General features: G+C 37.3%; 55 protein-coding genes and 1 tRNA gene (1 of these 56 only partly in view). 21 read left to right on the plus strand and 35 right to left on the minus strand.

What is annotated here, in order from left to right:
- Positions 1–33: 33 nt before the first annotated feature.
- The 12 genes from CSC80_RS18950 to CSC80_RS19005 form a co-directional block, all read right to left on the minus strand.
- Positions 34–573 carry a hypothetical protein gene (locus tag CSC80_RS18950; RefSeq protein ID WP_099193476.1) on the minus strand — a complete coding sequence of 180 codons (540 nt, stop codon included), beginning with the start codon at positions 571–573 and terminating at the stop codon, positions 34–36.
- Between the two features lie 135 nt (positions 574–708).
- Entirely contained in the window at positions 709–1,344 is a 636-nt protein-coding gene (locus CSC80_RS18955) for a transglutaminase family protein (protein WP_099193477.1), read from the minus strand.
- Positions 1,345–1,777: 433 nt separating this feature from the next.
- Positions 1,778–2,143 carry a group III truncated hemoglobin gene (locus CSC80_RS18960; RefSeq protein ID WP_317038741.1) on the minus strand — a complete coding sequence of 122 codons (366 nt, stop codon included), beginning with the start codon at positions 2,141–2,143 and terminating at the stop codon, positions 1,778–1,780.
- Between the two features lie 490 nt (positions 2,144–2,633).
- Positions 2,634–3,467, minus strand: coding sequence for an HAEPLYID family protein (locus tag CSC80_RS18965; protein ID WP_099193513.1), 834 nt, complete (start codon positions 3,465–3,467; stop codon positions 2,634–2,636).
- Between the two features lie 100 nt (positions 3,468–3,567).
- The gene (locus tag CSC80_RS19540; protein WP_180268644.1) at positions 3,568–3,894 is read right to left on the minus strand and encodes a hypothetical protein; all 327 of its coding nucleotides are present in this window, start codon (positions 3,892–3,894) and stop codon (positions 3,568–3,570) included.
- A 220-nt stretch (positions 3,895–4,114) separates the two neighbouring features.
- Positions 4,115–4,813, minus strand: coding sequence for a zinc transporter (locus CSC80_RS18975; protein ID WP_099193478.1), 699 nt, complete (start codon positions 4,811–4,813; stop codon positions 4,115–4,117).
- A gap of 99 nt (positions 4,814–4,912) precedes the next feature.
- Entirely contained in the window at positions 4,913–5,368 is a 456-nt protein-coding gene (locus CSC80_RS18980) for a DUF2750 domain-containing protein (protein WP_099193479.1), read from the minus strand.
- A 122-nt stretch (positions 5,369–5,490) separates the two neighbouring features.
- Entirely contained in the window at positions 5,491–5,949 is a 459-nt protein-coding gene (locus tag CSC80_RS18985) for a hypothetical protein (RefSeq protein ID WP_058106093.1), read from the minus strand.
- Between the two features lie 71 nt (positions 5,950–6,020).
- Positions 6,021–7,034: a DUF262 domain-containing protein gene (locus CSC80_RS18990; RefSeq protein WP_099193480.1), complete on the minus strand. Its 1,014-nt coding sequence runs from the start codon at positions 7,032–7,034 to the stop codon at positions 6,021–6,023.
- Positions 7,027–7,665, minus strand: coding sequence for a hypothetical protein (locus CSC80_RS18995; RefSeq protein WP_201796659.1), 639 nt, complete (start codon positions 7,663–7,665; stop codon positions 7,027–7,029). Before CSC80_RS18995 ends, CSC80_RS18990 begins: the two co-directional genes overlap by 8 nt.
- Positions 7,666–7,887: 222 nt before the next feature.
- On the minus strand, positions 7,888–9,165 hold the full coding sequence (locus CSC80_RS19000; protein ID WP_099193482.1) for a sulfatase-like hydrolase/transferase: 1,278 nt from the start codon (positions 9,163–9,165) through the stop codon (positions 7,888–7,890).
- A 114-nt stretch (positions 9,166–9,279) separates the two neighbouring features.
- The gene (locus CSC80_RS19005; protein WP_099193483.1) at positions 9,280–9,480 is read right to left on the minus strand and encodes a hypothetical protein; all 201 of its coding nucleotides are present in this window, start codon (positions 9,478–9,480) and stop codon (positions 9,280–9,282) included.
- A gap of 206 nt (positions 9,481–9,686) precedes the next feature.
- Here CSC80_RS19005 and CSC80_RS19010 point away from each other — a divergent pair, with 206 nt between their 5' ends.
- The gene (locus tag CSC80_RS19010) at positions 9,687–10,049 is read left to right on the plus strand and encodes a GTPase (RefSeq protein ID WP_099193484.1); all 363 of its coding nucleotides are present in this window, start codon (positions 9,687–9,689) and stop codon (positions 10,047–10,049) included.
- Between the two features lie 674 nt (positions 10,050–10,723).
- On the opposite strand, the gene yihA is transcribed toward CSC80_RS19010, so the two are convergent.
- Positions 10,724–11,341, minus strand: a complete 618-nt coding sequence (gene yihA, locus CSC80_RS19015) for a ribosome biogenesis GTP-binding protein YihA/YsxC (RefSeq protein WP_058106019.1) — start codon at positions 11,339–11,341, stop codon at positions 10,724–10,726.
- Between the two features lie 11 nt (positions 11,342–11,352).
- Positions 11,353–12,117 carry an alpha/beta hydrolase gene (locus CSC80_RS19020; protein ID WP_071340152.1) on the minus strand — a complete coding sequence of 255 codons (765 nt, stop codon included), beginning with the start codon at positions 12,115–12,117 and terminating at the stop codon, positions 11,353–11,355.
- Positions 12,118–12,379: 262 nt separating this feature from the next.
- On the opposite strand from CSC80_RS19020, the gene CSC80_RS19025 reads away from it, so the two are divergent.
- From CSC80_RS19025 to CSC80_RS19100, 16 genes are all read left to right on the plus strand, one after another.
- Positions 12,380–12,853: a division/cell wall cluster transcriptional repressor MraZ gene (locus CSC80_RS19025; protein WP_074669845.1), complete on the plus strand. Its 474-nt coding sequence runs from the start codon at positions 12,380–12,382 to the stop codon at positions 12,851–12,853.
- On the plus strand, positions 12,843–13,745 hold the full coding sequence (gene rsmH, locus CSC80_RS19030; protein WP_099193485.1) for a 16S rRNA (cytosine(1402)-N(4))-methyltransferase RsmH: 903 nt from the start codon (positions 12,843–12,845) through the stop codon (positions 13,743–13,745). Before CSC80_RS19025 ends, rsmH begins: the two co-directional genes overlap by 11 nt.
- 1 nt (position 13,746) lies before the next feature.
- Complete coding sequence (locus CSC80_RS19035; protein WP_058106075.1) at positions 13,747–14,073, plus strand: FtsL-like putative cell division protein; 327 nt, start codon at positions 13,747–13,749, stop codon at positions 14,071–14,073.
- Positions 14,073–16,079, plus strand: coding sequence for a penicillin-binding protein (locus CSC80_RS19040; RefSeq protein ID WP_071340150.1), 2,007 nt, complete (start codon positions 14,073–14,075; stop codon positions 16,077–16,079). The genes CSC80_RS19035 and CSC80_RS19040 overlap by 1 nt, the downstream gene beginning before the upstream one ends.
- On the plus strand, positions 16,076–17,539 hold the full coding sequence (locus CSC80_RS19045) for a UDP-N-acetylmuramoyl-L-alanyl-D-glutamate--2,6-diaminopimelate ligase (RefSeq protein WP_099193486.1): 1,464 nt from the start codon (positions 16,076–16,078) through the stop codon (positions 17,537–17,539). Before CSC80_RS19040 ends, CSC80_RS19045 begins: the two co-directional genes overlap by 4 nt.
- A gap of 31 nt (positions 17,540–17,570) precedes the next feature.
- Complete coding sequence (mraY, locus tag CSC80_RS19050; protein ID WP_099193487.1) at positions 17,571–18,791, plus strand: phospho-N-acetylmuramoyl-pentapeptide-transferase; 1,221 nt, start codon at positions 17,571–17,573, stop codon at positions 18,789–18,791.
- Positions 18,791–20,125 (plus strand): UDP-N-acetylmuramoyl-L-alanine--D-glutamate ligase, encoded by a 1,335-nt coding sequence (gene murD, locus CSC80_RS19055; protein WP_074669840.1) that lies wholly within the window; start codon positions 18,791–18,793, stop codon positions 20,123–20,125. The genes mraY and murD overlap by 1 nt, the downstream gene beginning before the upstream one ends.
- Position 20,126: 1 nt before the next feature.
- On the plus strand, positions 20,127–21,335 hold the full coding sequence (locus CSC80_RS19060; protein WP_058106027.1) for an FtsW/RodA/SpoVE family cell cycle protein: 1,209 nt from the start codon (positions 20,127–20,129) through the stop codon (positions 21,333–21,335).
- A complete protein-coding gene (gene murG, locus CSC80_RS19065) occupies positions 21,322–22,410 on the plus strand; it encodes an undecaprenyldiphospho-muramoylpentapeptide beta-N-acetylglucosaminyltransferase (RefSeq protein ID WP_099193488.1) in 1,089 nt (362 codons plus the stop codon). Before CSC80_RS19060 ends, murG begins: the two co-directional genes overlap by 14 nt.
- A gap of 1 nt (position 22,411) precedes the next feature.
- Positions 22,412–23,767 carry a UDP-N-acetylmuramate--L-alanine ligase gene (gene murC, locus CSC80_RS19070; protein ID WP_099193489.1) on the plus strand — a complete coding sequence of 452 codons (1,356 nt, stop codon included), beginning with the start codon at positions 22,412–22,414 and terminating at the stop codon, positions 23,765–23,767.
- Positions 23,757–24,476, plus strand: coding sequence for a cell division protein FtsQ/DivIB (locus CSC80_RS19075; protein ID WP_099193490.1), 720 nt, complete (start codon positions 23,757–23,759; stop codon positions 24,474–24,476). The genes murC and CSC80_RS19075 overlap by 11 nt, the downstream gene beginning before the upstream one ends.
- A 5-nt stretch (positions 24,477–24,481) precedes the next feature.
- Entirely contained in the window at positions 24,482–25,816 is a 1,335-nt protein-coding gene (ftsA, locus tag CSC80_RS19080) for a cell division protein FtsA (RefSeq protein ID WP_099193491.1), read from the plus strand.
- Between the two features lie 41 nt (positions 25,817–25,857).
- Positions 25,858–27,777: a cell division protein FtsZ gene (ftsZ, locus tag CSC80_RS19085; RefSeq protein ID WP_099193492.1), complete on the plus strand. Its 1,920-nt coding sequence runs from the start codon at positions 25,858–25,860 to the stop codon at positions 27,775–27,777.
- Between the two features lie 89 nt (positions 27,778–27,866).
- A complete protein-coding gene (locus CSC80_RS19090) occupies positions 27,867–28,310 on the plus strand; it encodes a GatB/YqeY domain-containing protein (RefSeq protein ID WP_058106033.1) in 444 nt (147 codons plus the stop codon).
- Positions 28,311–28,357: 47 nt separating this feature from the next.
- Positions 28,358–28,431, plus strand: a tRNA-Arg gene (locus tag CSC80_RS19095).
- Positions 28,432–28,560: 129 nt separating this feature from the next.
- A complete protein-coding gene (locus tag CSC80_RS19100) occupies positions 28,561–28,722 on the plus strand; it encodes a GIY-YIG nuclease family protein (protein ID WP_343224361.1) in 162 nt (53 codons plus the stop codon).
- A 134-nt stretch (positions 28,723–28,856) separates the two neighbouring features.
- On the opposite strand, the gene CSC80_RS19105 is transcribed toward CSC80_RS19100, so the two are convergent.
- The 13 genes from CSC80_RS19105 to CSC80_RS19165 all read right to left on the minus strand — a co-directional run bounded on the left by CSC80_RS19105 (position 28,857) and on the right by CSC80_RS19165 (position 46,063).
- Complete coding sequence (locus CSC80_RS19105) at positions 28,857–29,462, minus strand: hypothetical protein (protein WP_143751773.1); 606 nt, start codon at positions 29,460–29,462, stop codon at positions 28,857–28,859.
- 91 nt (positions 29,463–29,553) lie between these two features.
- Positions 29,554–30,531 carry a YpdA family putative bacillithiol disulfide reductase gene (locus CSC80_RS19110; protein WP_099193494.1) on the minus strand — a complete coding sequence of 326 codons (978 nt, stop codon included), beginning with the start codon at positions 30,529–30,531 and terminating at the stop codon, positions 29,554–29,556.
- Positions 30,528–31,178 (minus strand): ribulose-phosphate 3-epimerase, encoded by a 651-nt coding sequence (gene rpe / locus CSC80_RS19115; protein WP_071340138.1) that lies wholly within the window; start codon positions 31,176–31,178, stop codon positions 30,528–30,530. The genes CSC80_RS19110 and rpe overlap by 4 nt, the downstream gene beginning before the upstream one ends.
- A gap of 82 nt (positions 31,179–31,260) precedes the next feature.
- Entirely contained in the window at positions 31,261–34,377 is a 3,117-nt protein-coding gene (locus CSC80_RS19120) for a glycosyl hydrolase (RefSeq protein WP_099193514.1), read from the minus strand.
- A gap of 244 nt (positions 34,378–34,621) precedes the next feature.
- Positions 34,622–35,074, minus strand: coding sequence for a tRNA (cytidine(34)-2'-O)-methyltransferase (locus CSC80_RS19125; RefSeq protein WP_074669832.1), 453 nt, complete (start codon positions 35,072–35,074; stop codon positions 34,622–34,624).
- Positions 35,074–35,298 carry a VF530 family protein gene (locus tag CSC80_RS19130; RefSeq protein ID WP_099193495.1) on the minus strand — a complete coding sequence of 75 codons (225 nt, stop codon included), beginning with the start codon at positions 35,296–35,298 and terminating at the stop codon, positions 35,074–35,076. The genes CSC80_RS19125 and CSC80_RS19130 overlap by 1 nt, the downstream gene beginning before the upstream one ends.
- A gap of 27 nt (positions 35,299–35,325) precedes the next feature.
- The gene (gene pulA / locus CSC80_RS19135; protein ID WP_180268645.1) at positions 35,326–37,272 is read right to left on the minus strand and encodes a type I pullulanase; all 1,947 of its coding nucleotides are present in this window, start codon (positions 37,270–37,272) and stop codon (positions 35,326–35,328) included.
- 287 nt (positions 37,273–37,559) lie between these two features.
- Positions 37,560–38,423 (minus strand): sigma-70 family RNA polymerase sigma factor, encoded by an 864-nt coding sequence (locus CSC80_RS19140; RefSeq protein ID WP_058106041.1) that lies wholly within the window; start codon positions 38,421–38,423, stop codon positions 37,560–37,562.
- Positions 38,424–38,582: 159 nt separating this feature from the next.
- The gene (locus tag CSC80_RS19145) at positions 38,583–40,799 is read right to left on the minus strand and encodes a polyribonucleotide nucleotidyltransferase (protein WP_099193497.1); all 2,217 of its coding nucleotides are present in this window, start codon (positions 40,797–40,799) and stop codon (positions 38,583–38,585) included.
- Between the two features lie 212 nt (positions 40,800–41,011).
- Positions 41,012–41,281 carry a 30S ribosomal protein S15 gene (gene rpsO, locus CSC80_RS19150; RefSeq protein ID WP_058106043.1) on the minus strand — a complete coding sequence of 90 codons (270 nt, stop codon included), beginning with the start codon at positions 41,279–41,281 and terminating at the stop codon, positions 41,012–41,014.
- Positions 41,282–41,465: 184 nt separating this feature from the next.
- Positions 41,466–42,341, minus strand: coding sequence for an acetyl-CoA carboxylase, carboxyltransferase subunit beta (gene accD / locus CSC80_RS19155; RefSeq protein WP_099193515.1), 876 nt, complete (start codon positions 42,339–42,341; stop codon positions 41,466–41,468).
- A gap of 29 nt (positions 42,342–42,370) precedes the next feature.
- Complete coding sequence (gene fbaA, locus CSC80_RS19160; protein WP_058106044.1) at positions 42,371–43,438, minus strand: class II fructose-bisphosphate aldolase; 1,068 nt, start codon at positions 43,436–43,438, stop codon at positions 42,371–42,373.
- Between the two features lie 60 nt (positions 43,439–43,498).
- The gene (locus CSC80_RS19165) at positions 43,499–46,063 is read right to left on the minus strand and encodes a BamA/TamA family outer membrane protein (RefSeq protein WP_236973450.1); all 2,565 of its coding nucleotides are present in this window, start codon (positions 46,061–46,063) and stop codon (positions 43,499–43,501) included.
- A 72-nt stretch (positions 46,064–46,135) separates the two neighbouring features.
- Between CSC80_RS19165 and CSC80_RS19170 the strand changes: the two genes are divergently transcribed.
- On the plus strand, positions 46,136–46,837 hold the full coding sequence (locus tag CSC80_RS19170; protein WP_343224363.1) for an RNA methyltransferase: 702 nt from the start codon (positions 46,136–46,138) through the stop codon (positions 46,835–46,837).
- A gap of 82 nt (positions 46,838–46,919) precedes the next feature.
- Here the strand turns inward: CSC80_RS19170 and CSC80_RS19175 are convergent, their stop codons facing one another.
- Both CSC80_RS19175 and ubiE read right to left on the minus strand, forming a co-directional pair.
- A complete protein-coding gene (locus CSC80_RS19175; protein WP_058106047.1) occupies positions 46,920–47,612 on the minus strand; it encodes a porin family protein in 693 nt (230 codons plus the stop codon).
- Between the two features lie 54 nt (positions 47,613–47,666).
- Positions 47,667–48,404 (minus strand): bifunctional demethylmenaquinone methyltransferase/2-methoxy-6-polyprenyl-1,4-benzoquinol methylase UbiE, encoded by a 738-nt coding sequence (gene ubiE / locus CSC80_RS19180; protein ID WP_058106048.1) that lies wholly within the window; start codon positions 48,402–48,404, stop codon positions 47,667–47,669.
- A gap of 228 nt (positions 48,405–48,632) precedes the next feature.
- Here ubiE and trkA point away from each other — a divergent pair, with 228 nt between their 5' ends.
- The gene (gene trkA / locus CSC80_RS19185; protein WP_099193500.1) at positions 48,633–49,982 is read left to right on the plus strand and encodes a Trk system potassium transporter TrkA; all 1,350 of its coding nucleotides are present in this window, start codon (positions 48,633–48,635) and stop codon (positions 49,980–49,982) included.
- A gap of 1 nt (position 49,983) precedes the next feature.
- Positions 49,984–51,477, plus strand: a complete 1,494-nt coding sequence (locus tag CSC80_RS19190) for a potassium transporter TrkG (RefSeq protein ID WP_099193501.1) — start codon at positions 49,984–49,986, stop codon at positions 51,475–51,477.
- Positions 51,478–51,552: 75 nt separating this feature from the next.
- Here CSC80_RS19190 and CSC80_RS19195 read toward each other — a convergent pair whose 3' ends face one another.
- Entirely contained in the window at positions 51,553–52,743 is a 1,191-nt protein-coding gene (locus CSC80_RS19195; protein WP_099193502.1) for a pyridoxal phosphate-dependent aminotransferase, read from the minus strand.
- 15 nt (positions 52,744–52,758) lie between these two features.
- Positions 52,759–53,859, minus strand: coding sequence for an acyl-CoA desaturase (locus CSC80_RS19200; protein WP_058106052.1), 1,101 nt, complete (start codon positions 53,857–53,859; stop codon positions 52,759–52,761).
- A gap of 120 nt (positions 53,860–53,979) precedes the next feature.
- Here CSC80_RS19200 and rsmG point away from each other — a divergent pair, with 120 nt between their 5' ends.
- A complete protein-coding gene (rsmG, locus tag CSC80_RS19205) occupies positions 53,980–54,615 on the plus strand; it encodes a 16S rRNA (guanine(527)-N(7))-methyltransferase RsmG (protein WP_058106053.1) in 636 nt (211 codons plus the stop codon).
- 299 nt (positions 54,616–54,914) lie between these two features.
- Here rsmG and CSC80_RS19210 read toward each other — a convergent pair whose 3' ends face one another.
- From CSC80_RS19210 to CSC80_RS19225, 4 genes are all read right to left on the minus strand, one after another.
- Positions 54,915–55,424 carry a DinB family protein gene (locus tag CSC80_RS19210; RefSeq protein WP_058106054.1) on the minus strand — a complete coding sequence of 170 codons (510 nt, stop codon included), beginning with the start codon at positions 55,422–55,424 and terminating at the stop codon, positions 54,915–54,917.
- Positions 55,425–55,537: 113 nt separating this feature from the next.
- The gene (gene pruA, locus CSC80_RS19215) at positions 55,538–57,166 is read right to left on the minus strand and encodes an L-glutamate gamma-semialdehyde dehydrogenase (RefSeq protein WP_099193503.1); all 1,629 of its coding nucleotides are present in this window, start codon (positions 57,164–57,166) and stop codon (positions 55,538–55,540) included.
- A gap of 81 nt (positions 57,167–57,247) precedes the next feature.
- Entirely contained in the window at positions 57,248–57,634 is a 387-nt protein-coding gene (apaG, locus tag CSC80_RS19220; RefSeq protein WP_058106077.1) for a Co2+/Mg2+ efflux protein ApaG, read from the minus strand.
- A 5-nt stretch (positions 57,635–57,639) separates the two neighbouring features.
- On the minus strand, positions 57,640–57,671 hold the 3' portion of the coding sequence (locus tag CSC80_RS19225; protein WP_099193504.1) for a DUF3667 domain-containing protein. It continues 1,093 nt past the right edge of the window; the window shows 32 of its 1,125 coding nt (coding positions 1,094–1,125); the start codon falls outside the window, past its right edge; the stop codon is at positions 57,640–57,642.

A 57,671-nucleotide genomic window follows, 5' to 3' on the forward strand; every position in this document is an offset into this window, starting at 1 on the left:
ATCAACGAAAAACCATCAACGGACAACCATCAACTATTTCCTATTCTTCCTAGGCTTACAGGTCATACAGAAGTCAGAGAGTTGGTTAATGCCATCTATGACTTTGTTGTGTTCTTTTAAAAGGAGCTCTGCATCTTTGCCAAAATCGGTTGCTTTAAAGACTTGTGCACTTACCGTATTCATTTCTTCCTGCAGCTCGTTAAAAATGGGTTGAAATAATTTTGAATCGCTAAAAGCACCTTTTTCCTCGTATATCTTTTTCCTTATTTTTCTTGCATATAGTTCCACCAGGTCAAAATCGTAACGTCCAAATTGTAATAGCTGATTCGCGGTCAAGGTGTCCGGGGCTACTAAAACAGCAAGGTTTTTTTGAAAAATGGCCTTTACCTTGTCATTAAAGTTCTTGGTGAACATAAACGAGACCGAATTCATGTTAAAGCTGAAGTCTATTTTGGCACCGGAATATATGGAATAGGAGGTGAGGTTAGCATTAATTTCGGATTCTGCAGATTGATAATCGGTCAGTTGCAGCTCATAGTCCGGGTTCCAAACCATGGGTTCTTGCGCCTCCATAGTCGTTGATAAAAAGAGTAGAGTCAGTAGTAAAGTGATGTTCTTCAAAGTGTACAAAATTTGAAATCGAATGTACTACAAATAGTAATTCGTTGTTGATACCGTTAGATCCTTAAGTATTAAAGTTTGTTAAACTTACAATTGAAACTCGGTCTGGTTGGTACCGTTATCAAATATTTTGGGGTAGTGTTCACGGGCATTTTGTGCCATAAATGCTACGGGTACATCTTCAAAATGACCATAATCTTCCAAATATTCCATAAACTGGGTACCCTCTTTATTGAAAGCCTGTAGAACGGCATCATTTTCCCCGTCAAAATCTAAAGGGGCAACATGCAGCATTTCGCATAAAGAGGCATTGAAAGTGGGGGAGAGTTTAAGCCATTTGTTTGCTATAAAAGCATCTACCATACCGTGCGGAGTTAATTCGTTGGATCCAAATTTTTCGATTAGGCGGTCCACCGCAATATGGTTTTTAACTTTCGCCAAATGTATTCTTGCCGGTATACCCATGGCACGTAAACAAGCAATCAGTATGATCGATTTGTCAACGCAGTGTCCTTTGCTGCGTTTCGCAATTTCACTGGCTCTGTATTTCTCCTTGTTAAAGCTTAAGTTGTAGGGGTCATAGCGCCAATGGTCTCTCACCTTGGTGTATAAGCCAATGGCTATTTCTTTTTGTGACAAAGAAGCATCTTTAAATTCTGAAACAATGGCCTGAATTTCTTCACTTTCATAATCAAAAAAGTAAGTAGGGGAAAGGTAATTCATAGCATTAAGTATTTGTAGTATACATCCATTTATACTCCAAAGACTAAGGTAAGAAATTTTTAAGTGTCAAGGGTAAATCAACATATGCCATACGCCGAACGCAAAGCGCCCAAAGCGCTCAAAGCTAGTGTTAAGTACAAAGTATTAAGTGAGAATTTTAAAGTTAGAATAGAGAAAATAGAATATAGAGAATAGACTTGTTTTATCAGAATCTTGGAGTCAGTATTAAGTAATAAGTACAAAGTATTAAGTGAGAATTTTAAAGTTTAAAGTTGGAAGAGAGAAAATAGAATATAGAGAATAGACTTATTTTGATTGAATCGTATTTAGCTGCTAAAATTTTGATATTTAAGTAGCCCGTAGCCCGTAGCCCGTAGCCCGTAGCAACTATTCACTATTTCACTATCAAACTAATTCACTAAAACACTGAGAACTATTCTCTCGGTCTATTTTGCCAAATATGAATATACTGTCCTGTAGACATACGGCGTGCCATTTCTTTAGCTCTGTCCGCTAATTCTCCTTCAAAGAGTTCGTTGATAGTTTCGAACCAAAGTTGTAACCACTGTGCGAAATGATTTTGAGAAATTGTATGGTTTAGATTTTTGTCAACATTCACATGAGCTTTGGAGGGGCTTCCTCTAAAGGTGCGTACCCCAAATAAGTTAGATTCCCAAAAATCGGTGAGTTTGCTGAGGTGTGCCGGCCATTGTTCTTCGGAAATATGTCCGTTGAAAATAGGTCCCAACAATTCGTGCTGTCTTATTTTATCATAAAACGTATGCACTAGCAGGCTCACATCATCTCTATTTGTAATTTTGGTCATATACTATACTTAAGAATCCTTAATAATTTAGATACTCCTTACTAAATCCTCAAAGTTAGAAAAGTAAAGCCGAACATGGTTAACCTATTTTTACCGAAAATAATGCAGCATGTGGGTCGATAATATAATCTAATAATTTCAGGTGGTGTAGCAAACTGTCAACACCTAAAATACATGTAAGCGATACCCTTTTAAATGGAATTTGAAGATTAACTTATGAAAATGACATGCCCTAAATTGTCTTTAAAAAACCATCTATTGTTTATAATTGTTTTATCCTAGGATAGATGTGTGGAAATGGTACTACAATATCATTTCGTTTGAAATAAACTAATTAAAGAAAGTGCTTTGGGTAAACAGGTAACAAGAACAGCTTAAGAATAAGAAACAAAAATGCGTACTGCAGATACACCAATGGCAATAGCTTGTTGGTTATCTGCAATACACAAAATTATTATTGATGTTACTTATGTTTAGGTTCCCAGATTAGCCTTAAAAAAGAACTGAGGCGCTCATTTTCTCTACTTACTGGAATACCGCCTACAATACCGATCATTAGATTATCTACGATACCCACTCGCATTTGAGGTCTCATAGTCATATCAAAATCTCCGTCATCAAAAGTTTTATTGAATTCAATACCTATAAAGTTACGGGTATTGGGTATCATGTAATGAAAACTAGTATTGACGTCATAGGTCGTATGGAATTTATCGGTAATAAAATTCTGTTCGATCATGGGGCCTGTATATACTAAACTGTGAAAATTATCTCCCCAACGTTTGGCAACTACCAAAAACGGATTATATACATTGCCTTTAATCAATGGGTCTCCAAAATTTTTAAAGTCAGACAGTTCAAATTCGTTAATGTATCCTAAGGCCATAGAGGTCTTGGCACGTTCATTTACAAAAAAGGACCATTGAGCGGCAACTTTAATACTGTTTAATTGATTGGATGGAACCAAGGCTTTAGCTGTACCGTTTATAGGAGTATAAAATGTAAAAGGTAGTTCAACCTCTAAACCTAACCTATCCATGGGAGCCCATTCGTATTCGATTAAGGCTTCATAAGAATCAAAGCTTAAATTGTCAGTAAGTCCTAAACCTAAGTTCCATTCTTTTTCACCTTTTCGGGCTCCAAGATCTCGTATTAAATCTATATATAGAGGTTCGGCATGTAATACTTTTGCCGGTTTTTTGCTGTCGTCTTTTTGTACAATGAAAAGGCTATCCTTTTCAATTATATTAGTTTGTGCAATTGAATATGCAGGTAATGCTAATATCAATATTAGCATCAAAGATTTTATAATTTTCATTTTTAATTTGATTTTAATGTATAGTAAAGTGCTCCTAACACCATAAATGCGATAGGATTATGTCTATATGAAAAACAAATTAAATTTTGGGTGGCGGAATATCAAGGTCGTAGAAACCCTTTAAAATAGCATTGTTACGGTCATTAAAATTATTGCCGGAATGTTTAAGAAATCCAATAGCAAGATGATCAACTTTAGATAAATGATTGATCAAATCTATTTTTAAATTGGGCTTTTTGGTATTATGATCCTCGGTATCATTATCATCATATTCTTGTATGGCATTCTCATAGCCAAGAATTTGTTCCAAGATAACTTCAATAATACTTTCTTGGTCGTTAAAAGTCAAATCTTCAGGAATGTGTTGTGGGTTGGGGTCGGCTGTATCCACACTTATATTAAGCATATATAGACCCATGAAGAGCCAAAAGAATTTGCTAAAAAAGTTATTTCTCAATATAGATAACACGATGCAAAAATAATATTATTTTATTCTTGGGTGTATTTATAACGTTGGATTGTTCAATAAAATATATTACGAAATTCCAATTATATTAATTTTCTCGACTTTTAGATTTAAAGGTTTTCAGATAGTATTAATCTGAAGTTTTACGGAAATATGAAAATTACTCCCCTAAAGTATTTAAATATAGCGCCAAAACTAAACCTATGGCAGTAGCCAAGCCTGTCCAATATTTATCTTCTTTAAACGCTTTTGGAAAAACCTCTAAAGCTAATGACGCCGCTACGGCACCACCGGCAAAGCATTTAATGTAATTCAAATATTCGGTAGGTAGGTTGGAAAGTAGAAAATGCCCAAGTAAGGCTGCTGCCGATAATATTAGTGCAGTGCCGATCCATAGCCAAAGAATTTTCTTTTTAGAATCGGTATTTTCAGCCATTTCCTTTGCGCCACCTGCCGCCTCGGGTAAATTGGACAATAATATAGATCCCGATAATGCCGCGATGGATAACGGACTAGCGCCAATTAAAGAAACGCCCAATGCCAAGTTTTCAGGTATACCGTCCAAAGTAATGGCAGCAAGTAAGCCGCCACCACTTTGTGAGTTCCATTTTTCCTTGACCCAATAATCTAACACGGTAAAGGTTATGGCACCTACAAAGACGGTGGATAGTGCAATGGGTACGGAGTTTTTCTCAAGTGCGGGATAAATTAATTCCAACAAGGCTGACACCAATAACGCCCCACCGGCAAGCGCCACTAAAAAGCCTTCTAAACGTTTGGATAAATTTCCGTACAGACCCCAAAGCGCACCTATGATAAGGGCTCCAGATACAATGAGTACAACAATGGCGGTCATCATGACGATTACGAGTAAGGTTGAATTTTGCGGTGTAGCGGCAAATTAAGAACCTTTAGGGGTAATCTATACTTTGATAAAAAGATTTTTTAACGCAAAATATTACCTATTGGCAATTTTTGCCTGTTCTTCTAAATCGGTAAGATTTTCGAATTTTTGAAGTGATATGTTCTTTTTGGTCGCTTTTATTTCAGCTACCAGGTCAAGGATTAAATCCAAAGGTTTGGCTTCATAGCCGAACATTTTTTGGTCAAACCCAATACCGGCTAGTATACCGTCATTTTCCATGCCTACGCCCCAGGTTTCAATAAATTCGGTTAAGGAAATTTCGGTAATACGGTAGTCAGCCCATTGGTTAATAATGCAAGAATTTGCCCTGCCCTGTATGGCCCAAAAACATAGAATGCCCACCGGTTGATCAAACTCGTCACCATATTGCACAGAGCTGGCCATGGCAAAGCCTTCATGGTTTTGCAGTGCATAAATAATGTCTGTCTCGCAAACGGTTTTAATAAAGTTTCTGTACCTGTTTGCAATGATTTCGGAGCCTTTTGTCATTTATTGGGTTTGTGGGGGGTGATGCTATATGTTCAATTGATGGCTAAGGTAAATATAATATTTTGGTGTTCTTAGAAGTAGATGAGAACAAGCCATTAGTTATGGCGTTTTGTAATTAGCTTTTATTCCCAATTTTCTTTCAGACGATATACTTTTCCAGATTCTTCCAATTCATCATCTAAATTGTCATCATATTGAAAATTTTGAACTTGCCATTTGTCTTTTGGCTTATAAAAAACAAATGTAAATCGAACAGGTTGTCTGTCATATTTCATCATATAACTCTCAAGTTTATAACTTTCTCCAACACTTTTTTCCGTAATTTTTTCGTAACCATAATAATCTCCAACTAATCCAAGAAAACTAGTTAATTGGGTTTTGACATTTTCAATACCGTCCTTATTTCGGTCCATCATCCATTTATTTGTTCCAAAAACATAATCAACCGCTTCTTGAGGCGACTTTTCATATGTCTTAAAAAATTCAGTGGTGATTTCGTCAATTTTTGTCTGGGCTTTCAGAATATTTGTCGACAAAACAGTTACAATTAATAAGGTTAGAATTTTGATTTTTCTATTCATTTGGTTTGCTTTTAATTTATTTAACGTTCCGGCTAAAAAGCGTTGCTGTCCCGCAGGGCAGCTATGATTTTTTAGCCATTGTTAGCAACTGCCTTTTTTATTTCATTTTCGACTAATGTCCCTCTAGCAATTCGTCCTGCACGACCACTAGTACCTTGGAATACATACTTATAGAATTTTGCGTACCCATTAGTTTCTGGGTCAGTCGATTTGTTTTCTAAAATCTGATTTTCTAAATCGGTCAATACAGTCTTTAAATTAATCTTATCGAAGTCAGTCCCAACTCTTTTTAATTTAACTAATTCAACGAGCAACGTGAACAAGCTAGTTTTTCTAAACCAAAGTGAATCAGGTTCTAAATGTAAATCCATAATCATCTTACAGGTCTCAGTGATATCTGATTTAATCTTTTCTGAGGCAGGGTACTCATCATTATAGAGTTTAATATACCTTTCGATTTCTGAATTACCGGTAAAATATCCGCCTTCTTCTATTGTTGCCATTATTAAGAGAATATATTCAGTGTCTTTCATCCTTGCATATTGATTTTGGCTAAAAATATCTAATGCTTCGAATTCATCTGAATCTTGAATAGCTTGGGCTGTAGATATAAAAACTCCCTCATACAAAGCGTTATTTATTTCCATTGCATTCAATGCGTAACTCACAGAATTGATTCTTTGGAAAATCTCAATTATTTGATTTTCATCTAACCTTCCTAAATCACGCACAACTATTTTATAATCATAAAAATCTGTTTGCTGCTTGGCCGATAAGTCTTTGAAAAGTGGAATTTCTCGTGTTGGAATTTCTCCGTTGATATAGGAAAAAATGGTGTCCAACCTTTGTTGACCATCAACTACAAGCCGAGTAGAAGTTTGCGATTCTAAGTCTATATCCCCGTCTGCAAGGTAAATTTCAGGAAAAGGAAACCCTCTTAGTATCGTGTCAATAAACTTTTGTTTATGAGAGTTATTCCAAACTAAATTACGCTGAAAAGATGGACGTAAAACGAGAGTTCCATTCTTTAAATCGTTGTATAAGTCGAGTAATTTCTCGTTGTCTGCTGTTCCTATATTATTCATAATTTTCTAGTCTTAGTCTGCTGATATTACGAGAATGATATTGTTCGAAAAAGTACTCATTTCGAAAAATAGCACCTGCAATTTTATAATTACCATACTTGCCGTATGAAATGCTTTTGAAGAATTCGAACCATTCATTTTTCTTAGTATAGTTGAAAGGAAATAAATCTGGTCTAATCCAACCTTTTAAAAAGTATTCTAAGAATTCCCTATAGTTCTTATCTTCCTGCTGACTTCTTGCTTTAACATTAATATTGAAGTTGAGTAGCTCTTGCCAGTATTCATCAAATACGGTTTCACTGATAACTACGATATCAATGTCGGACTCTTCGTTAAAGTCATTCCATATTTTTTTTGGTGCAATGCTAAATCCAAGTTTTGCAGAACCAACCATAACCACTTTTGTGGTACTGACATTAAAGAAATTCGCGACCTTTTGCTTCAGAAAAAAATACTTCTCTTCGTCTTCATGATAAATTATTGGATTTCCGTGAAGAAGGTTCTTTCTTATTATAACAGTATCAGATATGAGGTCATTATTGAGTTCTGCCTTAAATGCAGATTTTCTATTTTCAATAATTTCTTTCATTTCAATTTTTTGGTTGTTGCTAACTATTGTATATGTGCACAATTACACATATTCCGCCATATTCAGAAATATGTGCAATTGCACTCCTAATATACCACTAAAGAATAAACCTACAATTTAGAATTTACACTGCATTACGGGAAACCATAACTGGTTAAAAATTATGTGTCGTTTGGGTGTTTTTATGACTAAGCGGTCATGTCAAAAAAAAAATAAAATGCCAATAGGTGTATTAGATATAACCATTTTTTAGCAATACTTATTTTAATTTCTGATCCTCAACAATTCGGCTTCTAGGGCTTCTTTAGTTTTCTTTTCAACAGTGTTGAGAGACGAATTTAGAATGTTGTTTTTTTCGTAAGGGTCATTAATTAAGTGGTACATTTCCTCATTGCCATCTGTAAATACTAACAATTTGTACGTACCATTGCTAATGGTCCAAGCATCATTTTTTTCATTCTTCATTTCGGCATATTGATACTTTCTAATTGATTTCTTTTCAGAAAAAAGAGATTTAAAGCTTTTGCTGTCGTTTATTTCATCAATGTCTACACCTGCTATTTCCGCAATTGTTGCAAAAATATCCGTACTCGTAATTAAGTTGTTATCAATACCTTTTCTTTCTACGCCCTTGCCGGATACAAATAAGGGCATATTTATGCCGCCTTGATATAGACTTCTTTTTACTTGATTTTTATCATATGGATCTTGGGTAACTATGGGTTCTGTACCGTTATCGCCCATAAAAATGATTATCGTATTTTCTCTGTCCTTTTTTGAAATAGAATTTAAAAGTTTGCCTATTTGAAAATCCATAGCCTCAATAGAAGCCATAAAATAAGGGGTTGGGTCCACATCTTTAGTGTATGGTGGCAAATCTCCTTGACTATGCATTTCTGCAGGAGGAATATGAAAAGGCGTATGTGGGGCATTATATGCCAACCACATAAACCAAGGTTTCTCTTGTTTGTTGATCCAATTAAGCGCTAGATCTGTAAATTTTTTGGTAGTATATTCTTTAGAATTTGTTTGTTTTCCCTTTTCCGATAAAGGCCAATTATAATAGTCTTTTACAGAACCGATAAATATACCTGCGTAGTAGTCAATGCCAAAGGTCTCGGGGTTAATGGTTGTATCATAACCAGAAATGTGCCATTTACCAACTACCGCTGTGGCATATGAATCATTAGTGTTTTCGCTGATGTACTTTTGCAATAAAACTTCATTCTCATTCAATTTTTGATTTGCCCATCTTACATCTGTTCTATATCCATATTTACCCGTAATCATGGAAGCTCTAGTTGGAGAACACGTTGGGTATGTCCAGAAATTAGTAAAGTTCACACCTGATTTTCTGATGGCATCCAAATGTGGTGTATGGGGTTTTATGGTTCCTTCTGCATATCCGTTCAATGCATCTTTTCCCATATCATCCGCTATAATAAATAATATGTTGGGTTTTATGTCAGGTGTTTTTCTATTCTGGTTGATTTCACAGCTCAAAAAGAAAATGGATATTAAAATGTAAAATGTTTTGGTCATTACTGTTATTAGTGTGAATAGAATTATATCTGTAAACAGTAGGTGGGTAAACTAATGTTTGTGGTCAGCCTTGTTCTTATTGAAATCTTTTTGTTTTTCTTTTTTCTATGTGCTCTATTTTTGCTTCTTTTTTAAACCCTCTTTCTTCATATAGCCAATTGCCCAAATTGCAAGCCCTAATGGCAATATAATATCTATCCAACCATAAATTGTATTAAGTGCTTCAACTGCATAATATTTTTTAGACAGCCAAAATAACGCACCGATTACCATGAGCACAAATCCTATGATTTCCAATTTATTGTTCTTCTCCATTTATATTGTTTTAGATTCTACTTATCAAGTTTTAAATTCGTGAAAAACGTGATTCGGTATATTTGCCAACTATTGTATAAGTGTAATTGCCCTCCTAATATACCACTAAAGAATAAACCTACAATTTAGAATTCATTCTCCATTACCGAAAAGCATAGCTGTGTAATTATGATGTATGGTTTGGGTATTTTTACGACCAAATGATCATGTCAAAGAAAATTTTGTTTATCTATAATGCCAATAGCGATACCGGTAGTAAAATGTTGGACTTTGCCCATAAAATCGTGAGTCCCACAACCTATAACTGTAACCTGTGCTCATTGACACACGGGAGTTTCACCGAGAAAAAGCAATGGAAAACGTTTAGGGAACGTTTAATGGCAGAAGGCTACGAACTAGAGTTCTTTCATAAAGATGAATTCCAAGAAAGCTATAAAAGCAAATTTGGACATGCATTTACCTATCCTATTATATTAGAGGAAACGGATTATGATTTAGAGGTGCTGGTCACAACAGAACAATTAAATGCTTTTGAGGGAGTGGAAGAGTTGATCGCTTCGCTTGGTTGATGGTTGTTCGTTGTTGGTTGTTGGTCTCACTCGGTCGTAGGGCTTACTTGGTCACTGAGCGTAGCCGAAGTGATGCTTGTTCCGGTCCCTTCGACTGCGCTCAATATGTAATGTTGGTTTCAGTAGGCAGTTTCAGTTTTCAGTTGTTTTCGTTATAAGTTCCCACTGTCAGTTCGAGTGGATTTCGAGGTACGAGGAATTTGTATCGAGAACAGGTTTGGAACACGCTATGGTTCTCGATACAATTTTCTTACTTCCGCTCAGCTACAGCAAAAAAATCACTCGAACTGACATTTCGTTTTTTAGGTCACTGAGCGTAGCCGAAGTGACATGTCGGTTGCGAGATGGTTGCCATGTTCCAAACAATCGGATAGTCGCGATTTGCTCGCTATGACGTTAATAAAGAAGTACTTAGTATTAAGTCTTAAGTAATAAGTATTAGGTAAAAAGTACAAAGTACAAAGTATTAAGTAGTGCGTGTGAACTCTTGTATATTAAATATAAAGCAAACAGCCCAGAGTACGAAGTACTAAAAAATAGCACGAAGAGTTATGTACTTAATACAAAAAACGCGCAGCGTTAAGAAAACCGCCAACTGAATACTAGAATAAGTACTTAATACAAAAAAACGCGCAGCGTTAAAAAACGAACAATCAACAACGAACAACGAACAACTACTTCCTCGTTGCCTCAAAAAACTTGTCGTTAATGTCGTCTATAAAAGCTAATAATTCATCGCGGCCGCTGCGGTGGCTAGAGCTGGTGATAAAGTGCGGTGGAGCTTCTTCCCACATATCTGTGGTGAGTTTGTTCAGATACAAATTTACTTGTCGCTCAATGGCTTTTGGCTTCAATTTATCCGCCTTTGTGAAAATGATGGCAAAAGGTACTCCGTTTTCACCCATCCATTGCATGAACTCCATATCTATAGGTTGTGGATCATGCCTAATATCTACAAGCACAAATGAGCATACCAGTTGCTCTCTTTGTAAAAAGTAATTGGTAATATATTTTTGAAAGGTATTTTTATCTTTTTTGGAAACACGGGCATAACCATACCCCGGTAAATCTACCAAAAACCAGTTCTCATTAATCTTAAAGTGGTTAATAAGTTGGGTTTTACCTGGTCTGCCAGATGTTTTTGCCAAGCTTTTACGCTCGGTCAACATATTGATCAATGAAGACTTACCTACATTGGAACGTCCTATAAAGGCATATTCGGGCAAAGGCTCCTTGGGGCACTTGGTAACATCGGAGTTGCTCATTACAAAGTCGGCCGACTTTATTTTCATCCGTAGGGTATTTAAAAATTATTTTTTGTCAACCAGTCATCCAAAATGGTGTTGAACTGGTCCGGGTGCTCCATCATAGGTGCGTGTCCACATTTATCTAACCAGAATAAATCGGAATTCGGTAAAAGCTCATCAAACAGTTCTGCAACATCTGGCGGAGTAACCGTATCGTCCTTTCCCCAAATAATACAAGTGGGAGTTTGCATGCTGGGTAGATCCTGTGCCATATTATGACGTATGGCACTTTTGGCGATCGCCAAGGTCTTCACCAATTTCACACGATCGTTCACGGTGGCAAAAACTTCATCTACGATCTCTTTGGTAGCAACCTCAGGGTCATAGAAAACATCTTGGGCTTTCTTTTTAATAAACTCATAGTCACCACGTTTAGGGTAACCATCTCCCATGGCGCTTTCGTAAAGTCCAGAGCTGCCGGTTATCACCAGTGCTTTTACTTTTGAGGGATATAATTTGGTATGTAAAAGACCAATATGGCCACCTAAAGAGTTCCCTAAAAGAATAACATCTTCTAGCCCTTTATGGTCTATAAATTTTTTAAGGTATTTGGCGAAATTCTTTACCGTGGTCTTCAACATTGGCATAGAATATAGCGGAAGTTCGGGTATAAGCACTTTATATCCTTTGGGAGGAAAATAAGAAGTTACCCCTTCAAAATTACTGAGTCCGCCCATAAGTCCGTGAAGAATAATTATGGGTTTTCCTTCACCTTTTTCTATATACTTAAAGCCACCTTCGTTAATCAATTCGTTTTCCATGCGCACTACTCATCATAATTGCCCAAATATAGGTAATTACAGAGAATAGCAAACAACTCTTTTCGATTAGGTGCTTTTGCGATCCAGTCAACTTTCAATTTTCCCCAAAATAAAGGTCGAGTGGTAAAATTGTTCCAAAAAAATCCGATGAGTGGCAAAAATGGTTCACAAAAGTGGTAATTTATTAACAAAGTGGTTTTTAGTGGTAAAATGTGGTAATAATATTTATATATTTGAGTTATATAAATAAAACCTATCCATTTTGGACATTTATTTCTTTGGGACATTTAACTGCAAGGCCGATGCCAAGGGGCGTATCATGCTTCCTGTTGCGCTGCGCAATCAAATGACTCCGATCTTAAATGAAGGTTTTTTTATCAAGAAGTCGTATTACAATGAATGCCTTGAATTATATCCTGCGCAAGAATGGTATAAAATCATGGCAGAAATGGACCAGAATAACAGATTTGATGAAGAAAGCCAACTTTTTCAAAGAATTTTCATGGATGGTCTAAGACCGGTAGAAGTAGATGGTACCGGAAGACTTTTGTTGGCAAAGGACGTGATTTCCTTAGCGGGAATTACAAAAGAGGTGAAGATAGTGCCTATGCGAAAGCATTTGGAGATCTGGGATGTTAAGGAGTACGAGGCTACCATATCTATATCTAAGGAAGAGAAGAAGAATTTGGTAAAGCGCGTAATGCTGAACAAAAAAGACGATAAAGATGTATCATAATCCGGTATTGCTGAAAGAGACAGTAGATGGGTTGGACATCAAGGAAGATGGTATATATGTAGACGTGACATTTGGTGGTGGCGGTCACTCTAAAGAAATATTGAAAAGATTGGGGCAAGAAGGCAAGTTATATGCCTTTGATCAAGACGAAGATGCGCAGGCAAACGCGTTAGGTGATCCAAGATTTACGCTGATCGCGGAAAATTTTAGATACATCACCCAGTTTTTAAAGTTCTATGGCATTAGAAAGGTAGATGGAATCTTGGCGGATTTTGGTGTTTCATCACATCAGTTCGATCAAGCGGAACGTGGTTTTTCAACCCGTTTTGATGCAGATTTGGATATGCGAATGAGCAAGCGCAATACATTGTCTGCTTTTGATGTGGTCAACAAATATTCTTATGACGACTTAAGAAAAGTGTTATTTGAATATGGTGATATCAGAAATGCGAACGCCATGGCGAAAGTAATTGTTGCCAATAGGGAAGAAGAGCAGATCCAAACTACCGATGCTTTGAAAGTGGCATTAAAGCAGTTTTTGCCAGAGCACAGGCAGCATAAAATTTTGGCACAGATCTATCAGGCCATTCGCATAGAGGTGAATCAAGAGATAGCGGTGATCAAGGAGTTTTTGGAGCAGGTGCCGGGGTTGTTGAAAGAGAAAGGAAGGTTAAGTGTAATCAGTTACCACTCATTAGAAGATAGATTGGTGAAAAGATTCATAAGGGCCGGACAGTTTGAGGGGGAGCCCGAAAAGGATTTTTACGGGAATATAGATGTACCGTTAAAAAAGGTTGGTGGATTGATAGTGCCAACAAGAGAAGAGATAAAAGAGAACAACAGAGCACGTAGTGCTAAATTGAGAATAGCGGAACGCAATGGCGAAAAGTAAAGTGAAAACAGGTGTATTTGACCTTTTGAAGGGAAAATTTTTGGTGAGCGGCGACGCCCCTAAAAATTGGCTGTTCATTATTTTCATTTCTTTTTTGGCAACGGTAATGATCAGTAGCTCCCATAGCGCCGATCAAAAAGTACACCGTATTGCATTGTTGAACGAAGAGGTGAAAGAATTGCGTAACGAATTTGTAGATATGCGATCAGATGTGCAGCAGTTGAAGCTAGAATCGAACATTACCGGTAAAATATCGGAAAAAGGATTATTTCCTTCAGAAACTCCCCCACAGAAAATTAAAGTGAAATCTTTAAATGAAGAGGAGTAATGGCGGTAACGGATAAAAGCATATTAAAAAGGCTCTACATAGTGGCGGGCTGCATGGTGCTCTTTGCGGGCGCTGTGTTGTTTAAGCTGGTTTCCATACAAATTGTGGACGGTGAAAAATACCAGGCCCTTGCCGATACACGTACCGAGCGTATGTTCACGATCGAACCCAATAGGGGAAACCTATATTCAGATGACGGTAGTCTTTTGGCAACTTCGGTTTCTAAATACACCATCCGTTTTGATGCCGTAACCGTAAGCAACGAAGATTTTAAGGAAAACGTAAAACCTTTGGCTGATGCCTTGGCAAAGCAGTTTGGTAAAACATCTTCTCATTACCAGCAAATTTTAAGAAAGGCAAGAGAGAATAAAAATAGGTATGCGTTGATCGTACGCAACTTGGATTATTCAGATTACATGGCGGTTAAAAAAATGCCGCTATTTAATAAGGGTGCTTATAAGGGCGGATTGATCATTGAGCAGAAAACCAAAAGAGAGCATCCGTTGGGTAAAATTGCCGAGCGTAGTGTTGGGTATGAGCGTGTAGATGAAAATGGATATTATACCCGTGTGGGTATGGAAGGTGCCTTTGGTGAATATCTAAGGGGTATTTCTGGCAAGCGCTTAAAACAGAAAATCGCAAAAGGTCAATGGAAGCCTATTGGTAATGATAACATCGTAGAGCCAAAAGACGGTTATGATGTGTACTCTACCATTGATATCAATATACAGGATATAGCGCACCATGCATTATTGGGGCAGTTAGAGAAATATCAGGCAGATCATGGAACGGTAATCGTAATGGAGGTAAAGACCGGTGAGGTAAAGGCAATTTCAAACTTGGGTCAAACTTCAGAAGGTAAGTATTATGAACGTTTAAATTATGCGATAGGTGAATCTCACGAGCCGGGTTCAACCTTTAAGTTGGTGAATTTGGTAGCGGCCTTGGAAGATAAAATTATTGATACCAGTACGGTGATCGATACCGAGAAGGGGCGTTGGAAAATTTATAGACACTGGGTAAAAGATACCAAGCGTGGCGGTCATGGTAAAATAACCATGTCCAAGGCATTTGAAGTTTCTTCTAACGTAGCGTTTGCCAAAATGATCAATGACGGGTATAAAAGCGATCCGGAAAAATATGTAAACAGGCTAATGGCCATGGGTGTGCATAAAGAACTGGGCTTACCGGTTGTAGGTGAGGGCAAACCGGTATTGCGTTACCCAGGGGATAAAGGTTGGTCTGGACTGTCATTGGCACAAATGGCTTATGGTTACGAGGTTTCTATGACTCCCTTACAGACTTTGGCGTTTTACAACGCTATTGCCAATGATGGTGAAATGGTGAAGCCAAGGCTGCTAAAAGAGGTGAAGGAGTGGGACAAGACCATTGAGAAGTTCGATAAAAAAGTATTGAACCCTGCTATATGTTCAAAAGAAACGGTAAAAAAGGTACAGCAGATATTAAAGAATGTAGTGGAAAAAGAGCATGGTACGGGCCACGGTATGTATTCCAAGAATTTTTCCATGGCAGGGAAAACAGGTACTACGCAAACCAACTATGTGTCAAAAGACCGATCAAAGTACGAGTATATCTCATCTTTTGCAGGTTATTTTCCGGCAGACGAACCAAAATACTCATGTATAGTGGTAATTCATAAGCCAGATAAAAGTGTAGGGTATTATGGTGCAGATGTATCCGGGCCGGTATTTAAGTCCGTAGCACAGAAAGTCTATGCAACATCGCCATTAACCAGTGAGGTGGATGTCAAAGATGTGTTGGTGGCGGATAATGAGGATTCTCATAATGGCTACTATAAAAAAGCACAGCAGAAATATGCAGAGGTGCCCAATGTAAAGGGAATGTGCGGAATGGATGCCGTTGCCATTTTGGAGAATTTAGGAATTGAAGTAGAGGTGAAAGGGAACGGAAAGGTAAAGCGCCAATCGATCTCTAAGGGAACAGACTTGAAATCAGTGAAAAAAATAGTGTTGGAGTTGATATGATGCAATTGAAAGACATATTATATGGGGTGCGTATTACTGCTGTTAGCGGTACTACCACTTGTGATATAGCTTCGGTGCAGTTCGATTCCCGTGAAGTGCAAAAATCCGATGCCTTTGTTGCTATAAAAGGTACCATTACCGATGGGCATAAATATATAGATGCCGTAGTAAAAGCTGGCGCAAGAGCGATCATATGTGAAGAGTTACCTGCAACTATGGTAGATGATGTAACGTATGTACAGGTAGAAAGCGGAAATCAAGCATTGGCATTGATGGCTTCTAACTATTACGGTACGCCATCAAAAAATTTAAAGTTGGTAGGTGTTACGGGTACCAATGGTAAAACAACGGTATCTAGTTTGTTGTATCAACTGTTTAAAAAGGCAGGGTATAAAGTGGGGCTGTTGTCCACCATAAAAATTATGGTAGATGATACCGAGTTTCCTACAAAACATACCACACCCGATGCATTGGTGATCAACAAGCATTTAAAATTAATGAACGATGCCGGTGTGGAATATTGCTTTATGGAAGTGAGTTCACATGGTATTCATCAAAAAAGAACGGAAGGTTTGGCATTTGCGGGAGCAATTTTCACCAATCTTTCCCATGATCACCTAGACTATCATAAGACGTTCGCAGAATATCGTGATACTAAGAAAATATTGTTCGATCAGTTGCCAAAGACGGCTTTTGCATTGACCAATTTAGATGATAAGAACGGCTTGATCATGTTACAGAATACCAAAGCTAGAAAAGCAACGTACGCGCTAAAGAACTATGCCGATTATAGGGCGCAGATTTTAGAGAACCAGTTTGATGGTCAGTTGTTGAAAATCAATGACAACGAGCTGTGGTCAAAATTAATAGGTCATTTCAATGCTTACAATATGCTGGCAATTTATGCAACGGCAGATTTATTGGGCATGGATCAATTGGAAACCCTTCGCCTAATAAGTGAGTTGGAGAATGTAGACGGAAGGTTTCAATATTACATATCAAAAAATAGAATTACGGCAATAGTTGATTATGCCCATACGCCGGACGCCCTAAAAAATGTGCTTGAGACAATCAACACGTTGAGAACTGGAAATGAAAACGTCATCACCGTTGTGGGGTGTGGTGGCGATAGAGACAGATCAAAGCGTCCGGTAATGGGTAATATCGCAACGGAAATGAGCAATAAGGTCATTTTTACATCGGACAACCCTAGAACGGAATCGCCCACGGAAATCATCAACGAAATGGAAGCTGGGGTAGAGCCACAAAACGTAAAAAAGATGCTTTCCATTGAAAATAGGGAGCAGGCCATAAAGACAGCGTGTCAATTGGCGGCTGATAACGATATCATTTTAGTTGCTGGAAAAGGGCATGAAACCTACCAGGAAACCAACGGTGTTCGTGTTGAATTCGATGATTTTAAAATAGTAAAAGAGCTGTTGAGCAGCCTAGATAAATAACCAAAGCTTAAAAGCAAGAATAAAAGATTTTATGTTAACCTACCTGTTTGAATATTTGGAAAAACAATACCAGTTGCCCGGGGCTACGCTGTTTCAGTTTAGTACGTTTCGTGCGGCAATGGCTATTCTTTTTTCGTTGATGATCGCAACAGTGTACGGTAAGCGTGTAATTCTGTTCTTGCAGAAACAACAAGTAGGTGAAACTATTCGTGATCTAGGTCTTGATGGGCAAAAGCAAAAAGCGGGTACACCAACTATGGGCGGTGTGATCATTATTATGTCTACCCTGATCCCGGTGTTATTGTTCGCAAGGTTGGAGAACATTTATATTATGCTATTGACCTTTACCATGTTGTGGATGGGTGCAATTGGCTTTTTGGATGATTACATCAAAGTATTTAAAAAGAATAAAGAAGGTTTAAAAGGCAGGTTTAAGGTTTTGGGTCAGGTAACATTGGGGCTTATAGTTGGTGCAGTATTATACTTTCACCCAGAAGTGACCATGCGTGATCATGATAAGACCATAATTACACAAGAGTACACCGTAGAGCAGGTAAAGGGAGAGGAAATTAAATCTACCATGACCACGGTGCCGTTCTTTAAGAATAACGAATTTGACTATAGCAATTTAATTTCTTGGGCTGGAGAAGGGGCAAAAGAATATGCTTGGTTGCTGTTCGTCCCTATCATCATATTGATCGTAACCGCAGTATCCAACGGTGCTAATTTAACCGATGGTATAGATGGTCTTGCCGCAGGTACATCGGCAATTATAGTATTTACATTGGGCATTTTTGCCCTGGTATCAGGTAACATTATTTTCTCTGATTATTTAGATATCATGTACATACCAAGAGTAGGTGAGTTGTTGATATTCATTACCGCTTTTGTAGGGGCGCTGATCGGGTTTTTATGGTATAACGCATTTCCGGCACAAGTATTTATGGGAGATACGGGAAGTTTGACTATAGGTGGGGTTATTGCCGTGATCGCAATTATTGTGCGAAAAGAATTGTTGATTCCCGTGTTATGTGGAATCTTCTTTGCAGAGTCGCTCTCAGTTATGATGCAGGTAGGGTATTTCAAATACACAAAAAAGAAATTTGGCGAGGGTAGACGTATATTTTTAATGTCGCCCTTACATCATCACTATCAGAAAAAAGGGTATCACGAGAGTAAGATCGTAACCCGTTTTTGGATTGTAGGTATTCTATTGGCAATTGTAACTATAGTGACCTTAAAAATTAGATAATGGCACTTTTAGTAGTACTAGGCGGAGGGGAAAGTGGAGTAGGAACAGCCATTTTAGGGTTAAAGAAAGGATACGATGTATTTGTATCCGATAAAGGAAAAATAAAAGAGAAGTATAAAAACGTTCTTGAACATTTTGAGATTGATTGGGAAGAAGAACAGCATTCTGAAGACCGCATACTAAAAGCCGATTTGGTCATGAAGAGTCCGGGTATTCCGGATAAAGTACCCTTGGTAAAGCAGTTGGTGGGCAAAGGTGTTCCTGTAATATCAGAAATAGAATTTGCATCAAAATACACCGATGCAAAGATTATTGGTATAACCGGAAGCAACGGTAAAACCACCACTACCATGTTAACCAACCACATTCTGGCTAATGCCGGATTACATGTAGGTATGGCGGGTAACATTGGTGATAGTTATGCAAAAATGGTTGCGGAAAATGATTTTGAGTACTACGTACTTGAGATCAGCAGTTTTCAATTGGACGGCATTATAGATTTTAAACCACACATTGCCGTGATTACGAATATTACACCGGATCATTTAGATCGGTATGAGTATGAGTTTGAAAATTACATCGCATCAAAATTCAGAATAGCGGAAAACCAGGACGAAAACGATTATTTGATTTATGACGCAGATGATACGGTTTTGGTGGATTGGCTGAACAAGCACCCGGTTAAATCAAAATTAATGCCCTTTTCATTGAAAAAAGTAGTTGAACAAGGTGCATTTATAGAACAAAACGAGATAATAATAAAAACAACAACAGACACTATTAGCATGACGAAGAACACTTTGGCCTTAGAAGGTCAGCACAATGTAAAGAACACTATGGCAGCGGCAACAATTGCAAAATTGGTCGGCATTCGTAAAGAGACCATAAGAGCCTGTGTTTCTAATTTTCAAGGGGCTCCCCACCGTTTGGAAAAGGTGTTGAAAATACATCATGTGGAGTATATAAACGACTCAAAGGCAACTAATGTAAACGCTGCCTATTACGCATTGGATAGTATGAAAACACCTACTGTGTGGATCGTAGGTGGGGTAGACAAAGGAAATGAGTATATGGAGCTAATGCCATTGGTACGTGAAAAGGTAAAGGCGATTATATGCTTGGGTGAGAATAATGAAAAGATCAAGCACGTATTCGGTAAGGCTGTTGACCTTTTAGTGGAAACCTATGCTATGGAGGAAGCGGTAAAGGTTGCCTATAAAATTGCGGAACGTGGAGATACCGTATTGTTATCACCTGCGTGTGCAAGTTTTGATCTATTTAAAAATTATGAAGATCGCGGAGATCAATTTAAGAACTGTGTAAAAAACCTATAGGGTGTTGAATATATTCCAAAATATAAAAGGAGATAAAGCCATTTGGGCCATTGCGGCGCTTTTGGCCTTGTTCTCATTTTTGCCCGTGTACAGTGCCAGTAGTAATTTGGTATATGTAGTGGGCAATGGTACGCCGGTTGGTCACTTGGTAAAACATGCCATACTGTTGTTTTTAGGTTTTGGAATTATTTATGGGGTACATAAAATACCCACGCATTTCTTTAAGGGGCTTTCTATGATAGCACTGCCAATTGTATTGGTGTTGCTCATATTTGTTTTGGCACAAGGCACTTCCAGTGGTGGCACCAATGATAGTCGTTGGATCCGTTTGCCTTTGGTAGGCTTTGGTTTTCAGCCTTCGAATTTAGCGGCGGTAGTATTGATGATCTATGTAGCACGCTATTTTTCAAAGGTGAGGGATATTAAAATAACCTTTAAGGAAAGTATACTGCCATTGTGGTTACCGGTTTTCTTAGTGGTGGCATTAATATTGCCCGCTAACTTTTCAACGGCGGCCATTGTATTCTCTATGGTGATGGTATTATGTTTTTTAGGAGGATATCCAATGAAATATTTATTGGGGATCGTGGGTACGGGAATACTGTTTTTATCCATTTTCATATTAACGGCGAAAGCTTTTCCGGATTTATTCCCGAATAGGGTAGATACATGGATGAGCCGTATAGATAGTTTCTCTAATCCGGATGATACTGAGGGCACATATCAAATAGAGCGTGCCAAGATTGCGATAGCAACCGGTGGTATTGTAGGTAAAGGAGCAGGTAAGAGTGTACAAAAGAACTTTTTGCCACAGAGTTCATCAGATTTTATTTACGCGATAATCGTAGAGGAATATGGTCTAGTAGGCGGATTCATTTTAATGCTTTTTTACATGTTCTTGTTGTTTAGGATAGTGGTAGTGGCAAATGGCTGTGCAACCATATTCAGCAAATTGTTGGTGTTGGGTGTTGGGTTGCCTATAGTGTTTCAGGCATTGATAAATATGGCGGTAGCGGTAGAGCTGTTTCCGGTAACGGGGCAAAATTTACCATTGATCAGTAGTGGAGGTACCTCTAGTTGGATGACCTGTTTGGCGATAGGCATCATATTGAGTGCAAGTAATAAAAGTATAGCCCAGGAGAGTGCTTCTGGCAATGATGTTGATATAGACGAGACTAACCCTTTAGAGATTTTAAGTGGGCAGTTATAAGTTTATTTTGTCGGGCGGAGGTACCGGCGGACATATTTATCCGGCGATAGCCATAGCGAACGAGTTGAAAAGGAGGTATCCAGATGCTGAATTTTTGTTCGTTGGTGCGAAGGATAGAATGGAGATGGAAAAAGTACCGCAAGCGGGGTACAAAATAGAGGGATTGTGGATTACGGGAATTCAGCGAAAACTGACCCTTAAAAATCTACTATTTCCAATAAAATTGATAAGTAGTTTAATGAGAGCAAATAGCATCGTATCGAAGTTTAAGCCCCATGCCGTAATTGGTACAGGTGGTTTTGCTAGTGGTCCGCTGTTAAAAATGGCGACGACGAAGGGTATTCCTTGTGTATTGCAAGAGCAGAATTCCTTTGCGGGTATTACCAATAAACTATTAAAGGATAAAGTGGAGAAAATCTGTGTGGCCTATGAGGGTATGGAGAAGTTTTTTCCAAAAGACAAAATAGTATTGACAGGTAATCCTGTTAGGTCAGATTTGGTGGAATTGAAAGCTACCAAAGAAGAAGCTTTAAGTTTTTTTGAATTGACCGCCAATAAGAAAGTGCTGTTGGTGTTGGGTGGCAGTTTAGGGGCTAGGCGCATAAATCAATTAGTGGCGGATCATTTAGCATACTTTGAAGATTTGGGATTACAGGTAATCTGGCAATGTGGTAAAGGGTACTATGAAACCTATAAAACCCATCAGTCGGCTAATATAAAAGTACATGCCTTTTTGAATTCTATGGATAAAGCATATGTAGCGGCAGATTTCATTATTTCAAGGGCAGGTGCAGGTGCGGTGTCAGAACTGTGTTTGGTAGGAAAGCCTACATTTTTTATTCCGTCACCTGTGGTGGCAGAAGATCATCAGACTATGAATGCATTGGCATTGGTAAAACAGGATGCGGCAGTAATGATCAGGGAAAAAGAGCTTGATGAGCAATTTAAGATGCAGTTTGAATCGGTCTTTAATACATCGGAAAAGCAAGAGGAATTATCAAGGAATATCAAGGCAATGGCATTACCGAATGCTACGGCTGATATTTGTGATGAAATAGAAAAATTAATACAATAAAATGAACGTAGCGCAAATACATAGAGTGTATTTTATTGGCATAGGAGGCATTGGTATGTCTGCTTTGGCGCGTTATTTTGCGTTCATAGATAAAATGGTTTCCGGATACGATAAGACCGAGAGTCCGTTGACCCAAGAACTGGCAGCTTCTGGTATGGATATTCACTATAAGGACAGTATTGACCTAGTGGCAGAAGTGTATAAGAATGACCCGGAACATACCTTGGTAGTGTATACGCCCGCGGTATCATCAAACCATACGGAATATCAGTTCTTTTTACAGAATGGATTTACCATTAAAAAACGATCAGAAGTATTGGGTCTAATAACCAAAGACTCTTTTTGTTTGGCAGTTGCAGGAACACATGGTAAAACGACCACCTCTAGTATTCTGGCGCATTTGTTAAAAGAAACAGGTGTAAAAATGACCGCTTTCTTAGGTGGCATATCAGAAGATTTCAATAGTAATTTCTTGTTGGAAGGAACGGAATATTCTGTTGTTGAGGCAGATGAATTTGATCGTTCATTTATGCAATTGACACCAAATGTAGCCTGTGTGACCTCTATGGATGCAGATCATTTGGATATTTATGGAGATGCCCAAGAGCTGGAAAAAACATTTAAGGATTTTACCAAGCGGTTAAAGCCGGGCGGCACCTTATTTGTGCGTAACGGGTTACCTTTAAAAGGGTTGACCTATGGTATAGAAGACGATTCGGATTATTGCATCCGGAACATAAAAATAGAACATGGCACCTACATATTCGATTTGGAGACCCCCGACCTCAAACTAGAAGGGGTTGAATTTAACAAGCCAGGAAGGCATAATCTGCTCAATGGTTTAGTGGCTTTTGCGATGGCGATGCAAGCAGGTCCCCCGCCGCATCGCCTTGCACAGGCATTGTCTACCTTTAAGGGAGTACAAAGAAGATTCTCATATCAGATAAAAAATGATGATTTCATTTATATCGACGATTATGCGCATCATCCTACTGAGATCAATGCGGTTTTTGAAGCCGTCTCGGAAATGCATCCCAATAAAAAAGTGTTGGCAATTTTTCAACCGCACCTGTTTTCAAGAACACGTGATTTTGCGAACGAGTTTGCACAAAGCTTGTCACGTTTTGAAAATGTGCTGTTGTTAGATATATACCCTGCTAGGGAAGAGCCTATTACAGGGGTAGATTCAGAATGGTTGTTAGGTAAAATGACAAACGGTAATAGAAAATTAATTTCAAAGGAACAAATGCTTTCTGAGGTAAAAAATCAAAATCCAGAAGTATTGATAACAATGGGAGCCGGAGATATAGGCTTGGAAGTAGTGAAAATAAAAAAAGAAATGTCTTATGCGGGTTAATTTGGGCTTTGTAAAATTAGCGGCGTTGATACTTGTAATCACTGGGCTGTACGCTTTTTCTAACGAAAGAAATAGTGCAAAACAGGTGGCCGGTATGAAGGTAGAATTCATTGGTGACCAAAATTTGTACCTCACTGAAGGGACGGTTAATAAATTGTTAATACAAAATTGCGGAGGGCTCAAAAATGTGCCTAAAGAAAATATAGTTTTGAATACTGTAGAAAAGGCCCTTGAGGCCAATGAAATGGTGAAAAGTGCCCAGGTCTATCTTACAATAGATGGCGAGCTTACGTCGAAAATAGTTCAACGGAAACCAATCGGACGCATAGAAGGGGATAAAAAGTTCTATTTAGATGATGAAGGAAAGAGAATGCCGCTTTCCAATAATCATTCAGCTAGAGTTCCCATTATAACAGGCAATATCAGTGGTAAAAGCCTTGAGGATGTCTATGTCATATTGGAACATATAAATAAGGACGATTTTTTTCGAAAATCGGTAATAGGTATTCACGTTCAAGGTGATAGTGAATATCAATTACGGTTAAGGCTTAATAATTTTGTTGTAAACATAGGCGGTATTGAAGACTTAGAGGCCAAGTTCAGCAATTTTAAGGCATTTTATGCCAAAGCGAACAAGGATGAAACCTTGGAGGATTATGCGGTAGTAAGTTTAGAATTCAATAACCAGGTGGTGTGCACTAAAATATAATTAAAATGGAACAAACTAAATATTCAGTCGGGTTAGACATAGGAACAACGAAAATCGTTGCCATAATCGGTAAGCAAAACGAATATGGTAAAATTGAGATTTTGGGTATAGGTAAGTCCAAAAGTTTAGGTGTGCACAGAGGTGTGGTTAATAATATAACACAGACCATAAAATCTATACAGCAAGCGGTTGAGGAAGCAGAGGCAAACTCAGGGCTTAAGATCGGTTCTGTAGTCGTTGGTATTGCCGGGCAACATATAAGAAGTCTGCAACATAGCGATTATATCACGAGAAAAGATTCTGAGGAAGTCATAGATGAAGATGATGTGGATATGTTATGTGGTCAAGTGCACAAGTTGATCATGCTTCCTGGTGAGGAGATTATTCATGTATTGCCACAGGAATACAAAGTTGATGGACAAGCGGAAATCCGTGAGCCTATTGGTATGTACGGTGGTAGGTTAGAAGCTAATTTCCATGTAGTAGTTGGTCAGGTGGTTTCTATAAAGAACGTTGGGCGTTGCATTAAGAGTGCAGGTTTAGATCTAGGTAACATTACGTTAGAGCCTTTAGCTTCATCTGATGCCGTTCTAAGTCAAGAAGAAAAAGAGGCAGGTGTAGCATTGATCGATATAGGAGGTGGTACAACTGATCTGGCTATTTTCAAAGATGGCATTATTAGGCATACCGCAGTAATACCTTTTGGTGGTGGTGTTATTACCGAAGATATTAAAGAAGGCTGTTCCATTATTGAAAAACAGGCAGAATTATTAAAAACAAGATTTGGTTCTGCATGGCCGGGTGAAAATAGGGATAATGAAATTGTATCTATACCAGGATTACGTGGTAGAGAGCCAAAAGAGATTTCTTTAAAGAACCTTTCTAAGATCATACATGCACGAGTTGTTGAAATTATTGAGCAAGTGTATGTAGAGATCAAAAACTACGGTCACGAAGAGCAAAAGAAAAAACTGATTGCCGGTATTGTGCTTACAGGTGGTGGAAGCCAATTAAAGCATTTAAAGCAATTGGTGGAATATATTACAGGAATGGATACTCGTATTGGGTACCCTAACGAGCATTTGGCGGGCGATTCTGATGAAGAAGTTGCTAGTCCGTTGTACGCAACCGCTGTTGGTCTTTTAATGAACGCCATTAAGAACCAAGAGAAGTTGAAATTAACACAGGAAGAAATTATACAAGAGCAGGAAGAAGAAGAATTGGTGTATGCAGAGCATAAAACGGAGACCGTAAAACGCCCTGATATACATAAGGAAAGAAAATCTGTTTTTGATAAATGGACTGAAAAGTTAAAAGAATTTTTAGATAACGCAGAGTAATAAGCATAGCATAAGAATACATAACCAGTAATAATTAGAATATGAGTAAGAACAGCGAATTTGATAATATCTCCTTTGATCTGCCAAAGAATCAAAGCAACGTCATAAAAGTCATTGGTGTAGGTGGTGGTGGTAGTAATGCCATAAACCACATGTTCCAGGCGGGTATCAACGGAGTTGATTTTGTAATCTGTAATACTGATTCACAGGCCTTGGATAATAGTCCGGTGCCTAACAAAATACAGTTAGGTGTATCATTGACAGAAGGTTTGGGTGCTGGTGCCAATCCTGAAGTGGGTGAGCAAGCGGCCATGGAAAGTATGGAAGACATAAAAGGTATGTTGGATACGACTACCAAAATGATTTTCATTACTGCTGGTATGGGCGGGGGAACAGGAACTGGTGCTGCTCCCGTAATTGCCAAGTTTGCAAAGGAAATGGATGTTCTTACTGTAGGTATCGTTACAATGCCGTTTCAATTCGAAGGTAAAATGCGAGTTGAACAGGCACAATTGGGTATTGAAAAATTACGTAAAAATGTAGATTCGCTAATCGTAATTAACAATAACAAATTAAGGGAAGTGTATGGTAACCTAGGTTTTAAGGCCGGGTTCTCAAAAGCTGATGAAGTATTGGCAACTGCAGCTAGAGGTATAGCAGAGGTTATTACACATCACTACACTCAAAACATAGATTTACGTGATGCTAAAACGGTATTGTCCAATAGTGGTACCGCTATCATGGGATCGGCAATTTCATCTGGTTCTGCAAGAGCTAATGAGGCTATTATGAAAGCATTGGATTCACCGTTATTGAACGATAATAAGATCCAAGGAGCTAAGAATGTATTGTTATTAATCGTTTCCGGTGCACAGGAAATTACTATTGATGAGATTGGTGAAATCAACGATCATATTCAAATAGAAGCTGGCTACGGTGCAAACATTATTATGGGTGTAGGTGAAGATGAAAGCTTAGGAGAAGCTATAGCCGTAACCGTAATTGCAACGGGGTTTAACATTGAACAGCAAGATGATATTGTAAATACCGAATCAAAGAAAATTATTCATACGTTAGAAGACGGCCAACGTGCAGAGGCAATGTTGTTATCTAACCAAAAAACAGTTCATACTTTAGAGATGGACGATGAGGAAGAGGAGGTAAAAGAAGTCAAACCCGTAAAAAAGTATGAGTTCGTTGAGGAAGATGATTTTGATTTGATTCCTACAACGAACTACATCAGGAATTTTAATGTTTTTTATGAGGAAGTATTAGCGGAGAATGTCTCTGAAGAAGACTTTGTAATAGTAGACGCTCCAACTTCATTGAGAGATATAGAAGTTGTTGACCCACAGGAATTAAAAGTTGAAGTTGAAGATGAAGATGATAGATTTGCTACCAACTTTCAATATTCCAAGAGAGAGGAAGAGGAGAAGGAAAACGTAATCATGTTTGACCTTCATGATGAAGTTAAGGATATTGATGTCAATGATAGCATTGAAATTGTTCCTGTGTTGGAGTATAATAAAAACGGGGAAAAAAGATATAGTTTAGATGACTATATGAAATTGGAAAGTAAGCTTACAGGAGCAAAATCCAAAGCTGAGGAATTTGAGCCAAAAGTTGTGGAAGATGAGCTTATTTTTGAAAAGAAGACCGTAGCTCCAAGAAGAGAGGTGCAACCGGAAGAGGAGCTGGATCCTTTAGATACCCCTATTGAAGAATTATTGAGGGAAAGAGCTGATGAACGTAGACGTAAGTTGAAGGATTTTAATTATAAGTTCAAGAACAACGCACCAACAAGTTATGATGAGAAGAAACCTGCTTATCAAAGACAAGGTGTTAATTTAGAGGATAGTCCGCGCGAAAAAAAAATCTCTAGAACCTCGTTAAGTGGAGATAGCAACGATGATATTCAATTAAGATCTAATAACTCTTTTTTACATGATAATGTAGACTAACACTGCATGTGTAGTAATGTATTAAACCCGAAAACTAAGTCAGTTTTCGGGTTTTATTTTTTATCTTCGCAGACCAAAATATAGAAGAAATGGGTTTACAGCAAAGAGTAATGGAGCAGTTGAAATTAGCTATGAAAGCAAAGGATTCAGTAGCGCTAGAATCGCTTAGAGCTATTAAATCTGCGTTATTGGTAGCGAGTACTAGTGGCGGATCAGAAGTAACTGAAGAAGATGAAATACAGATTGTTCAGAAACTGGTAAAGCAGAGAAAAGACAGTGCTGCAATTTTTATAGAGCAGGGTAGACAAGACCTTGCTGATCCTGAGTTGGCACAGATTGCTGTAATCGAGCAATTTTTACCAGAACAACTTTCTGAAGAAGAAGTTGAGAAAGTAGTTGTACAGACAATTGATGCTATTGGCGCTTCTGGAATGAAGGATATGGGTAAAGTAATGGGCATAGTGTCTAAAGAACTTGCCGGCCAAGCAGATGGTAAATTAATTTCTACGATTGTAAAGAAGAAATTGGCATAACATAGAATTAGCAGAATTTTGGTTTTGCTAATTGCTAAATGTATAATGGCCTCGTGGCGCAACTGAATAGCGCATCAGATTTCGGCTCTGAGGGTTGGGGGTTTGAATCCCTCCGGGGTCACTTAAATGTAAGGTCTTGCTTTTTGCAGGACCTTTTTGATTTATATTATGTACTACGTTTATGTTTTAAAAAGTGAAGTAGATGGTCGTTTATATAAAGGAATGACTAATAATCTTCAAAAAAAGAATAGTGGAACATAATTCGGGAAAGAACAAATCGACCAAGGGGTTTTTACCTTGGGTTTTAGTTTATAAAGAGGAGTTTAAAACTAGTGTTGAAGCAAGAGCTAGAGAAAAATATTTCAAATCGGGTATCGGTCGTGAGTTCTTGAAAAGTATTCTTAAGAATTAATTTAGCGCATCAGACCTGCCTGCCGGCAGGCAGGTTTCGGCTCTGAGGGTTGGGGGTTTGAATCCCTCCGGGGTCACAAGTAAAAAGCCACATCTGAAAAGATGTGGCTTTTAAATGATATATATTTAATAGATTTAATCTCTATTAATATCGAAAACAATGCCTTCTTTGTGCATTTGAATCATTTCACTTTTAGAATATCCATAAGTGATTTCAGAATAATTTTCTTCCTTATCAATTTTATAGATTCTGGACTTTTTTGATATTTCAAAATCGTTCAAGGAAAGAAATAAACTATCTGTTGTTACTTTTTCAAGTCGCATGGTAGAATAACTACCGTTATTTGCTTCATACTCATAAATATCACCAACAGCGGGCTGAGTTAGGTATAATTTTGTATCCTCTTTATTCTTGCCGCTAGAGTAAATAGCAAATACTATTAACAGAGCAAAAATTAATAGACCCGAGAACTGCCAAATTGGACCTTTAGCCTCTCCTTTAATATTTTTATACTGCATTTTAAGAGCTTCGGGCATCTGTTTAGGACTTAAAGTCTCTTTGCAATGTGTGCAGTAAGAACTACCACTTTTACCCAATGGGAAAACAGGGATCCAAAAAACATGTGCGTGCCTTCTGTAAATATTAATGTAAATAGTATCTTGATTACTGCAATGTTGACAAGTAATGTTTCTTGTTTTTACGGAATCAAGACTAGCTGATCCAGTGCCAAAAAATATCATAATGGAAGGTTTAGTAGTTAAGTACTCTACATAACGTCCATATATATTACCTATTGTTTATAATGATTATTGTCTGTTAAAAGTCAGTGGATTACGTAGTCACAGAGCTTAGAACAATATTTTTTACAATCATTTTAGCATGTATTCTTGAGTTTTCAATAAACCATTTATGAGTTTCCATACCACCACATATTACCCCGGCCAAGTATAACCCAGACACGTTGGTTTCCATGGTTTCTGGATCGTATTCAGGGAGTTTTTTATCATCTTCACTAATGTTTACGCCTAATTTTTCTAAGAAACTAAAATTGGGTCTATATCCGGTAAGTGCTAAAACAAAATCATTTTCAATTTCTTCCTCGCCCGTATCAGTGTTCAAAAGGATACTGTCATTGGTAATGGCTTTAACCGTTGTGTTGAAATAGGCTTTAATACTTCCTTCCTCTATACGGTTGATGATATCTGGTCTTACCCAATATTTTACACGTTGACCAACTTCTGGACCTCTAATGATCAGTGTAACTTCTGCACCTTTTCTGTAACATTCCAAGGCAGCATCAATTGCAGAATTGCTTGCCCCTATAACTGCAACTTTTTGTCCGGAATAGTAATGTGGATTATCGTAATAGTGAACAACCTTTTTTAAGTCTTCTCCCGGTACGTTCAGTAAGTTGGGCAGGTCATAGAAACCGGTTGCTACCACAATTTGCTTTGAGGTGTATGTATTTTTGTTGGATGTGATAGTGAATGTTTCTCCTTTTTTTTGGACGTTCTCTACCTTTTCGAACAAATTTATATGCAACTTATTTGAAGTAACAATTCGCCTGTAGTATTCTAATGCCTCGTCTCTTTTAGGTTTTGCTTCTTTACTGATAAATGGTATTTCATCTATCTCCAATTTTTCCGATGAAGAGAAAAATTGCATATTGCTAGGGTAGTGGAAAAGGGAATTTACAATAGGTCCTTTTTCAATGATCAGATAAGAAAGTCCGTTTTTTTTAGCCTCTAATCCGCATGCAATACCAATTGGTCCTCCGCCAACGATGACAATATCAAATTCAGTTTTCATCCCTTTAAATCTTTAATAGTAGTTGTTGGGTCTTCGCTTTTAAAAACAAAACTACCGGCAACCAAAATATCTGCGCCGGCATCAACTAATTTTTGAGAGTTGGCCGTAGTAACACCACCATCAATTTCAATCAAAGCAGACGAATTTTTTCTGGTAATCATCGCCTTTGCAGCTTTTATTTTATCATAAGTGTTTTCAATGAACGATTGTCCACCAAAGCCAGGATTAACGCTCATAATCAAAACCACATCAATATCTTGAATAATATCTTCTAAAAGAGATACGTTGGTATGCGGATTTAACGCTACACCTGCTTTCATGCCCAAAGCTTTAATGGCTTGTATAGTTCTATGTAAATGAGTGCAGGCTTCATAATGAACGGTTAGAATATGCGCTCCAAGTTTTGCAAATTCTTCCAAATACCTATCTGGGTCAACAATCATTAAATGTACATCTAAAGGAATTGTGGCATGTTTTTGAATAGCTTTAACTACGGGCATACCATAAGATATGTTTGGAACAAAAACGCCGTCCATGACATCTATATGGTGATACGTTGCCTCACTGGCATTCACCATTTCTACATCTCGTTGTAAATTACCAAAATCTGCAGCTAAAAGAGATGGCGCTATGCTTGCCTTTTTCATTTTATAAAACCTTTATTGTTCAGTACAAAAATACGGATTTGAAATTCGTTCTACAGTTGTTTTAGATTTGCTTTAACTACGATCAATCAATTGCCGTGCCGCCACTTTTTATGAGAATAGGATTTACCTTTGACTTGTATTTGTCAAAAATTCCGTTCAATTTGTTCAATTCTATAGTGAGTTCTGCCGATAACTCTTCATGCACTTTGTAAGCACCGTTTGTTGGTTTTGCTTCTCCAGATTCTACACTTCGGCGTAAAGATGCCAATCTGTTGTTGAGTTTAATAGGGAAGTTCAAAGGATCTTGACCTGATTGATTTTTAACTTGGTAAAGAGCTTCTTCAACTTCAGTGATCTCACCTAGAAATGGCGTTACGATCGTTTCATAATCAGTAGCTTCAATATCTTCTTTAGCATCGTGAAGTTGCTTTTTGATATCACGTATTTTGATTACCGTTTCATTAGCAGTAGAGGTTTTTTCCATAATTTTATTGGAAAGCTCAAATTGCTCATCCAAATCTTCTTTTGTAATGCCTTTTAGATTTGGGTCCATTTCTATATTGAACGAATAGGTTTGCTCATAATTTCCGGACTTCATTTTAACCTTGTAAGAACCTATGGGGGCTTTTGGACCTCTGGCAGGTCTTGCGCTCCAAATGATCATTCCGTCAAATGTTGTAGCTCCTGTGTATCTCATATCCCAGGTGAACGTGTTTATCCCTTTTGCGGTGGTTGGCTTTGTAGAGCCTCCTTTTAGCCAATAGGGTAAATTAGGGTCTACTTCGTATTTTGGTTTGCTACCGGTAAAGGTGTTGATCAATTTGTCATTTGCGTCGAAAATTTCAAAGGTGATGGTATCTTTTTCTTCTTTAAGATAATACTGAATAGAAGCATCGGTAACACCTCTAATAGCGTTGGTAGGTTTAAAAAGAATAGCTTCTTGTTTAACCATTTCCGGGGAATACTGTCTTAGGGGTTGAATATCATCTAAAATCCAGAAGCCTCTTCCGTGAGTACCAAGAACGACATCATTGTCTTTAACTACCAAATCTCTTACCGGTGTATCTGGTAATTTAAGTTGAAGGCTTTGCCAAAGTTCACCATCGTTCATAGAGAAATATACGCCATGTTCTGTTGCTAAAAATAAAAGTCCCTCCCTTACTGGATCTTCACGAACAGCTCTTGCAAAATGCCCGTCTGCAATACCATTAATAATTTTAGTCCAAGTTTTACCATAATCATGGGTTTTAAATACATAGGGTTGCCTGTCGTCTACTTGGTATCTATTGGCTGCTACGTATAGCGTACCAGGGTTGTGTAGGGATTCGTCAATAATACTTACCCTTGAAAATTTAGGTAATTCTTTTGGCGTAATATCTGACCAATTTTTGCCACCGTCTCTCGTAATATGTATTTTTCCATCATCTGATCCTGCCCATATGGTATTAATGTCATGATTAGATGGGGCAAGCGCAAAAACGGTTGAGTAAATTTCAGGACCGTTCATATCCATGGTAATGATACCTCCGGTCTTTCCCAAAGTAGATGGGTCTGCATAGGTAAGATCAGGACTTATTTTTTCCCAAGATTGACCATCATCGGTAGTTTTCCAGACATGCTGGGAGCAGGTATACATTACGTTTTCATTTTGTGGCGCAAACATAATAGGGAAGGTCCATTGCCAACGTTCTGGCAAAGCACTTGCCGGTTCTCCAGAGAAAAACCGTGGATACACCTGTATATCCCTAGATTGGCCGTTACTACGATCATACCTAGTTAGGAGTGCACCTTGGCTACCTGCATAAAATATATCCAAGTTGGTAGGGTGTTGGGTGATCCACCCGCTTTCACCACCTCCTACGGCATATGCCCAACCATCCCCTTGACCTCTTGCCTGCATATGGCCCCATCCATCACTTGGTACGGCAATGGTACTATTATCTTGTTGAGCACCAGCCACATGGTAAGGTACATCGTTTGTGGTCATTACATGATATAACTGTGTTGTGGTGTAATCTTCCTCTGTCCATGATTTACCACCGTTAATACTTACCACGCCACCGCCATCGTTTGATGAGATCATTCTATTAGGATCGTTAGGGTCTATCCAAAGATCATGATTATCACCATGTGGAACTTTAATTTCAGTATCAAAAGTTACCCCACCATCCGTAGACTTCCAAAAATCAACATTTAGTCCGTATACGGTTTCTTTATCAACAGGGTCGGCGTAAATTCTAGAATAGTAAAATGCGCGTTGTCTTAGTTTTCTTTCGTCATTGGTTTTGGTCCATGTTTTACCGGCATCGTCCGATCTAAAAACACCACCTTCATTAGCTTCTACAATGGCCCATACACGGTTAGAATCTGCAGGGGATACCGTTACACCAATTTTACCTAACGGTCCTGCGGGCATACCTGGGTTATTAGACAGATCACTCCAGGTTTCTCCGCCATCGGTAGATTTCCATAGTTTACAATCCGGACCACCGCCCCACATTTTCCAAGCTTTACGTTGAACTTGCCAAGTGCTGGCGTATAAAACATTTGGGTTGTTACGGTCTATAATTAAATCTACAGCACCCGCCTTATCGCTAACATATAAAGTTTTCTTCCATGTTTTTCCACCATCAATACTTTTAAAAACGCCCCTTTCTTCATTGTCGCCATACGGATGGCCCAATGCCGCTACATAAACAATATTCTCATTTGTGGGGTGTATTCTGATTCTTGAAACAGCTTGGGTTTCTTCAAGACCTAAGTGTTCCCAGGTTTTACCGGCATCAGTAGATTTGTAAACACCATCACCTTGAGTAATACTTCCGCGCAATTGAACTTCTCCCATGCCTATATAAACAATATCTGGGTTGGTTTCGGCAACCGCAACCGCACCAACGGAAGAGCTGGTTATTTGCCCGTCTGTAACAGGTTCCCATTCGTTACCACCATCAGTGGTTTTCCATAATCCGCCGCCCGTTGCTCCAAAATAATACTCATTAGGTCTGCTAGGGCTGCCCGTGGAACCAAGCGATCGACCTCCACGTACGGGGCCAATATTTCGCCATTCCAAATTTTCATAGAAAGCTTTGTCGATTACAACATCTTGAGTATTATTTTTTGCTTTCTTTTTCTGCGCAAATACAGTAGAGGTAAAGGAAAAAAATAGAAGGACAACAATTGCCGAAATTTTCGAGTTCATAAGAGTCGTTGTTTGGTGGATAATTTGAATAATTGGTTGCTTGAAAATAAGCATTTAATCTGCGAATAATTGGGTAAAGGAAAATTTTAACGACTTGTGAATCCTATTAATGCGATAAGCGATTATTACGCCGTTTTGCTTTAGAATATTCTAAAAATGAAGTGCTTATTTTATCAAATGTATATGCAGGGAATATGATGCAATTTTTATAAAATCAGCTCTGAAAAGTAAAGTCAATCGGGCTTTAGCTGATTTGTCTTAAACCTTCATAAATAGAAATAGCAACAGCATTTGCCAAATTAAGACTTCTAATATGTGTACTGTATAATGGTATCTTAACCGTGTTTTCTTGATGTTTGTTTAATAAGGTCTTAGGTAGCCCAACAGATTCTTTTCCAAAAACTAAGAACATGTCATCTTCAAAATCAATTTCCCAATGATTTTTGGTTGCGGTAGCAGAGAAGAAAATCATTTTTTTGTCATCATGTTCTTTGAAAAACGCATCTACGTTTTCATACATGACCACATTAAGATGTTGCCAATAATCTAGCCCCGCTCTTTTTAAACGTTTATCGCTTAGCTCAAAACCAAAAGGTTTAACCAAATGTAAGGTAGAACCAGTGCCAAGTGCCAATCTGCCAATGTTACCAGTGTTGTTAGGAATTTCAGGTTCTATAAGTACAATATGAAAGCCCATTATTTTTTAAAGGATTGTAAGTATAAATGTTCTACTTTTTCTCTGGCCCATGGAGTTCTACGTAAAAACTTTAAACTTGATTTTATAGAAGGGTTACTTTTAAAACAATTGATATTTACTTGTCCTGCTAAATCTTCCCAAGAGTATTTCTCCTTAAGTTCTTCTAAAATGGTCACGAGCTTTACACCGTGAAGCGGGTTATTGGGCTGAGAATCTGAACTCATATGATTGGATTATATTATAAATAATACTCATTTTTGAAAGGCAACGTACATGGAAAGTGCAGGAACCTTAATGGTATCTTTTACTAATTGTAAACCTTCAAAGTCAAAGGTACTACCTGAAACGACTTTATGCCAAATGCCTTCAATTTTATAATCTATTTTTTTGTTTGATGCGTTATAAATGACCAGTATTTTCTGCCAATTGTCATTGTTTGCATTGTGATCAATAATGAAAGAAACAAGGCTATCATTGGTCTGTTGGAATTTTACTTTTTCGCGAACTTCTTTTGCATTAGTAATATGAAATGCAGGATGTTCTTTTCGTAAGCGAATTAAGTTTTTGTAGTATTTGAACACTTCCTGATACTCAATTTTCCAATTCCAGTTGATCTGATTAATGCTATCTGGCAGGTTATAGGAATTATGTTCCCCATTTTTAGTACGTAGCATTTCTGCACCGGCATGTAGAAAAGGAGTGCCTTGTGAGGTCAGTACGATGGCATTCGCTAATTTATCCATGGCTATTAACGTTTCTACGTCAGCATCTGGTCTTGAAATTTTCAGTTTATCAAAAAGTGTGTGGTTGTCATGGCAAGAGACATAATTTATAGATTGCCAAGGTTCATTGGTCCAAGGGGTATTTGAATAATTAATACTGTTGTAGTTAACATCAGGATGCTGAATAGCTCCTGCAATTCCAAATTTTATGGACTCTTGTTTATTCTTGGCACCACTTACGAAACCTAAACTCTGGTCATCAAAAACAGATCCTTTTAGTCCATCACGTAAATCGTCATTAAAAGCTGCAATTTTTGGTAATTGTTGCATGTGTTTTTTAAGAGCACGCTTTTCTTCCGGTAAAGGAGAATCTCCTGCGGTCCACCCTTCACCGTAAAGTAATGCATCGGGGTTTAATTTTAGAACGGCATCAGCAACATTATTCATGGTCTCAATGTCATGAATGCCCATTAAATCGAACCTAAAACCATCAATATGATATTCTTTGGTCCAATAGGTGGTAGATTCTATCATGAATTTGCGCATCATACTACGTTCAGAAGCAGTTTCATTACCGCAGGCAGCGGCATCTGAATAAGATCCGTCTTGCCAATGTCTGTAATAATAACCGGGAACTTCAAGATTAAAATTAGAAGTATCGGTTCTGCCCGTATGGTTGTAAACAACGTCCATAATTACACCTATGCCATTGTCATGAAAAGCTTTGATCATTTGTTTGAATTCCCTAATACGTACTTCCGCATTAAATGGATCTGTTGAAAATGAACCTTCTGGAACGTTATAATTGTTAGGGTCGTACCCCCAATTAAATTGCGGTGTATTTAAATTGGTCTCGTCAATAGCGTAGTGATCAAAAGTGGGTAAAAGATGCACATGTGTAATACCCAGTTCCTTTAAATGGTCAATACCTGTGGATACATTATTATTTCCAGTGGTACCTTTTTCGGTTAACCCTAAATATTTACCCGGATAGAATGAACCAGATTGTGGGTGTATGGTCATATCACGCACATGTAGCTCATAAATAATGGCTTCATTTGGTTGTTTTAACAGAGGAGAACGATCATTGTGCCACCCAATAGGATTAGTGGATTCCATATTTGTCACCATGGCTCTATTGCCGTTAACACCTACTGCTTTCGCATATATACCGGGAGTTTCATTTAACCATTTATTGTTGTGCTTTACCTGGTAAGTGTAGTATGTTCCATTCAAATCTCCTTGAACTGCTATGTGCCATACGCCAGTGGTTGACTTTTTAAGGGAATATATATCAAAAGCTTCAACATCATTACCTTTTTTATATAATCTTAATATTACTTCTTCTGCATTTGGGGACCATAGTTTAAATGAAGTGGAATTTTTACCATAGGTAATCCAGAGATTTTCATCAACAGGCGTAGGGTAGCTGTTAAATTCTTTGGAGTTATCAGATATTTTACACGAATTAAACAATAGTAGGATTATTAGAATCAGTGATATGTGCCTCATTAGCATGGTAGTAAGCTCCTAAGATAGGCAAAGATCGTTAAGAATTTTACAAGGGGTAATTTTTAGAAGATGAATTATAGTAACCTTTATAAATGAAAAAACTCCGGTAATCAGCCGGAGTTTATTCATCAATCAAAAAACGAACAGTCATGATAAACTGTTGTTACCGTTAAAATTACAACTAATATGCCAATATTGCCAATTTAAGGAAAGATTAACGTGTAATTTTATAACTTTATCGCATTGAATTCTTAACCCAAATACGTTTTCAATATTTTACTTCTAGAAGTATGCTTTAATCTTCTTATCGCTTTTTCTTTAATTTGACGAACTCTTTCTCTTGTAAGATCAAAAGTTTCGCCAATTTCTTCCAATGTCATAGAATGCTGACCTGCAAGACCAAAGTATAAACGGATAACATCTGCCTCACGAGGAGTCAAAGTTTCTAAAGCACGCTCAATTTCTGTACGTAAAGACTCATGTAACAATTCTCTATCTGGGTTTGGCGACTCACCACTACGAAGTACATCATAAAGGTTAGAATCTTCACCATCGATAAGAGGAGCATCCATAGATACGTGTCTACCTGAGTTTTTCAATGATTGTTTTACATCATCAACGGTCATATCCAACTCTTTCGCAATTTCTTCTGGAGAAGGCATTCTTTCATGCGCTTGCTCTAAAAAGGCAAAAGTTTTGTTGATCTTATTGATAGAACCAATTTTGTTCAATGGCAAACGAACGATACGAGATTGTTCTGCCAAAGCTTGTAATATAGATTGACGGATCCACCATACGGCGTATGAGATAAATTTAAAACCTCGCGTTTCGTCAAAACGCTGTGCAGCTTTGATAAGACCAAGGTTTCCCTCGTTAATCAAATCCGGTAAAGTAAGTCCTTGGTTTTGGTACTGCTTGGCAACTGACACCACGAATCTGAGGTTGGCTTTGGTAAGTTTTTCAAGAGCGATCTGGTCGCCTGCCTTGATGCGTTGTGCCAACTCTACTTCTTCATCAGCGGTAATCAAGTCCACTTTTCCAATTTCTTGTAAGTACTTGTCCAAAGATGCGGTCTCTCTATTGGTGACCTGTTTTGTAATCTTAAGCTGTCTCATTAAAATAAATTAAGTTCAATTTGCATAGACTGCATATACTTATACGTAAAAATCTTTCGAATGTTACAATTCAATAAAAAAAAGTTCATTTTTCCGTTGAACTACATAAAAAAAGCCTCAACTGATTAGTCGAGGCTTTAAGAATAAACTTACAAAGAGTTAATCTCTTCTAGGTTTTCTATCGCGATTACGATCGTTTCCACGACGGTCGTCTCTACGTTTATCATCACGTGGTGGTCTTTCAACAAAGCCTTCTGGTTTTGGTAAAAGTGCTTTACGGGATACTTTCTCTTTACGGGTACGTTTGTCTATACCAAAGTACTTCACATCGAATACGTCTCCCATGTTCACCACATCGGTTACATTTTCTGTACGTTCCCATGCCAATTCAGATACATGTAACAATACTTCATTACCTGGAGCATCTGTATATTCTACAACAGCACCAAAGTCCAACATTTTAATAACCTTTACTTCGTAAACGTTACCAACTTCTGGCTTAAATAATAAAGAATCTATTTTAGCCATAACAGCATCAATACCTTTGCTACCTACACCTAGTACTTCAACAATACCTTCTTCGGTAACAGGGTCTTCGTTAATAACGATAGTAGTCTCGGTTTCTTTTTGTAATTCCTGAATTACTTTTCCACCAGGACCGATCAATGCTCCAATAAACTCATTAGGTATACGTCTAGTAACCATTGTAGGTGCGTGGTCCTTAACCTCTGCATTTGGTGTTTCAATAGTTTCGGTAATTTTACCTAAAATGTGTAAACGACCGTCACGAGCTTGTTTTAAAGCATTTACAAGAATTTCATAAGACAATCCTTTTACTTTAATATCCATTTGGCAAGCGGTAATACCATCGGCAGTACCGGTTACTTTAAAGTCCATATCACCTAAGTGATCTTCATCACCTAAAATATCGGAAAGAACAGCATATTTTCCAGATTCAGTATCTGTAATCAATCCCATTGCAATACCTGAAACTGGTTTTTTCAATTGAACACCGGCATCCATCATTGCCATAGTACCAGCACAAACAGTAGCCATAGAAGAAGAACCGTTAGATTCTAAAATCTCAGATACTACACGTACTGTGTAAGGACAATCTTCAGGAACCATTCCTTTTAATGCACGTTGAGCCAAGTTACCGTGACCAACTTCTCTACGAGATGTTCCACGAATAGGTCTTGCTTCACCTGTTGAAAAAGGAGGGAAGTTATAGTGTAAATAGAAACGCTCTTCACCTTCGTAAGACGGCATGTCTATTTGGTTTGCTTCTCTACTTGTACCTAAGGTAACCGTAGCTAAAGCTTGAGTTTCTCCACGAGTAAAGATAGAAGAACCGTGTGTAGAAGGTAAATAGTTTACCTCACACCAAATAGGTCTAATCTCATCTGTCTTACGACCATCTAAACGCAAACCTTCATTCAATGTTAAATCTCTAACAGCAGCTTTTTCAGCTTTGCTGTAGTATTTAGAAATTAATCCGCCGAAATCTGCTTGCTCTTCTTCAGAAAAAGAAGCGATAATTTCTTCCTTGATTTCACCAAATGCAGCACTACGTTCATGTTTGGCAGAACCTGCTTGTGCAACAGCATATACTTTATCATATGCCATGTCGTGAATTTTCTGAGCTAAATCAGCATCTTCTCTTTCTGGCTCGTACTCACGTGTTTCTTTTTTACCAAAAGCTTCTGCTAATTTAACTTGAGCAGCACACTGTACTTTAATGGCTTCATGAGCAAACTTAATTGCTTCGGTCATTTCTTCTTCAGAAATCTCATCCATTTCACCTTCAACCATCATAACAGAATCTGCAGATGCTCCAATCATCATATCGATGTCAGACTCCTCTAATTGTGCTCTAGTTGGGTTAATAATGAATTCACCGTTTACACGACCAACTCTAGCTTCAGAAATTGGGCATTCAAAAGGGAAATCTGATAGTTGAATAGCTGCAGAAGCTGCTAAACCTGCCATAGCATCTGGCATAACGTCTTCGTCATGAGACATTAATTGAATCATCACCTGAGTTTCAGAGTGATAATCTTTTGGGAATAATGGACGTAAAACACGATCCACTAAACGCATGGTCAATACTTCACCATCACTTGGTCTTGCTTCTCTTTTAAAGAAACCACCTGGGTAGCGACCCGCAGCAGCAAATTTTTCACGGTAATCTACCGTTAGTGGAAGAAAGTCCACATCACTTTGTTTGTAGTTGGAAACAACTGTACATAATAACATACATTTTCCTGATTGTACAACAACAGAACCGTGTGCCTGTTTTGCCAATTTTCCGGTTTCGATAGAAATTTCTCTACCATCCCCAAGGTCAATGACCTCTTTAAATACTTTTGGAATCATAAAATTCGATTAAAACCTGCTCATGCAGATTTGTTAAACAATGGTCTTTCCGACTGAAATTTTCTCTGGTCGGAGTTGTTGTGTTGTTGTGTTGACCAATGAAAAACCGTGTGTAGCTTTTTGTTCGCCTTTGCCAAAAATACTTGGCTTTAACTCCTAAGGCATGGAGTACTTAAAAAAAAGGGGATAGTTAACTATCCCCTTTTTAAAAATTATTTTCTAATACCTAGTTCTTTAATAAGCTCTCTGTATTTTACAATGTCATTTTTAATCATATAATCTAAAAGACTTCTTCTTTTACCCACCAATTTTACAAGTGAACGCTCAGTGTTGTAATCTTTGTGATTCTTTTTCAAGTGACCGGTCAAGTGGTTGATTCTGTGTGTGAACAAAGCAATTTGTCCTTCTGTAGAGCCAGTGTTTTCTGCACTACCGCCGTATTTTTTAAAAATTTCGGCTTTTACTTCTTTTGATAAATACATTCCAATATTGTTTTAAATGATTTTTATGTATGTGATTGTTTTTCAATCAGGGCGCAAATATACAATTATTATTGAAATGTGCAGTATATTTTATAATCAAAAATGCTCGCCGAATCAATTGATAGGGCGAGCACTCTAAGATGGACCGTAATATCTTTAATGAAGATGTTCTATCATTAAAATATTAAGCAGAAGTTTTTTCTGCTCTTACCGGGTTATTTTGAATTAAATCTATGTAAAGATTAACTTTTTTCTTTAAATATCTTCTATGTGAAATGAAATCTAAGAAGCCGTGTTCCAATAAAAATTCTGAAGATTGAAAACCTTCAGGTAAATCTTTACCTGTAGTATCCTTTACAATTCTTGGACCTGCAAAACCAATAAGTGCACCTGGCTCTGCAATATTGATATCACCTAGCATAGCGTACGATGCAGTTGTACCACCCGTTGTTGGATCTGTACATAAAGAAATGTACGGCAAACCAGCTTCGGATAATTGAGCCAATTTAGCAGATGTCTTTGCCAATTGCATTAGTGACAGGGCAGCTTCCATCATACGAGCACCACCAGATTTAGAAATCATCATAAAAGGCACTTTTTTCTTAATGGCGTGATCTATACCGCGGGCAATTTTTTCACCTACAACACTACCCATTGAGCCTCCTATAAATTTAAAATCCATACAGCAAATAACGATGTCTTTACCATAAGACTTACCAAAGCCTGTTCTAACAGCATCTTTCAACCCTGTTTTTTTCTGAGCTGCTTTTAAACGCTCACTATATTTTTTGGTGTCTTCGAATTTTAAAGGGTCTTTAGAAGAAAGCTTCTCATCAAGTTCAGTGAACTTATTGTCATCGAACAGAATTTCAAAGTATTCTTTACTTCCTATCCTTACGTGATAATCATCTTCTGGGCTTACATAAAAGTTTTTTGCTAGATCGTCTGACTCAACAATTTTGCCTGTGGGAGATTTGTACCACAAGCCTTTAGGTGTGTCTTTCTTTTCTTCGGTAGAGGTTTGTATACCTTTTTCTTTTCTTTTAAACCAAGCCGTCATATCATCCATTTTATGGTTATCCTAAGTTGTTATAACGTATTTACGTTATTTAAATCTTCAAATGCTTTTTTCAATCTTTCAATAAAAGATATTTCTCCTTTTCTTAACCAAACTCTTGGGTCATAGAATTTTTTGTTTGGTTCATCTGCTCCCTTAGGGTTACCTATTTGAGATTGTAAATAATCTTTATTGTCCTGAACATAATCACGAACACCTGCTAAGAAAGCGTATTGTAAATCGGTATCAATGTTCATCTTAATTACTCCGTAGCTAATACCTTCTCTAATTTCTTCAACAGTAGAGCCTGAACCACCGTGGAATACGAAATCAATATGATTGTTTTTTACACCATATTTTTTAGAAATATACTCTTGAGAGTTCAAAAGGATTTTTGGGGTCAATTTTACGTTACCAGGTTTGTATACCCCGTGAACATTACCAAAAGCAGCGGCAATTGTAAATCTGGGGCTTACTTTAGAAAGTTCTTCATAAGCATACGCTACTTCTTCTGGTTGAGTGTATAGTTTAGAATCATCTACATCAGAATTATCTACGCCGTCTTCTTCACCACCTGTAATACCTAATTCGATCTCTAAGGTCATGTTCATTTTGCTCATGCGCTCTAAATAACCTTTACATATTTCAATGTTCTCTTCTAAAGGCTCTTCAGAAAGATCGATCATATGTGAGCTGAACAAAGATTTACCGGTTTCTGCAAAATGTTTTTCACTTGCATCTAAAAGTCCGTCTATCCAAGGCAATAATTTTTTAGCACAATGGTCTGTATGTAAAATTACCGTAGCACCATAAGCTTCTGCTAATTGGTGTACATGTTTAGCACCTGCAACTGCACCTAAGATAGCAGCTTGTTGTCCATCATTTGAAAGGCCCTTACCGGCATTGAACTGAGCTCCGCCATTAGAGAATTGTATAATTACAGGAGCATTTAAGCTAGCTGCAGTTTCTAAAACGCCATTAATAGTGTCAGAACCTATTACGTTTACTGCAGGTAGTGCAAATCCTTTTTCTTTTGCGTAGTTGAAGATTTCTTGAACCTCATCTCCGGTTGCAACTCCCGGTTTTATGTTGTGAGCCATAATTATGTTGTTGTTTGTTTCTTAAAAAAATGAAAAACAAAAGTAATAAAACAATTATATTTAAAAGGGATAGTTGATACCAATTTGCAAAACAGCATTGGCAAAATTATAATCTCTAAACCATCTTTTAGACTGAATTTCAGCTGGGTTATAAGTTTTAAAGCCTAAATCTAATCGAAATAGGAAATAAGTGAAGTCGTATCTAAGACCCATGCCAGTACCAAGGGCAATATCTTTTAAAGATGCTAAACCGTCAAAAGTGGCATCTGGATCTTCAACATTATCTAGCACGTTCCAAATATTACCGGCATCAGCGAAGATCGCTCCGTTAATATCTCCTGCAATAGGAAATCTATATTCAAGATTTAAAGCTAATTTTAGGTTGGCTTCGTTGAAATCGTTGATAGCAGAAGTGCTTCCGGGTCCTAATGAATATGGGAACCAAGCTCTGTTGTCATTAGATCCACCACCAAAATAACTACGAACAAAAGGTATGTTGTCAGAGTTGCCGTATGGAATAGCGATGCCAAAAAATGCTCTTGCGGCCAAAACGTTTGACCGTTTTAAATCCCAATATTTTACATATTCAAATTCATTTTTTATGTATTGCGAGAAGGGAACACCAAAAACCAAAAGTTGATCATCGTCATTTTTATTGAACGGGATAAAAGTGGAGAATGCAGACAGTACGTTGCCGGCACCTTCAATTTTCCAACGAAATTGATAAAAAGTGTTATCTAGGACACCAGTTCTATTCGTTTTATTAAAAGTGTAGTTAGATGCAAATATTAAATTGTTTTCCGTGAGTCTTATTCTTCTTTCTTCAATAGTATTTACATCTTCAAAATCATCTGTTGTAGCACTTACTGTGCCGTCTAGAATAGCATTGGTGAATCCGCTTGTACCACTAGGTATAATCAAATTTAAATCATCATCACTATCATCTGTTTCAAAATATTCTGCCAGTTCTGGGTATAGCGTAGCGTCTTCATAAGAATCTGCAATTTCATCTAATAGTTCGTAGGTATTTGTATAAACATTGTAAAACCTATTACTGTTCACATTTCTTACAAATTGAATATTTAAAAGCTCAACATCGTGGTTTACAAAATCACTTGGTGTCCAGCTGTATCCTAAAACGGTATTGAAGGTTTGTTTGTCCAGACCAATATTATTTTGAAAATTGGTACCAATAGCAATTCTGGTTTTTGGTAATGTATAATTAGGTATAATTCTAGACGTATTAATGAAAGGAAACCATATTCTAGGGAAATCTAAAGAAATGTCTCCGCCAAATTCAGAAAAATAATTTGCCTCAAAGGTGTTGCTGCTTAATAAACCATAAGAGCCATTTGCAGAAATACTTAAGTTTTCAGCCCCTTTAAAGATGTTTCTAATGAGTAGGGTGGTGCCCAAACCAACACCAAGTCTTCTTAAATTAGATCTACTCACTTCAAAGTTGGTTCCCAATGCGTATTTTGTTTTAGGAGCCAAGTAGATGTTGGTGTTTACTTTGTTGCCAAGACTGTCTGCTTCAAATATTATGTTTGGGTACTTAAAAACGTTTAGTGCGTTTAATTGCCTCGATGTTCTAATTTTATCGACATCTCTATAAATACTATCCTTTTTGAAAAAAATGGCATTGGCCAAGGTTTTAGGTTTGATGTCAAAATTTTTAGAATAGTGAATGGTATAGTCTTGGTAGTCTATAGTGTAAATGGAATCTTGATTGTTTGTTGAAAGATAGTCTGTATAGATATTTATTTTATCGATTTTCTCAACTTTATAAGCAGAAGTGGTCACCTCATTTTCACCTCTTGTCTTTAGGTCACCTATATTAAGGGTGATGTTCATCTTTTGATCGTCTGCAGCTCTAGCGGTATCTCTTAAAATATCAAAAGTTATAGAGCTTTCTTGAAAATTTCTAATACCATTATTTCTGAAAATGCCTGTTAGTCTTTCACGTTCTCCGTTAAAATTTGAAAGATCAAATTGTTGCCCTTCTTTAATCAGTGAATTTGCGGCGTTTAAAAAATATAATGAATCTATTGCTCTAGATGAGATGTTGTTACCTAAAGAATCTATCATATAGGGGTCACCCAATTCAATATGGTAATTTACCTTGGCCTTTTTATACCTTGCGCTATCAATTACATACGTGGTATTGTTGGTGAAATAGCCTTTGCTCTGATAGTAGGCGCTTAATTTTTCTAGACTTAATCTTGTTTTGGTAGTATCTAAAACAGTGGGTTCTTCACCAATATCCTTTAGCCAATTACTTAGTCCCTTGACCAGAAAAGATTCGCCTAGCCTTTCCACTTGCTTTTCTGAAAGCAGTTTATCCAGTCTTTTTTTTCTGTTCTCTTTTCTGTATAACCAAGCGTTGTAAGAAGAATCAGGGTTTTCTTTGGCAAGGTTGTATAAATTTAACCTTAAAGGGTATCCTAGAACAGTAGAATTCGGTTTTTGATAGACGAGACTTTCTAATTCTTCGTTGTTAACTTTTATAGAATCAGCATAAATGGTGTTTTTAATCACCAAGAGTTCATCATCCTCAACCTTCTTTAGCGAGTTACAGGATAACAAGACTATTGCCAGTAGGGATAATAAGCTTAATTTAGCCATGATGTTTTTGGAGCAAAGTGCCATCCTCATAGAAATCAAAAATACATTATTTGAATGGTTGTCAAAAGTGAATTGAAACTTATCAAAAGCCTACAGCAAAAAAAGTGCCGAATTGAGCACGGACTATTTGTAATAGAGGGGAAAAAAACCTTGGAAGAAGTTGTGAAATCTCAAATGAGACCATACAAATTGTTCGCCGTTGACCCAAGTAATTTGGATATTGGCGGTCATGAAGTAACGCAAGTGGGTGCAAGGGAGCTAAGTCAAATGAGTAGCTTAAAGAACCCAAATGGGTATCTTGGTGTATTTTATATTCCTGAAAAAGTAGAAAAAATAGCCTCTGATTGGGTTTTGGTGCTCGATGGTGTTCAAGATCCAGGAAATTTGGGTACTATTATAAGGCTTTGCGATTGGTTTGGTATCAACGATATTGTTTGTTCAAATGATACGGTGGATTGTTATAATCCAAAAGTGTTGCAGGCAACCATGGGGTCTATAACAAGGGTTAATATTCAATATAGGTCGTTAATTACATTTTTAGGGTCAACAGAATTACCCATTTATGGAACATTTATGGACGGCGATAATGTAAATACTACCACATTACCTAAAAAAGGATTCATGATTATGGGTAATGAAGGAAAAGGAGTGTCAAATACCGTTGCTGAATTATGTTCAGATAGATTGGCAATACCTCAATTTGGCGAAAAAACCACGGAGAGCTTAAATGTGGCTTCTGCAACGGCAATTCTATTACATGAGATAAGAAAATAGCCCGGCTTTTTAATTCGAAACTTTTAACTTTTGCTAATTGCTAATTGCTAATTGCTAATTGCTAATTGCTAATTGTTAAATGTTATTCAAAAGTAAAGTTGATGAAAATGCCTCGGGTTTTCAGAGATTCAATATTTCCGGTCCAAGGGCTGTTAGGGTCTTGATCGGGCACTAGTTCATCCGTTAGAGCAAAGACACCTCGTATGGATGGAGTGAACTTAAAGTATTCTAGGTAAAAATCAATTCCAAATCCAAGTTCGTAGTTGTACACCCATTTTTTCATTCTAAATGTTCCAGAACTGTTATCATCCAAACTTTCTTCGTTACTACCTAGGTTTAAGCTACGAGATCCGCCTGCCAATAAAAAAGGTTTAAAGTTGCCAAACCTGCGTGTACTTGCTTTAATAAGTACCGGAAAATTGATATAGGTAGATTTTATTTCCCTGATGGCATCTCTTTCATCATCAAATCCAGGAAACCCCATTAGTCTGGTTCCGTAATGCAGTCCTGGTTCAAAACGAACATCAAAAAATTCATTAAGTCTTAATTCGCCTATTAGTCCAACGTTGAATCCAAAGCTTTTGCTAACCAATATGTCTTTGGCATTTTCTTTATATTCAATTTTAAAATCATACTGATTTAAACCTAAGAAGTAACCCCAGTTTAAGAGTTTTTTATCTTCGTTCTGTTTATTCAATATAGGGCTCTCATTAAATTGAGCGCTCATTAAATTCGTTATCAACAACGTTAAGGGTATTAAAAACCACTTCTTCATAAATGCTGGTTTACGATTGTAAAACGTCAAATAAATATTGAAAGACAGCTAATATTATAGATTAGCTTTTTTTGCAACATAAATTGAAGCAACCCCAAATGTTTGAGGTTTATTCGTTACATCTATAAACCCAATTTCGCGCAAAATATTGTTGAAGTTTTCTCCATGTGGAAAAACGGAAGCAGATTCGCTTAAATAGCCATATGCCGAATCGTCTTTTGAGAAAATTTTTCCAATTAATGGAAGAATATTTTTTGTGTAGAAATTGTAACCTTGTTTGTAAGGGGTTTTGGTGGGTACAGATGTTTCCAGGACCACTAACGTGCCGTTAGGTTTTAAAACTCTAAGAATTTCAGCCATACCCGTTTCAAGGGTTTCAAAGTTACGTACTCCAAAAGACACGGTTACGGCATCAAAAGAATTAGCGTCGAAAACAAGATTTTCACTGTCACCAACTACCATTTCAATGGTATTGTCCAAATTTTTATCGGTTACTTTTTCTTTTCCAACCGCCAACATTCCCGGAGAAATATCTAGGCCCACAATTTTTTTTGCACCTGTTTTTGTAAGTGCTATGGCTAAGTCGCCAGTACCTGTTGCAATATCTAATATAGAATTAGGTTGTTCCTTTTTTAAAATTTCAACAACTTTTTTACGCCATTTAATATCAATGCCAAAAGAAATTACTCTGTTTAAACCGTCGTAATTTTTAGAAATGGTATCGAACATTTTGGTCACCTGTTCCTTTTTACCTAAGTCAGAATCTTTGTATGGCGTAACTTTTTGGGGCATTATATTGCTATTTTTTTGGCAAATATACAATATAGTAGGAGCTTAACTCCTTTTTAACCACCAAGGTTGACCATTGATAGGTTAAAGAATTGAAAATAAAGAATAAACTAATTTAATTATGTAATTTTGCCCCATAATAATTGCTACGGTTTTCAAGACTACTTTTAAGTATTTATGGTGTTTAAGAGAGAAATTTTATGCTTGATAATTAGCGGTCTAATAAGATAAATGAAGATTATAATTGCTGGTGCTGGGGAAGTAGGCTTTCATTTGGCCAAATTACTATCCTATGAATCACAGGATATTACTTTAATCGATTCTAAAAAAGAGAGTCTGGCTTATGCCGATAACCATTTAGATATTCGTGTTTTAAAAGGTGATGCTACTTCTATTTCGGTGTTGAACGATGCCCAAGTGCAAAATTCTGACTTGGTTATTGCGGTAACATCTTCTGAAACAACGAACTTAACACTCTGTATGTTGGCCAAACAGCTTGGTTGCAAGCGAACTATTGCCAGAATATCAAATACCGAGTTTATAAAGAATAAGGATCTTTTAAGGTTTTCTGACCTGGGGATAGATGAATTGATTTCACCCGAAGCACTGGCGGCGACTGAAATTCAAATGTTGTTGAATAAATCTGCATTCAACGATACCTATGAATTCGAGGAGGGCGAATTGATTATGGTAGGGGTTTCTTTGCTAAAATCTGCGCCGTTTGTAGGTAAAATGGTAAAAGAGGCTGCCAAAATTTTCCCTGAATTACATTTCATGCCCATAGCCTTGCAACGTACAGGAACGCAATATACAGTTATACCGCGTGGTGATACCGTTTTTAAAGAAGGTGACCAAGTATACTTTATTACGGTAAAGGAAGGTGTAGATGAGTTGTATAAATTAACTGGAAAGAAAAAAGCTGAAATCAAGAATGTAATGATTCTTGGTGGTAGTAAAGTAGGTTATAAGACAGCAAGAGATCTGTGTGCCAACAAGTTCAATGTAAAGTTGATAGAAAAGAATAAGGAGAAAGCCTTTGATCTTGCTGACGAATTGCCAAATGCACTGGTAATTAATGGTGATGGTAGAAATGTTGAGCTGTTAGATGAAGAAAGTTTAGAGTCCATGGATGCCTTTATTGCGGTAACCGGCAATTCAGAGACCAATATTATGTCTTGCTTGGTGGCAAAATCAAAGTATATTAAAAAGACCATAGCCTTGGTGGAGAACATGGATTATTTTCAGCTCTCACATTCTATAGGTATTGATACCTTGATCAATAAAAAGCTTTTAGCTGCAAACAATATATTTAGGCACATTCGAAAAGGTGAAGTTGTAGCATTAATGCGATTAAACAACTTAAACGCCGAAATTTTAGAATTCATCGTAAAAAGAAATTCTAAAGTGACCGGTGCTACTATTAGAGAGTTAGATTTTCCTAAGGCGGCTACCATTGGTGGTGTTGTTAGGGATGGGGTAGGCCACATTGCACTTGGTGGTTTTAATATACAGGAAGGAGATAGGGTAGTGGTTTGTTGTCTACCATCTGAAATTCCTAAAATAGAACGAATGTTCCTTTAAGATGCGACTTAATTTAAGAATTATTTTTCATATCATGGGGCTTCTGTTACTTTGTAATGGGGGGTTTATGCTTTTGGCTGCAGTTGTTAGTGGTCTATATAAAGATGGGGCTACCTTGAGTATTGCACTTGCTTCTATCTGTACTATGTTCGTTGGTGTTTTTATGATGTACTATACCAGGGGGCATAAAAAAGAGGTAAAACAAAAAGAAGGATACATCATTGTAACATTTGGGTGGATCGTAATGTCCATTTCCGGGATGTTGCCATATCTGTTTTCTGGAGCGTTACCCACGATAACCAATGCTTTTTTTGAAACTATTTCAGGTTATACCACAACCGGGGCATCAATCATGGATGATATTGAAGCCATGCCCGAAGGAATTCTTTTTTGGCGTAGTTTAACCCATTGGATCGGTGGTATGGGAATCATTGTTTTGGCAATTGCCATTCTGCCTTTGTTGGGTATTGGTGGTATGCAGTTATTCTCTGCAGAGGCACCAGGACCTACTGGGGATAAGTTGCACCCTAGAATTACTGATACGGCAAAACGACTTTGGCTTATTTATTTTGGATACACTGTGGCAGAGACCATATTATTGCAGTTAGCTGGTATGTCCTTTTTTGATGCTATCAATCATGCAATGGCAACGTTATCTACGGGTGGATTCTCAACTAAAAATGCAAGTGTAGCCTATTGGAACGATCAGCCTTTAATTCAATATATCATCATATTCTTTATGTTTTTAGCGGGTAGTAATTTCGTATTAAGCTATTTCGCCTTTAAGGGTAAAGTACAAAAAGTAATTAAGGATGAAGAGTTTAGATACTACGCAGGCTTTGTCATCGTTTTTACAATAATCGTTGCTTTGGTGGTATATTTCAAGGCAAATATTACAGAACTTACTCCCGGTTATCCTATGGTGTTAGGAAAGGCGGAAAGTGCCCTAAGACATTCACTGTTTCAGATCATCTCTGTGATAACCACTACTGGTTTTGTTAGTGCTGATTTTACGCAATGGACACCCTTTTTAACCGTGTTTTTCTTTGGACTGTTCTTTTTGGGTGGTTCTGCGGGTTCTACTGCCGGTGGTATAAAGGTTATGAGGCATTTATTGATAATTAAAAACGGAGTATTGGAATTTAAGCGTACGTTACATACCAACGCCATAATCCCTGTACGATACAATGATAAAACGGTAAAGGAAAAAATTGTCTATAATATAATAGGCTTCTTTGTGCTGTACATGTTACTGTTTATTATTGGTGCTTTGGTGTTAGGTTTTTTGGGATTGGATTTTGAAACAGCCATAGGAGGGGCGGCATCTTCTTTAGGTAATGTAGGTCCTGCTCTAGGAAGTTTAAATCCGGTAAGTAATTTTAACAGCTTGCCCGATCTTGCAAAATGGTGGTGCGGATTTTTAATGCTTGCCGGTAGGTTGGAGTTATTTACCGTACTGATTTTATTGACACCATATTTTTGGAAAAGTACTTAATAAAGGTAAAGAATAGTAGAAATAAAAAAGTCCCTTTTTAAAAAAGGGACTTTTTTTATGAATATATGCTGAGGTTTACTTCAGCGCTTCTTTAATTCTTGATATTGCTTCTTTAATTTCTTTTACTGACGCCGCATAAGAAATACGAATACAGTTTCCATTACCAAAAGCATCTCCCGTAACGGTAGCTACATTTGCTTCTTCTAATATGTACATAGAAAAATCAGATGCATTATTAATTTGCTTGCTTCTCAAGGTTTTTCCAAAGTAAGCGGTAACATCTGGGTACACATAAAATGCACCCTCTGGCTCATTACATTTAAAACCTTCAATTTCATTCAATAGGCTTAAAATAAGTTTACGTCTTTCTTTAAACTCATCAACCATATACTTTATACGCTCTGGTGATTCTTCTAAAGCTGTAATAACTGCGCGTTGTGCTATACAGTTTGCACCACTGGTTACTTGACCTTGTAATTTGTTGGTGGCACGTGCTATATATGCAGGGGCGCCAATATATCCAATTCTCCATCCGGTCATCGCAAATGCTTTGGCAACACCGTTTACCGTAACGGTACGGTCATACATATCTTCAAATTCGGCCATGGAGGCGTGTGCCGTAACACCATAGTTAATGTGCTCATAGATTTCATCGCTGACCACTATAATTTGAGGATGTTTTTGAAGTACGTCCGCTAGTGCACGTAATTCTTCTTTACTATAGATAGACCCACTTGGGTTACAAGGAGAACTATACCATAACATTCTGGTTTTTGGTGTAATAGCGGCTTCCAACTGCTCAGCGGTCATTTTAAAATCATTCTCCAAAGTGGTTGGTACTTCTACCGGTACACCATCTGCTAATTTTACGATATCGCTGTAACTTACCCAGTAAGGACAAGGTAAAATTACTTCGTCACCTGCGTTCAATATAACTTGGGCAACATTGTATAAGGATTGTTTAGCTCCTGTTGAAACAACTATTTGAGCAGGCTCATAATTTAAATTGTTATCTCTTTTGAATTTGGTTATGATAGCTTTTTTAAGGTCTACATATCCATCAACTGGAGTATAGGAATTATAATCTTCGTTCACTGCTTTAATTGCAGCTTCTTTAATGTAATCTGGAGTATTGAAATCTGGCTCGCCTAAGCTAAGACCAATAATATCTTTACCTTCAGCCCTAAGTTCACGGGCTTTAGCAGCCATTTCTAAAGTAGCTGACGGTGTAACACTGTTGATTCTGTCCGAAAGTTGATTGCTCATGGGTACTCTTAATTTCTAGTATTGTAAAGTAGGCTCTTTGCCCAACTCTTTTAAATGTTTAAAGTGCGAAATTATAGCTTTTCTGGTAGTTTTATACTCGTGATAAGGTAAATTAAATTCCTGTGCCGTCTGTTTCACAATTTTTGAAATTTTTGTGTAATGTACATGGCTAATGTTAGGGAATATATGGTGTTCAACTTGATGGTTCAATCCGCCGGTAAACCAATTTACTATTCTATTTTTGGTTCCAAAATTTACAGTGGTAAACAGTTGGTGAATGGCCCAAGTGTTTTTCATGGTGCCAGATTCATCGGGTAAAGGGGTGTCCGCATCATCAACAATATGAGCTAGTTGAAAAACAACGCTAAGAATTACACCTGCAACGTAGTGCATTAAAAAGAATCCTATTAATATTTTCCACCAAGCAATATCTAAAATAAGCATAGGTAGTACGATCCAAATGGTGATGTACAATATTTTGGTAATGATAAGTGTACTCCAGTTCATGGTAGCGCTAGGTAGTTTTCCGTAAGATAATTTACGCTTCATATAGCGGTACATCTGTTGGAAATCTGTGGTTATCGCCCAGTTGAAAGTCAAAAGACCATAAAGAAATACAGAATAAAAATGTTGAAACTTGTGGTGTTTCTTCCATTCGGCATGTTTGGAAAAACGTAAAATTCTACCTGCTTCCATGTCCTCATCATGTTCATGAATGTTCGTATACGTATGGTGAAGTACATTATGTTGTACTTGCCAATTATATACATTTCCGGCTAAGATGTAAATACTGCTTCCCATTAATTTATTCACCCATTTTTTGTTAGAATAGGCCCCGTGGTTACCGTCATGCATTACGTTCATGCCAACACCGGCCATGCCTATACCCATAACTATGGTCAAAAGTACATTGGCCCAGTTAGGTAGACCTAAGGTCAAAATCAAAAAATAAGGAGCAAGAAACAAAGCGAACATGATTACAGTTTTAAGGTGTAATCGCCAATTACCTGTCTTTTTTAGTTTATTTGTTTTAAAGTATTCGTTAACTCTGCTGTTCAAAGTTTTGAAGAACTTGGCAGAATCAGTTCTAGGGAAACGAATGGTATTTTGTTCCATAATTCGGTAATCTTTTACTTAATATAATGTAATTGAATCTATAATAGTTTGATAGCTTAATTAAAAGCCAAATCTTTGCACGAGTGAATATACTAATTAAATCTATTTACAAATATACGGATGACTGCTGAAATCATATTTGAAAATTTTCCCAATTTATCTGAAGATCAGAAAAGAAGGTTTGAGAAACTAGAGGAACTATATAAAGACTGGAACCAAAAAATTAATGTGGTATCCAGAAAAGATATAGATGAACTTTATTTAAGACATGTTTTGCATTCTTTGGGAATTGCAAAATTTATTCAGTTTAAAGAAGGTTCATCTGTTTTAGATGTGGGTACAGGTGGTGGTTTTCCCGGTATACCATTAGCTATCTTTTTTCCAGAAGTTGAGTTTACTTTGGTAGATTCAATAGGAAAAAAGATAAAGGTAGTAAATGAGGTAGTTGAAGGATTACAGCTAACCAACGTAAAGACCATTAATGCAAGGGTAGAGGAAATACCTGACCGATTTGATTTTATCGTAAGTAGAGCAGTAGCGGCTATGCCTACTTTTGTTCACTGGGTAAAGGGTAAAATCAAAAAAGAATCAAAACACGATATTAGAAACGGAATTCTCTATTTAAAGGGCGGGGATCTGCAAGATGAATTAAAGGAGTATAGAAATGCAGAAATCTTTGAGTTGACCAATTACTTCAAAGAAGATTTTTTTGAAACTAAGAAAATGGTCTATCTGCCTTTAAAGTATAAAGGGTAGTTGAAAGTGTTATAACATAAAAGAGCTATAATATGCCTTTTTGTATTTACGTGCAAATTCCTTTAAGTTGTTCCAAATATGTATTTGAATACATGTGATATGTAATTTTAAATTGTCAATAATCATAAGCAATTGATTTTAAATGAGGTACAAAGTTCGGTAAATCACATTGAGTTTACAATTAATTAACGTTAAATTTACATTGATATTGTGTTAGTGAGGTGTTAATTTAGTTGAATAAATAAAAAAAGGTCCATCAAATTCATTTGATGGACCTTTTTTATGCTTTGTAAAATTATTTATTTACTCCATGGTGGTACCACGCCATTAGTTCTTGCATAAGCTATTAATTGCCCTTTGTGCTCGCCATTGTGTTCCATAATTGCCAATAGGCCGCCAAGTTTGTTTGACTTCATAAATCCGAAATCAACTTCTTCGTCTAAAGTGCCATCTTCTACTTTCGTAATGTTTTTAAGTACAAATTCATTAGATTTTTTTAGGGCGGCTATAATATTTTCTTTTCCTGTAATTTTACTTAATCCCATGATGTCTATATCCTCTGGCGGGGCAAAGCCTAGTTTTGAGGCAAGGAAATAATTGGCACCTGCTACGTGCAAAAGCGCTTCTCCTACAGAACTTATACCTTCTGCCGGTCTCCAATCATATTTTTCTTCAGGGAAAGCTTCGGCAAGTTGAACAACCTGTAATTGATTGCCGGTTAAAACTGCTTGAATGCTGCTTTGTGTTAGTCCGTCTTGGGCAAAAGAGATACAGCTAGTTAGAAGTAAGGTGAATAGTAACTTTTTCATAATAAGTGTGTTAAGGTTGATGTTAAGAATGTATAATCTATGTAATTTACTTTAAAGGTAAGGTAAATACAAAAAAAAGGCTGAAATTAATTTCAGCCTTTTTAGTTGTTTTTTTATCCTAAAAAAGGATATCTGTAATCTACAGGAGTAACGAAGGTTTCTTTAATTAATCGAGGTGAGACCCAACGTAATAAGTTTTGAGCTGATCCAGCTTTATCATTTGTTCCAGAAGCTCTGGCTCCTCCAAACGGTTGTTGTCCTACAACGGCACCAGTTGGCTTGTCATTGATGTAGAAATTACCTGCACAATTTTGTAATGCTTTGGTAGCTTCATCAATAGCGTATCTATCTTGAGAAAGAACAGCACCTGTTAATGCATATTCAGAAGTTTGATCGATTAATTGAAGGGTTTCGCTCCAATCTTTGTCATCATAAACATAAACGGTTACCACAGGACCAAATAACTCGGTTTCCATAGTGGTGTATTTTGGATCTGTCGTTAAGATTACCGTTGGCTCTATGAAATAGCCTTTAGATTTATCAAAACCACCACCTGCGTAAATTTCCGCATTTTCATCTTCCTTGGCTTGGTTGATGTATTTCACCAATTTATCAAAAGAACCTTCGTGTATTACCGCAGTAATAAAGTTGCTCATATCTTCTGGTGACCCAGGTTTGTTAAATGAATCTATATCTGCCTTTACGTATTCTAAAATCTCTTTTGAAGTGGATTTTGGTAAGTACACTCTTGACGCTGCGCTACATTTTTGACCTTGAAATTCAAATGCACCTCTGGAAATAGCGGTTGCTACTTGTTTGGTGTTGGCTGTTGGGTGTGCCAGAATAAAATCTTTACCACCAGTTTCTCCAACTATTTTAGGGTATGTTTTATAGGTGTGGATATTGTTACCTATTTGTTTCCATAGCTCTTTGAAAACATGCGTAGAACCTGTAAAGTGTAATCCTGCAAAATCTGGGCTGGACAAAACAGTGTCGGTTATCATAACTGGGTCACCGTAAACTACATTGATCACTCCGTCAGGTAATCCAGCTTCTTTAAATATGTCTACAATAACTTTTGCCGAGAAAATTTGGCTGTCACTTGGTTTCCAAACAACCACATTGCCCATCATAGCTGCACTAGCCGGTAGGTTACCCGCAATAGCAGTAAAATTAAATGGGGTAATGGCGTATATGAAACCTTCTAATGGTCTGTATTCTACTCTGTTCCAAATACCTTCGGCAGAATCTGGCTGCTCTTCGTAAATTTGAGACATGTACTCAACATTGAAACGCAAAAAGTCAATTAATTCACACGCCGCATCAATTTCTGCTTGATGAATGTTCTTTGATTGTGCGATCATTGTAGCCGCATTAATTTTTGCGCGGTACGGTCCTGCAATTAGTTCAGCAGCTTTCAAGAATATGGCAGCTCTTTGTTCCCAAGTTAGGTTGGCCCAAGCGTTCCTTGATTCAAGACAGTTGTCTATAGCATCCTGTATGTTCTTTTTATCTGCAGTATGGTAAGTGCCAACTATATGTTTATGGTCGTGCGGAGGGGACATCGGTTTGGTGTTACCTGTACGTACTTCTTCTGAGCCAATGTACATAGGTACATCAACTTGACCGTTAAAATATGTTTTGTATTGTTCTAAAACCGCTTCTCTTTCTGGTGATTCAGGAGCGTAGCTTTTAATAGGTTCATTAATAGCTGTAGGAACTTGAAAAAATCCTTTACCCATTGTCAAATTTTTTAAATTAAAAAGTTGACCAAAGGTACTAAAAGGGGATAGGACTAAAAACTAATAAAAGATTAAAAGGGTTTAATTGAGAGCAAAAGGAGCACTAAATTTAAAAGTAGGTATGTAAACCCTAAATTTTTGGGCGTTGCTCATAATTACCATATTGTAATGGCCTTTCATGGCGCCAATAGGTGAGGTCAGTAAACATCCAGAATTGTAAGTGTGCGATTCTCCTGGTTGAATAACAGGTTTCTTGCCGATAACACCTTCGCCGTCCAAAGTTTCCATATCATTTAAGGAATCATATATTTTCCAATGACGAGAAGTTAACTGTACAGCATCTTTACTTTGGTTTTCAATAGTAATGGTGTACCCAAAAGCATAATGCATTTTGTAGTTTTTAAAGAACGTGCCTTCAAAAGTTGTTTGTACCGATATCTTTATGCCTTTAGTAACTTGTGTTATCATCATATTTAATATGTAAATACGCTTTGTGCTATTAATA

Source organism: Maribacter sp. 6B07, from assembly GCF_002700155.1.
Taxonomy (GTDB): Bacteria; Bacteroidota; Bacteroidia; order Flavobacteriales; family Flavobacteriaceae; genus Maribacter; species Maribacter dokdonensis.

Excerpts from the sequence above, each read along its gene's own strand:
- yihA (WP_058106019.1), bottom strand. The coding sequence starts at position 11,341 with ATGAAAATAAAGTCGGCCGACTTTGTAATGAGCAACTCCGATGTTACC.
- CSC80_RS19200 (WP_058106052.1), bottom strand. The coding sequence starts at position 53,859 with ATGGAACAAAATACCATTCGTTTCCCTAGAACTGATTCTGCCAAGTTC.
- CSC80_RS18965 (WP_099193513.1), bottom strand. The coding sequence starts at position 3,467 with ATGCTAATATTGATATTAGCATTACCTGCATATTCAATTGCACAAACT.
- CSC80_RS19540 (WP_180268644.1), bottom strand. The coding sequence starts at position 3,894 with ATGCTTAATATAAGTGTGGATACAGCCGACCCCAACCCACAACACATT.
- CSC80_RS19195 (WP_099193502.1), bottom strand. The coding sequence starts at position 52,743 with ATGAGCAATCAACTTTCGGACAGAATCAACAGTGTTACACCGTCAGCT.
- CSC80_RS19145 (WP_099193497.1), bottom strand. The coding sequence starts at position 40,799 with ATGATTCCAAAAGTATTTAAAGAGGTCATTGACCTTGGGGATGGTAGA.
- CSC80_RS19075 (WP_099193490.1), top strand. The coding sequence starts at position 23,757 with ATGCGGGTTAATTTGGGCTTTGTAAAATTAGCGGCGTTGATACTTGTA.
- CSC80_RS18950 (WP_099193476.1), bottom strand. The coding sequence starts at position 573 with ATGGAGGCGCAAGAACCCATGGTTTGGAACCCGGACTATGAGCTGCAA.
- CSC80_RS19105 (WP_143751773.1), bottom strand. The coding sequence starts at position 29,462 with ATGATATTTTTTGGCACTGGATCAGCTAGTCTTGATTCCGTAAAAACA.
- CSC80_RS19110 (WP_099193494.1), bottom strand. The coding sequence starts at position 30,531 with ATGAAAACTGAATTTGATATTGTCATCGTTGGCGGAGGACCAATTGGT.
- rsmG (WP_058106053.1), top strand. The coding sequence starts at position 53,980 with ATGACTGCTGAAATCATATTTGAAAATTTTCCCAATTTATCTGAAGAT.
- CSC80_RS19210 (WP_058106054.1), bottom strand. The coding sequence starts at position 55,424 with ATGAAAAAGTTACTATTCACCTTACTTCTAACTAGCTGTATCTCTTTT.
- CSC80_RS19000 (WP_099193482.1), bottom strand. The coding sequence starts at position 9,165 with ATGACCAAAACATTTTACATTTTAATATCCATTTTCTTTTTGAGCTGT.
- CSC80_RS19120 (WP_099193514.1), bottom strand. The coding sequence starts at position 34,377 with ATGAACTCGAAAATTTCGGCAATTGTTGTCCTTCTATTTTTTTCCTTT.
- CSC80_RS19140 (WP_058106041.1), bottom strand. The coding sequence starts at position 38,423 with ATGAGACAGCTTAAGATTACAAAACAGGTCACCAATAGAGAGACCGCA.
- ubiE (WP_058106048.1), bottom strand. The coding sequence starts at position 48,404 with ATGCCCCAAAAAGTTACGCCATACAAAGATTCTGACTTAGGTAAAAAG.
- CSC80_RS19090 (WP_058106033.1), top strand. The coding sequence starts at position 27,867 with ATGGGTTTACAGCAAAGAGTAATGGAGCAGTTGAAATTAGCTATGAAA.
- ftsA (WP_099193491.1), top strand. The coding sequence starts at position 24,482 with ATGGAACAAACTAAATATTCAGTCGGGTTAGACATAGGAACAACGAAA.
- CSC80_RS19175 (WP_058106047.1), bottom strand. The coding sequence starts at position 47,612 with ATGAAGAAGTGGTTTTTAATACCCTTAACGTTGTTGATAACGAATTTA.
- trkA (WP_099193500.1), top strand. The coding sequence starts at position 48,633 with ATGAAGATTATAATTGCTGGTGCTGGGGAAGTAGGCTTTCATTTGGCC.
- CSC80_RS19190 (WP_099193501.1), top strand. The coding sequence starts at position 49,984 with ATGCGACTTAATTTAAGAATTATTTTTCATATCATGGGGCTTCTGTTA.
- CSC80_RS18955 (WP_099193477.1), bottom strand. The coding sequence starts at position 1,344 with ATGAATTACCTTTCCCCTACTTACTTTTTTGATTATGAAAGTGAAGAA.
- CSC80_RS19010 (WP_099193484.1), top strand. The coding sequence starts at position 9,687 with ATGTCAAAGAAAATTTTGTTTATCTATAATGCCAATAGCGATACCGGT.
- apaG (WP_058106077.1), bottom strand. The coding sequence starts at position 57,634 with ATGATAACACAAGTTACTAAAGGCATAAAGATATCGGTACAAACAACT.
- CSC80_RS19020 (WP_071340152.1), bottom strand. The coding sequence starts at position 12,117 with ATGGAAAACGAATTGATTAACGAAGGTGGCTTTAAGTATATAGAAAAA.
- CSC80_RS19040 (WP_071340150.1), top strand. The coding sequence starts at position 14,073 with ATGGCGGTAACGGATAAAAGCATATTAAAAAGGCTCTACATAGTGGCG.
- CSC80_RS19125 (WP_074669832.1), bottom strand. The coding sequence starts at position 35,074 with ATGGGCTTTCATATTGTACTTATAGAACCTGAAATTCCTAACAACACT.
- CSC80_RS19130 (WP_099193495.1), bottom strand. The coding sequence starts at position 35,298 with ATGAGTTCAGATTCTCAGCCCAATAACCCGCTTCACGGTGTAAAGCTC.
- CSC80_RS18990 (WP_099193480.1), bottom strand. The coding sequence starts at position 7,034 with ATGAATAATATAGGAACAGCAGACAACGAGAAATTACTCGACTTATAC.
- CSC80_RS18980 (WP_099193479.1), bottom strand. The coding sequence starts at position 5,368 with ATGACAAAAGGCTCCGAAATCATTGCAAACAGGTACAGAAACTTTATT.
- CSC80_RS18975 (WP_099193478.1), bottom strand. The coding sequence starts at position 4,813 with ATGATGACCGCCATTGTTGTACTCATTGTATCTGGAGCCCTTATCATA.
- CSC80_RS19005 (WP_099193483.1), bottom strand. The coding sequence starts at position 9,480 with ATGGAGAAGAACAATAAATTGGAAATCATAGGATTTGTGCTCATGGTA.
- CSC80_RS18985 (WP_058106093.1), bottom strand. The coding sequence starts at position 5,949 with ATGAATAGAAAAATCAAAATTCTAACCTTATTAATTGTAACTGTTTTG.
- rpe (WP_071340138.1), bottom strand. The coding sequence starts at position 31,178 with ATGAAAAAGGCAAGCATAGCGCCATCTCTTTTAGCTGCAGATTTTGGT.
- fbaA (WP_058106044.1), bottom strand. The coding sequence starts at position 43,438 with ATGGCTCACAACATAAAACCGGGAGTTGCAACCGGAGATGAGGTTCAA.
- murD (WP_074669840.1), top strand. The coding sequence starts at position 18,791 with ATGGCACTTTTAGTAGTACTAGGCGGAGGGGAAAGTGGAGTAGGAACA.
- murC (WP_099193489.1), top strand. The coding sequence starts at position 22,412 with ATGAACGTAGCGCAAATACATAGAGTGTATTTTATTGGCATAGGAGGC.
- rsmH (WP_099193485.1), top strand. The coding sequence starts at position 12,843 with ATGTATCATAATCCGGTATTGCTGAAAGAGACAGTAGATGGGTTGGAC.
- CSC80_RS19165 (WP_236973450.1), bottom strand. The coding sequence starts at position 46,063 with ATGGCTAAATTAAGCTTATTATCCCTACTGGCAATAGTCTTGTTATCC.
- mraY (WP_099193487.1), top strand. The coding sequence starts at position 17,571 with ATGTTAACCTACCTGTTTGAATATTTGGAAAAACAATACCAGTTGCCC.
- ftsZ (WP_099193492.1), top strand. The coding sequence starts at position 25,858 with ATGAGTAAGAACAGCGAATTTGATAATATCTCCTTTGATCTGCCAAAG.
- pruA (WP_099193503.1), bottom strand. The coding sequence starts at position 57,166 with ATGGGTAAAGGATTTTTTCAAGTTCCTACAGCTATTAATGAACCTATT.
- accD (WP_099193515.1), bottom strand. The coding sequence starts at position 42,341 with ATGACGGCTTGGTTTAAAAGAAAAGAAAAAGGTATACAAACCTCTACC.
- CSC80_RS19045 (WP_099193486.1), top strand. The coding sequence starts at position 16,076 with ATGATGCAATTGAAAGACATATTATATGGGGTGCGTATTACTGCTGTT.
- rpsO (WP_058106043.1), bottom strand. The coding sequence starts at position 41,281 with ATGTATTTATCAAAAGAAGTAAAAGCCGAAATTTTTAAAAAATACGGC.